The following is a 45,129-nucleotide window of genomic DNA, read 5'->3' on the forward strand; positions in this document are numbered from 1 at the left end:
CTTCCCGGTCCTGATCGGCGCGATGACCGGCGGTGCCGAGTTGTCGGGGACCATCAACAGGAATCTGGCCGCGGCCGTGACGGGACGGCGCTCGTGGTTGCTCGCGCTTGCCGCCGTCCTCCTCGGTGGCGTTTTCATGGCGCTGGTCGGCGCCAACGCGGCGGCGGGGCAGGCGCCGCTGTCGGTGCCGACCGGCTCGGACTCGGCGAAAGTCGACGCCATGGCCCGCCAGTTCCCCGGGGGAGACCGGGTCCCGCTGATCCTGGTGGTCAGCCGCGCCGATGGCGCCGCGCTTGATCCCGCCGAAGTCACCGCCGCCCAAGCCGCTCGGGAGCGGATGCAGGCCGCCGCCCCGCCGGGCGGGGCCACCCCAGCGACGCCAGCGCGGGTGTCGGCCGACGGCAAGGCGGCCATCTCGGTGGTGCCGGTCAGCGCCGACCTCTCGGGGCTCGCCCTGACCGATGCGGTCGCCAAGCTGCGCAAGGCCGCCGCCACCGGCCTGCCGGAGCAGCTGGCGGCCCACGTCACCGGCGGCCCGGCGTTCGGCGCCGACATCGCCGGCGCCTTCACCAATGCCAACGTCACCCTGCTCGCCGTGACGGCATCGGTGGTGGCGTTGCTGCTGATCGCCACCTACCGCTCCCCCGTGCTGTGGCTGGTGCCGCTGCTGGTGGTCGGCTTCGCCGACCGGGTCGCGGCGGCGGTGGGCACCGCGGTGGCGCCGCTGACCGGGCTGAGCTTTGACGGGGCCACGTCCGGGATCACCAGCGTGCTGGTCTTCGGGGCGGGCACCAACTACGCGCTGCTGCTGATTTCCCGATACCGGCAGGAGCTTCGGCGCCATCGCGACCATCGAGATGCGCTGCGCCGCGCCGTGCGGATGGCCGGTCCGGCGATCGTCGCCAGCAACGCCACGGTGGTGCTGGCATTGCTCACGTTGCTGTTCGCCTCGACCCCGAGCACCCGCAGCCTGGGCGCGCTGGCGGCCTGCGGGCTGGTGGTCGCGGCGGTGTCCGCCCTGGTGATACTCCCGCCCCTGCTGGCGCTGAGCGGACGGCGATTGTTCTGGCCTTTCATCCCCCGGCCCGAAGGCACCGCCACCGCGGATTCGACGTCCTGGCAACGCATCGGCGAATGGGTGAACCGGCGCCCGGCGCTGGTCGCGGCCGTCGCGATCGCGGGCCTGGTGGCGCTGGCCACCGGCCTGCTCGGCACACGAATCGGCTTGTCGCAGACCGAGCAGTTCCGCGTCCACGCGGATTCGGTGTCCGGTTATGACATCGTCGCGGCGCATTTTCCGGCCGGCCTGGCGAACCCCACGCTCGTCATCGCCCCCACCGAGTCGCCGGTCGCGCAGGCCATCGGGGCGACCCCCGGCGTGGTGTCGGCGAACGAATCGGGCCGCTCCCCGTCGGGCCTGACGAAATGGTCGGTGGTGATCGACGCCCCACCGTCCTCCGACAGGGCATTCGAAATCATTGCCGCACTTCGTGATACGACGAAGTCGGCAAGCCCGTCCGCGCTGGTGGGTGGGGCGGACGCGCAGGCGCTCGACATCCGCGACGCGGCCACCCATGACCGGCATCTGCTGATTCCGGCGATACTCGCGGTCATCCTGGTCGTGCTCTATGCCCTGCTGCGGTCCGCGCTCGCCCCTCCCACACTGCTGACGGCGACGATCCTCGGGGCGCTCGCCGCGCTCGGCATGGGCGGCTGGGCCAGCAGCCACATCTTCGGCTTCCCGGCGCTGGACAACAGCACACCCCTGTTCGCCTTCCTGTTCCTGGCCGCACTCGGCGTGGACTACACCATCTTTCTCGTCACCCGCGCCCGCGAAGAGTCGGCGGAACGTGGCGCACGCGCCGGCATGGTCGCCGCGGTGTCGGCCACCGGCGGCGTCATCACCAGTGCGGGAATAGTTTTGGCCGCCGTCTTCTGCGTGCTCGGCGTGCTGCCGCTGATCGTGCTGACCCAGTTGGGCATCATCGTCGGCCTGGGCATCCTGCTGGACACGTTCGTGGTCCGCACACTGGTCATTCCCGCGCTGTTCGCCCTGATCGGCGACCGCATCTGGTGGCCCTCGGCACCCAGACCCGCCAAAGCCACTGCAGCACAGGCAGAAAACCAACCGGAACGGAGCATGCCTTGAAAACGTCAACCCTCGCCGCCACCAGCCTCGCCGTCGCCGCCGCCGCGGTGACCGGCAGCGTCGCCAACGCCAAGGCCGCTCCGTCCTGGTATGCGCGGCTGCGCAAGCCGCCGTACCAGCCCCCCAACGTGGCCTTTCCGGTGGCATGGACCTCCCTCTACACCGACATCGCGGTCACATCGGCGGAGGCCATCGACCGGTTGCGGGCGGCGGGACGGGAGGACGAGGCGCGCCGCTACGCCGCGGCGCTCGGCGTGAACCTGGTTCTCAACGCCGGATGGAGTTGGCTCTTCTTCGGTTTCCACAAACTGGGCGCGTCGGCGGTCGGCGCCGCCGTGCTGACGGCCAGCAGCGCAGACCTCGCACGGCGGGCGGCGCAGGCCGACGCGCGGGCCGGCCTGGCCCTGTCGGCGTACCCGCTGTGGTGTTCCTTCGCGACCGTCCTGGCCACCCACGTTTGGCGACTGAACCGCTGAATCATGCCGACGCTTTTGTGGTTTCGTCGCGACCTGCGGTTGGGTGACCATCCCGCGCTCAACGCCGCGGCCGACGACGGCGAGGTGCTCGCCTGCTTCGTGCTGGACCCAAAACTCGAGGCGTCCTCGGGCCGGCGCCGGCTGCAGTTTCTCGGCGACTCACTGCGACGATTGCACGACGACCTCGACGGCCGGCTGTTGGTGACCCGCGGGCGGCCCGAAGAGGTGATCCCGCGCATCGCCAAGGAGATCGCCGCATCGGCGGTGCACATCTCCGACGATTTCGCGCCGTACGGGAAGCGCCGTGACGAAAAGGTCCGTGCGGCACTGGATTCGGTCCCACTGGTGGCCACGGGTTCGCCGTATCTGGTCTCGCCGGGCCGCGTCGCGAAGAAGGACGGCTCGCCCTACCAAGTCTTCACACCGTTCTTGCGTCAATGGCGCGAGTCCGGCTGGCGGCCGCCGGCGAAATCGGGTGCCGCGTCGGCCCGCTGGCTCGATCCGGCGCGACTGCGGATCGACCGGGCCGAGATCCCCGATCCCGGCGCCACGCTCGATCTCGAAGCGGGCGAGACCGCGGCGCGCAAGCAATGGAAGTCGTTTGTCGACAACGGGTTACAGCGTTACGCCGAAGAGCGGAACCGCCCCGACCTACCCGGCACCAGCCGCATGTCGGCATACCTGAAGTTCGGCAGCATCCACCCCCGAACCATGGTCGCCGACCTCGATCTCCGTCACGGCGGGGCCCAGGCGTACCTGCGCGAGTTGGCGTTTCGCGATTTCTACGCCGACGTGTTACACCACTGGCCGGCCAGCGCCTGGCACAACTGGAACCGTCAATTCGACGGCATCCCCACCGACAGCGGCGCCGAGGCGAAACGCCGCTTCGAAACCTGGAAGGCCGGCGAGACCGGCTTCCCGATGGTGGACGCGGGAATGCGTCAGCTGCGGGAGACCGGATACATGCACAACCGGGTGCGGATGATCGTCGCCTCCTTCCTGGTGAAAGACCTGCACCTGCCGTGGCAGTGGGGCGCCGAGTGGTTCTTGGATCAATTGGTCGACGGCGACATGGCGAACAACCAGCACGGCTGGCAGTGGTGCGCGGGCTGCGGCACCGACGCCGCGCCGTACTTCCGGGTGTTCAACCCGACCACCCAGGGCGAGAAGTTCGATCCGTCCGGGGATTACATCCGGCGGTGGGTGCCCGAGTTGCGCTCCGTGGACGACGCGCACCTGCGCAAAGGCCAACGGCCGGCGGGCTACCCCGCCGAGATCGTCGACCACGGCGCCGAGCGCGCCGAGGCGCTGCGGCGTTATCAGAGCATCTGACCCGCGGGCCGGGACGCGGGCGCGGCACGGAATTGTCGCGTACGTGAATGTTTGCTCAATCGCCCGCCCCGAAGCTGGTTGGCATGCAATTATCAGCCGATTCACAGTTGTCAAGCCGCTCGGGAGGCGCTACATGACACCCTTCATCGTTCGGACGTTGCTGGCCTCCGGTGCCGCCGCGGGCTTGCTGGCCGGCGTGACCGCCTGTTCGTGTTCCGTCGGTTCGTCGCACTCGGTCAGCAAGAGCGATGTCGCCGGTCAGATCACCTCGAAGTTGACCGACGCCGCCGGCAACAAGCCCGACTCGGTGAACTGTCCGAACGACCTGCCGGCGAAGGTTGGGGCGCAACTCAATTGCGAGATGAAGGTCAAGAACCAGACGTTCAACGTCAACGTGACCGTGACGAGCGTGGACGGCAAGGACGTCAAGTTCGACATGGTCGAGACGGTCGACAAGAACCAGGTCGCCAGCATCATCAGTAACAAGCTGGCCCAGCAGGTGGGCAGAAAGCCCGACTCGGTGACCTGCCCCGACAACCTGAAGGGCGTTCAGGGCGCGACGCTGCGGTGCCAACTCGTCGACGGCACCGACAAATACGGCATCGCGGTGACCGTCACCAACGTCGACGCCGGCGACGTCAACTTCGACTTCAAGGTCGATGACCACCCGGAACCGGCGTCCTAGCGGCGAAGCCGGGCACTGCGGGGTCACCGCCGTCTGATCAGCGAGCGGCCTTCTTGCGCTCGATGTCGGCCAGCGCGGCCGCCAGTTCGGCCCGCTGGGCCGCCGAGCTCTCCCAGGCGAGCTGGCGATTCTTGACCACCTTGGCCGGCGCGCCGACCGCGATGGAGTAGTCGGGGATCACGCCGCGGACCACCGCGTGTGACCCCAGCACGCAGCCGCGCCCGACCGCGGTGCCGCGCAGCACCGTCACCTTCACACCCACCCAGGTGTCGGGCCCGATTCGCACCGGTGACTTCACGATGCCCTGATCCTTGATCGGCAGGGTGATGTCGTCCATCCGATGGTCGAAGTCGCAGACGTAGCACCAGTCCGCCATCAGCACCGAGTCGCCGAGCTCGATGTCGAGGTAGGCGTTGATGACGTTGTCGCGGCCCAGCACCACCTTGTCGCCGAACCGCAGCGAGCCTTCGTGGGCCCGAATGGTGTTCTTGTCGCCGATATGCACCCACCGGCCGATCTCCAGCTGCGCCAGTTCGGGCGTGGCATGAATCTCCACGCCCTTGCCCAGGAACACCATCCCGCGGGTGATGATGTGCGGGTTGGCCAGCTTGAACTTCAGCAGCCGCCAGTAGCGCACCAGGTACCACGGTGTGTATGCGCGGTTGCGCAGCACCCATCGCAGCGAGGCCATCGTGAGGAACTTGGCCTGGCGCGGGTCCCGCAGGTTCGATCCCCGCCAGCGGCGGTGGACCGGTGCGCCCCACATGCTCGTCATGGCCGGACAGCCTAGCGCGCGCTTGCGGCGGCCGAGAACGGCGGGCAATCCGCCGGAGCCGAGTCCGCACGGGTTACCCTCACCTGTACTCACTGGCCGCTCATGCCGAACGCCGTGGAAAAGGATCTGGGATTCGAGGTGCTTGACCGACATCTCCCGCGTGGGCTTCGGCGTTGGTCATCCGCGCTGCTGGCGGCCGGGATCACGGTTGGGCTCGGCGGGTGCGCCAACACCGACTCCTGGGTGGAGGCGTCAGCGTCGGCTGGCTGGCCCGCGCAATACGCCGACGCCGCCAACAGCGGCTACACCGGCACCGACGGCGCCTCCAAGCTTTCGTTGCGGTGGACGCGCTCGGTCAAGGGCAGCCTGGCGGCGGGTCCGGCGCTGAGCGCGCGCGGTTACCTGGCGCTCAACGCGCAGACCCCGGCCGGATGCTCGCTGATGGAATGGGAGAACGACAACAACGGCCGGCAGCGCTGGTGCGTGCGGCTGTTCCAGGGCGGGGGCTTTGCGGGCCCGCTCTTCGACGGGTTCGACAACCTCTACGTCGGCCAGCCCGGCGCCTTCCTTTCCTTTCCGGTGACGCAGTGGACGCGGTGGCGGCAGCCGGTGATCGGAATGCCAACCACCCCAAGGTTTCTCGGGCACGGGCAGCTGCTGGTCGCGACGCACCTGGGCCAAGTGCTGGTTTTCGAGGCCCACCGCGGCGCGGTGGTCGGCAGCCCGATGGATTTGGTGGACGGCGTCGATCCCACCGACGCGACGCGCGGGTTGGCCGATTGCGCGCCGGCCCGGCAGGGCTGCCCGGTGGCCGCCGCGCCCGCCTTCTCGGCGGCCAGCCAGATGGCGGTGCTGGGCGTCTGGCAGCCCGGCGCCCCGGCCGCGGGGCTGGTTGGGCTCAAATACCACCCCGGGCAGACGCCGCTGGTGTCCCGCGAGTGGACGAGCGACGCCGTCGGCGCCGGCGTCATCGCCAGCCCGGTGTTGTCCGCCGACGGGGCGACCGTCTATGTCAACGGTCGGGACCAGCGACTGTGGGCGTTGCGCGCCGCCGACGGAAAGGTGAAATGGTCGGCGCCGCTGGGGTTTCTGGCGCAGACGCCGCCCGCGGTCACCCCGGCGGGCCTGATCGTGTCGGGCGGCGGCCCGGACACCCGGTTGGTGGCGTTCAAGGACGCGGGGGACCACGCGGATCAGGCGTGGCGCCGCGATGACGTCGTCCCGCTGTCGTCGTCGAGCCTGGCCGGCGCCGGCGTCGGCTACACCGTCGTCAGCGCACCCACGACGAACGGCGCACCCGGCATGTCGCTGCTGGTGTTCGACCCCGGCAACGGCCACACGCAGGGCAGTTACCCGCTTCCGGCCGCCACCGGCTATCCGGTCGGTGTGTCTGTCGGCACCGATCGCCGCGTGGCGGCCGCCACCAGCGACGGCCAGGTGTACGGTTTCGCGCCGGCGTGACCGGGACATACTGAGCCCATGTCCGACGACAACGAGATGCAATCCGCGGTCGCCGCGTACTCGAGACGGAGCGAGCGCAGCCTCGCGGTGGACCGCACCGCGACCGTGGCGCTGCTCGCCGCGCAGGCTTTTCTGGTCGCGGTCACGATAGGCCTGCTCAGCATCTACGTCATGGCCACCGACTCGTGCGGCTACCAAAAGTGCGGCGACCCGGCGTGGATCAACCGCGCCATGGTGCTGGGCATCGGCGGCGGCGGCGTTATCTTCGCCGCCGCCCTGTTCGTCGCCGTGCGCCGCCTCGCCCGGCACCGGACCGCCTTCTTCGTGCCGATCATCGGTTGTCTGGCGCAGGTCGCGCTGGCCGCCGGCGCCGTGGCCATGGAGTTTCAGGCCGGCCCCGTCTAGGCGGCGACCCGCCTCGCCCGGCCACACCGCGCTTGCGATCGCCGCTCGCCCAATGGCGACGACCCGCCTCGCCCGGCCACACCGCGCTTGCGATCGCCGCTAAAGGGCCAGCGGGGGGATCGCGCTACGCGGCACCGAGGCCTGGACCGGCCCGGCGAAGGCCGGCAGCATCTCGCCGGGCGCGAAGTAGAAGATCAGGTCGTCGTCGGTGATGGCGAAGTTCTGGTAATGCGTCGAATCGTGTCCCGTCGACGGCAAAATGGCTGCGCCCAAAGGGGTCTGACGTTCCAGGTCCCGCTGCACGATCGGGAAGATGCTGTCCAGCGGCGTGGTGCCCGGCGCGAACAGATTGTCGAAGACGATGGGCTGCTTGGTCCCCAGGTTGTAGTTGAAGGCCTTGTACCAGATCGAGGGGTGCGCCCCGCCGAGATCTTGAAAGAACTTGAGCACCACACTGCGGGTGTTGTGCGGCGGCTGACCCGAGGCGCGTTGCTCGGTGGTGGCTTCCAATTGGTAGGGCTGATCCCGCGACCCGGAACTCTGTGCGACGTTGACGAAGCCGTCCCGGTTCTGCCCGACGTAATCGGCGAGCGCTTGCTCGTCGGGATAGTCGGCGGGGAACACGATGTTCAGCGTGTAGTTGGGGCCGGTCGCGCGCACGCGACACATCTGGCCGTCCTCGACGGTGCCGCCCACGGTGGCGCACGACGGTGGGGCGGCGGCCGCCGGCCAGCCCCACAGGGCCGCCGATGCGAGCACGGCGACCGCTATCAGATAACGCATTCTTCAGTGTCCTTGCAGGTTAGGCGGGGGCTGGGCGCCTGGCAGAGCGATCGCACCAGCCTACCGGGCGCTATCGCGACGGACGGCAGACGAAGGCCGTCGCGCGGCCGGCCCCCCGGGAGCCGATGCGGGTGATGACCACCGATAAGGCCCGGCCGCCGCGCAGCCGCATCCGTCGCCGCAGGGCGTCGGGGTCCACCCGCACACCGCGAACCAGGACCTCCAACGTCCCGCAGTCCAGCGCGGACAGCGCCTGGCGCAGCCGCCGCTCGTCGAACGCCAACTGCTCGAGCACCTCGAACCCCCGGACCGCCGACGGCAACTCATCCCCTGACAGGTAGGCGATGTCGGGGTCGAGTTGCCACAGCCGGTGCCGCGCGCCGTAGTGGCGCACCAGCCCGGCGCGGACCACCGCCCCATCGGGGTCGACGATCCACCGCCCGGCCGGCCGCGCGGGGCAGTCGTCTGGGTCGGCGTCGGTGATCTGCTCGCCGCGATCGAGGACGCTGGCGCGGCGCAGGACGCCGCGCCGGGCCAGTCCGGGAGACCAGAGGCACGCTTCGCGCACAGCGCCGCGGTAGGACGTCACCTCGATTTCGCCGCGGAAGCCGATCCGCTCCAGATCATCGAAATCTATTCCGGGAGAGCACTTTACGACAAGGTCGCGGTCCCGGTAGGTGTCGATCAGGGCGCCGAGCGCCGGCCGGTAATCGTCGAGACGGAAGCGGCGCCGCCCCCCGAGGCGCCGCGCGGGGTCCGCCAGGACGACGGCGTCACGGGTCACCGGAGCCAGCGCGTCGGCGCGGCAGAGCGGGGCCGACTCGCCGAGGTTGTGCCGGGCCATCGCCAGTCGCACCGCGTCGAGGTCGCTGCCGAGCGCCCGCACCCCGAGGGCGCGCAGGGCGGCCACCTCGGTGCCGATCGAGCAGGTGGCGTCGTGCACGACGGATCCGGTCTCGGCGAGCCGCCTGGACCGGTGCAGCGCCACCGGCGCGGCGGTGGCTTGCTGCAGCGCCTCGTCGGTGAACAGCCAGCTCGACGCCGGGTTTTCGGCGCCCAGCCCGCCCAGTTTCTCGGCGGCGCGCCGGCGCAGCAACGTCGTCTCCACCAACACCGCGGCCCGGTCCCCGAATCGGGCGCGCGCCGCGGCGACGTCGGCCACCCGGGTCGCGTCGGTCAGCTCGAGCTCTCCGACCGCCGCCAGGGCGGCGGCACCGGATTCCGATCGCAGGTAACGGACGTCCTCGACGGTGAAGGTGAGGCCGTCACTCAGGAGGGCTTGACCCCGGTGATCATCACGTTGTAGAACCAGCCCTTCGGCGCCACGTGCCGCCACACATTGGCGTCCAGCCAACTCAGCGTCTTCCAGCTGTTGAACGCGAACTTCGCCCAGCCCCAGCCGAGCCGTCCGGGCGGCACCGCGCATTCGAACGTCCGCAGCGGCCAGCCCAGCATGGCAGCGGTGAATTCCACTGTGGCCGTTTGCACTTCGGCGGCGCCGGCGTTGCCCGCCATCCGCTCCAGGTCGCCCGGGTCGAAGGTGTGCAGGTCCACGACCGCCTCCAGCGCCGCGGCCCGGGAGGACTCGTCGAGTTCGGCCTGTGGCCGCCGCCAGCCGTCGAGGCCCGGCAGCTTGGTGACGTTGGTCGCGACGCGCCAGGTCAGGGTGGACAGCGTGCGGGCGTAGGTGTCCCCGACGGTGGTCGGCTCGCCGGCGAACACGAACCGCCCGCCCGGGCGCAGCACCCGGACGACCTCCCGAAGCGCCAGCTCGACGTCGGGGATGTGGTGCAGCACCGCGTGCCCGACGACCAAGTCAAAGGTGTTGTCCTCGTATGGGATTCCCTCGGCGTCGGCGACCCGGCCGTCGATGTCCAGACCCAGCGCCTGCCCGTTGCGGGTGGCGACCTTGACCATCCCGGGTGACAGATCGGTGACCGATCCACGCCGGGCCACCCCGGACTGGATCAGGTTGAGCAGGAAAAACCCGGTGCCGCAGCCCAATTCGAGGGCGCGGTCGTAGGGCAGCTCGCGCTGCACCTCGGCGGGGACGATGGCGTCGAAGCAGTCCCGGGCGTAGTCCACGCAGCGCTGGTCATACGAGATCGACCACTTCTCGTCGTAGGACTCGGCCTCCCAGTCGTGGTAGAGCACCTGGGCCAGCTTGCTGTCGTGGCGGGCCGCCTCCACCTCTTCGGCCGTGGCATGCGGGTTGGGAACGGCATCGGTCGAACTCGTCGTCATGCAGGGCAGCCTAACGGGCCCCGGGTTCGGAGTCCTCGCCACCGGTCTGACCAGCGGCGAACACGTCGACGTAGCGTCGCCGCTCGGCGGCGACCCGGTCGGCCGGACCCAGCTCGAACACGTCGTTGATGCCCGCTTTCGCCGCGGCCAGCGCGTCTCGCGGGCCGTCGAGGAAGCGGCGAGCCCACCCCGCGGCGGCGTCGTAGACGTCATCGGGGGCCACCATCTCGTCGATCAGGCCCAGCGTCAGCGCCTCCTCGGCATCGAAGAACCGGCCGCTGAACACCAGCTCCTTGGCCCGGCTCGCCCCCGCCGCGCGGGTCAGGCGCGCCATGCCGTCGCCGCCCGGAATGAGGCCGGCCAGGATCTCGGTGGCGCCGAACTTCACGTTGTCGCCGCTGACGCGCCAATCCGCGGCCAGCGCCAGGGTGAGCCCGGCGCCCAGCGCGTAGCCCGTGATCGCGGCCACGGTCGGCTTGGGGATGGCCGCCACGGCGTCGATGGCCCGCTGCCGCGCCCGGGCCGCCGTCTCGGCCTCCGGCGCGCTCAGCGTCCGCAGCTCGGGCATGTCGTCGCCGGCGGAAAATATCTCGTGGCCGCCGAACAGGATTACGGCGGCCACGTCGTCACGCTCCCCCAGCTCGCCTGCCGCGGCCACGATCTCCCGGTAAACCTGGCGGGTCATGGCGTTCGTCGGCGGCCGCGACAGCAGCAGCATGGCCAGGCCGGCGTCCCGGGAGCCGTCGCTGACCACGGTGCTGACGAACTCGCTCAATGCCGCCATCCCATCCCGCCGGCCTCGCGCGCCTGGTGGTAGCGGTCGGAGTCGAAGAACTCGAACACCCAGTTGTCGCCCTGGATCTCCAGGTGCGGCTGCACCGTGACGATCTGCCGTTCGACCGCCAGCACTTCCGCGACGGTCCGGCCCGCCAGCGAATCCAGCTGGGTCCACGTCGGCGGCAGCAGGAAACAGCGCCCGGCGGAGAAGTCCTCGATGGCGGCCTGGGGCGTCGTCCAGCCGGCCCGATCGGATTCGGTGTTCTCGCCGTCGGCGCGCTGCCCGGCCGGCAGGGCCCCGACGAAGAAGTAGGTGTCGTACCGGCGGGTGCGCTCGGCTTCGGGGGTGACCCAGTTGGCCCACGGCCGCAGCAGGTCCGAGCGCAGCTCCAGGTTCTCGCGGCGCAGGAAGTCCGCGAACGACAGCGTCCCGTCGGCGAGTTCGCGGCGGGCGTCGGCGTACACCGAGGCGTCGCCCACGATCCCATCCGGGTCGCCCGCCGGCCCGGCGAACAGCACCCCCGACTCCTCGAAAGTCTCCCGGGCAGCGGCGCACACCAGCGCCTCGGCCAGGTCGGGTTCGATGCCGAAGCGCTCCGCCCACCACTGCGGCGGTGGGCCGGCCCAGGCGATATCGGCGTTGCGGTCGCGATCGTCGACGCCGCCGCCGGGGAACACCATCGTGCCCGCGGCGAACTCCATCTTGGCGTGGCGGCGCATCAGGAAGACGGCTAGCCCGGTTTCCAATCCGTCCGGATCGTCGCGGATCAGCATCACGGTCGCCGCCGGCCTCGGGACGAGCGGGGCCTCTTCGGTCGGTGACGTCATAGCGGCCTCCGGTGGGCTGCGCGGGAGCGGACGCGGCGGGCGAAATAGCGGCCGTCGGCGACGTCGAGCGCGATCGACTGGCCGAAGGCGGTGGACAGGTTCTCGGCGGTGAGCACGTCGGTCAGCAACCCGGCCGCGACCACCCTTCCCTCGGACAGCAGCATGCAGTGGCTGAAGCCGGGCGGGATCTCCTCGACGTGGTGGGTGACCAGCACCAGAGCCGGGGCCTCGGGATCGGCCGCCAGGTCGGCCAGCCGCGCCACCAGCTCCTCGCGGCCACCCAGGTCCAGCCCGGCGGCGGGTTCGTCGAGCAACAACAGCTCCGGGTCGGTCATCAGCGCGCGGGCGATCAATACCCGCTTGCGCTCGCCCTCAGACAATGTTCCGTAGCTACGGTCCGCGAGGTGCTCGGCGCCCAGGCTCTCCAGCATGTCGACGGCCCGGCGGTAGTCGACGTCCTCGTAACGCTCGCGCCACCGGCCCAGCACCGCGTAACCGGCTGAGACGACCAGGTCGCGCACTACCTCGTCGGTGGGCACTCGCTGCGCCAGGGCCGAGGAGCTGAGGCCGATCCGGGAGCGCAGCTCCGACACGTCCACCCGGCCCAGCCGCTCGCCGAGCACGAAGGCGACTCCCGACGACGGGTGCTCGGCCGCGGCCGCGATCCGCAGCAGCGACGTCTTGCCGGCCCCGTTGGGGCCCACGATGACCCAGCGCTCGTCGAGCTCGACCGCCCAATCCACCGGTCCGACGAGGCTGTGACCGCCGCGGCGCAGCGACACATTCCTGAAATCGATCAGCAGATCGGGGTCGGCTGCCTCGATCGTTTGGTCGGCTCCACCCTCGGATTCTTGCGAATCCTCGGATTTCACCTCCCGGCTTCCGTTTTCGGGCACTCGCTCATCGTGCCGTACCGCGGCCGTCCGACACCTGCCGGGTCGCCGCTCCGGCGGCCAGACGGAAAATCGCACGAAAGTGGCTGAGATCATGCGATTTTCTGACTGCTCGCGGCGACGCCGAGTTTGATGCGACCGCTACGCCTCGGGCGGGATCTCCACCCGGCGGACCTCGCCCGTCACCGCATCGGCGGCCTCGATTTCGCCGCGCGTCACGCCCAGCAGAAACAGCACCGTGTCAAGGTAGGGGTGGCTCAGCGAGGCGTCGGCCACCTCACGCAGTGCCGGCTTGGCGTTGAACGCCACACCCAGCCCGGCCGCGGCCAGCATGTCGATGTCGTTGGCGCCGTCGCCCACGGCTACCGTCTGCGCCATCGGCACCCCGGCCCGCTCCGCGAAGTCGCGCAACGCCGTAGCCTTGCCGGCGCGGTCGACGATCGGTCCGACGACCCGCCCGGTGAGCTTGCCGTCGACGATCTCCAGCTCGTTGGCGGCCACGTAGTCCAGCATCAGCTCCTCGGCCAACGGCTCGATGATCCCCCGGAAGCCACCGGAAACCACACCGCAGTGAAAACCCAAGCGCCGCAACGTCCGCAGCGTGGTCCGGGCGCCGGGCATCAGCTCCAGTTGCTCGGCGACCTCGTCGATCACGCTGGCGGGCAGGCCCGCCAGGGTTGCCACTCGCTGTTCGAGCGACTGCGCGAAGTCCAGCTCCCCCCGCATGGCCGCCTCGGTGATGGCGGCGACCTTGCCCTCGGCGCCCGCGCGGGCGGCCAGCATCTCGATGACCTCGCCCTGCACCAGCGTCGAGTCCACGTCGAACACGATCAGCCGCTTGGCCCGCCGCTCCAGGGTGTAATCCTCGACCGCCACGTCCACCCGCTCCTCGGCCGACACCTGGTTCAGCGTCGTCCGCAGCGCGGCGTCGGATCCCGGCGGCACCGAGACCCGCAGCTCGAGGCCGGTCACCGGGTAGTCGGAGACACCGCGGATGAGGTCGATGTTCACCCCCAGGCCGGCCACCGCCCGGGCCACCGCGCCGAACGCGCCGGCGGTGATGGGCCGGCCCAGCACGAAGATGGTGTGGGTCGAGGGGTCCCGGATGATCGGCACGTCGTCACTGCGCTCGATGCTGACGTCAAGGCCCACCCCGCGGATGGCCGACTCGACGTCACTGCGCAGGTCGGGGCCGTCGGCGACGTCGGCCGGACAGCACACCAGCACGCCCAGGGTCAGGCGATGCCGAATCACCACCTGTTCGACGTTGAGCAGCTCGACGCCGTGCCGGGAGAGCGCCTCAAACAGGGCCGACGTGACGCCCGGTTGATCCACTCCGGTGACGGTGATCAGCACCGACACCTTCGGTGGTGCATTCACCTGCGGCTACCGCCGCTACTGGTCAGGAGTCGAGCGATCGGCTTCGGTCCGCGGACCGAACCCCTTCGGGGATTCCAGCGCCGTGGCGTGGCGTCCCACGTGCGCCTCGGCGCGCAGCCGCTCCACCATGTGCGGGTAGTGCAGCTCGAAAGCCGGGCGCTCCGAACGGATTCGGGGCAACTCGGTGAAGTTGTGCCGAGGCGGCGGGCAGCTGGTCGCCCACTCCAGGGAGTTGCCGTAACCCCACGGGTCGTCGACGGTCACGACCTCGCCGTAGCGCCAGCTCTTGAAGACGTTCCAGACGAACGGGAACATCGACGCGCCCAGGATGAACGCACCGACCGTCGAGACGATGTTGTACGGCTGGAAGCCGTCCGAGGGCAGGTAGTCGGCGTAGCGACGCGGCATACCCATGTCACCCAGCCAGTGCTGCACCAGGAACGTGGTGTGGAAGCCGATGAACGTCAACCAGAAGTGCAGCTTGCCCAGCCGCTCGTCGAGCAGTCGGCCGGTCATCTTCGGGAACCAGAAGTAAACGCCGGCGAACGTGGCGAACACGATCGTGCCGAACAGCACGTAGTGGAAGTGCGCGACAACGAAGTAGGTGTCGGTGACGTGGAAGTCCAGCGGAGGGCTGGCCAGCATGACGCCGGTCAGGCCGCCCAGCAGGAAGGTCACCAGGAAGCCCACCGAGAACAGCATCGGGGTCTCGAAGGTGATCTGCCCCTTCCACATCGTGCCGATCCAGTTGAAGAACTTGATCCCGGTCGGCACCGCGATCAGATACGTCATGAACGAAAAGAACGGCAGCAGAACGGCTCCGGTGGCGAACATGTGGTGCGCCCACACCGCGACCGACAGCGCCGCGATCGAGAGCGTCGCGTAAACCAACGTGGTGTAGCCGAAGACGGGCTTGCGCGAGAACACCGGGATGATCTCGGTGATGATCCCGAAGAACGGCAGCGCGATGATGTACACCTCGGGATGGCCGAAGAACCAGAACAGGTGCTGCCACAGCAGGACCCCGCCGTTGGCCGCGTCGTAGACGTGGGCCCCCAGATGTCGATCGGCGGCCAGCCCGAACAGCGCGGCGGTCAGGATCGGGAACGCGATCAGGATCAGGATCGACGTCACCATGATGTTCCAGGTGAAGATCGGCATCCGGAACATCGTCATACCGGGCGCGCGCATGCACACCACGGTGGTGATCATGTTGACCGCGCCCAGGATGGTGCCCAGACCGGCGACGATCAGGCCGGTGATCCACAGGTCGCCGCCGGCGCCCGGAGAGTGGACGGCGTCGGAGAGCGGCGTGTAGGCCGTCCAGCCGAAGTCGGCCGCGCCACCGGGGACGATGAAGCCGGCCGACGCGGTCAGACCGCCGAAGAGGAAGAGCCAGAACGAGAAGGCGTTCAGCCGCGGGAACGCCACGTCGGGCGCGCCGATCTGCAGCGGCAGGACCAGGTTGGCGAACCCGAACACGACCGGCGTCGCATACAGCAGCAGCATGATCGTGCCGTGCATGGTGAACAGCTGGTTGTACTGCTCATTGGACAGGAACTGCAGCCCCGGAGCGGCCAGCTCGGTGCGCATCAACAGGGCCATCAGTCCGCCGATGAAGAAGAAGACGAAGCAGGTGACCGTGTACATGATGCCGATCATCTTGTGATCGGTGGTCGTGATCAGTTTGTAGACGAGGTTCCCTTTGGGACCGGTCCGGTCCGGGTACGGGCGAACGGCCTCGAGTTCTCCCAAGGGGGGCGCTTCGGCTGTCAACAGCTTCTCCAAACAGTTAGGACAGGGGCCCAAAAAACAGAGCTGTTACGAATCTTAACCGTCGATCATGCCGACGTCAGGGCTGGTCCTACAAACTGTCGTAAACAGCTCGGCGGTGCGGCGTGTCGTTTCGGCCTGGCGGGCGCGGAGCCCGCGGATGTTAGCGTCTGACGCGTGCTTTTCGGCGTGACCAGAACCGCTTTCCTGCCGTCGGTCGCCGCGCTGGCGACGGCGGTCGCCGTCACGTGCGGCGGCTGCGGATCCGGCAAGCCCGCCACCTCGGCGACGACCCCCGCCCTGGTCACCCCCACCACGCAGATCGCCGGCGCCGGGGTGCTCGGCAACGACCGCCGGCCGGACGATTCGTGCGCGCGGGACGCCGCCGCGGCGGATCCCGGGCCGAAGACGCGACAGGCCCACAACGCGGCCGGCGTCACACCGGACGTGGTGCAGGTCCCGGCGGAGCCGCAGCGCATCGTGGTGCTCTCCGGCGACCAGCTGGACGCCCTGTGTGCGCTCGGCCTGCAGTCGCGGGTGGTCGCCGCCGCCCTGCCGGACGGCTCCCCGAGCCAGCCCGCCTACCTGGGCGCCGCGGTGCGCGGCGTGCCCGGCGTCGGGACCCGCAGCAATCCGGACCTCGCCGGGATCGCGGCACAACACCCCGACCTCATCCTGGGATCGCAGGGGTTGACGCCCAAGTTGTATCCGCAGCTCGCCGCGATCGCCCCCACGGTGTTCACCGCGGCGCCCGGCGCCGCGTGGCAGGACAACCTGCGTGGCGTGGGCGGCGCGACGTCGCGCGGCGGCGCGGTGGACGCGCTGCTCAACGGCTTTTCGCAGCGGGCGAGCGACATCGGCGCCAGGCATGACGCCTCCCATTTCCAGGCGTCCGTCGTGCAGCTGACCACCGACAAGATCCGCGTCTACGGCACCAACAACTTCCCGGCCAGCGTCCTCGGCGCGGTCGGGGTCGACCGGCCGGCCGCCCAACGGTTCACCGACAAGCCGTACATCGAGATCGGCGCCACCGATGACGACCTGGCCAAGAACCCGGACCTGTCCGCCGCCGACGCCGACGTCGTCTACGTGTCGTGTGCGTCACCGGCGGCCGCCCAGCGCGCCGCCACCGTGCTGGACAGCAATCCATGGCGCAAGCTGTCCGCCAATCACGACAACCGCGTCTACGTCGTCAACGACGAGGTCTGGCAGACCGGCGAGGGCCTGATCGCCGCCCGCGGCATCGTCGACGACCTGCGGCTGGTGAACGCCCCGATCAACTAGGGGCCACCGCCAAGTGGCCGCAAAATATTACCTTAGCTAAACTTCTTCAGGACGCATCGAAATCGAAGAGGGATAGCAATGAGCACTGTTTCGGCTTACGCCGCCGCGTCGGCAACCGAACCGTTGACCAAGACCACCATCACCCGCCGCGACCCCGGCCCGCACGACGTGGCGATAGACATCAAATTCGCCGGCATCTGCCACTCGGACATCCACACCGTCAGGGGCGAGTGGGGCGAGCCGCACTACCCGCTGGTCGTCGGCCACGAGATCGCCGGCGTAGTGACCGCCGTCGGCCCCGAAGTCACCAAGCACAAGGTCGGCGACCGCGTCGGCGTGGGCTGCATGGTGGGCTCGTGCCGCGAATGCCGCAGCTGCCGGGCCGGGCTCGAGCAGTACTGCGAACGGGGCATGATCGGCACCTACAACGCCATCGACCGGGACGGCACCGTCACGCAGGGCGGCTACAGCCAGGCGATCGTCGTCGACGAAAACTACGTCCTGCACATCCCCGACTCTCTGCCGCTGGACAAGGCGGCGCCGCTGCTGTGCGCCGGCATCACGCTGTTCTCGCCGCTGCGCCACTGGAAGGCCGGCGAGGGCACCCGGCTGGCGATCATCGGCCTGGGCGGGCTGGGACACATGGGCGTCAAACTGGGGGCCGCGATGGGCGCCCACGTGACCGTGTTGTCGCAGTCGCTGAAGAAGATGGAGGACGGGCTGCGCCTGGGCGCCAGCGAGTACTACGCCACCGCCGATCGCGAAACGTTCCGTAAGTTGCGCGGCAGCTTCGACCTGATCCTCAACACCGTCTCGGCCAACCTGAACCTGGCCGACTATCTGAAGCTGCTCGGCGTCGACGGCACCCTCGTCGAACTCGGCATCCCCGAACACCCCATGGAGGTGCCGGCGTTCGCACTCGCGTTGGCGCGCCGCAGCCTCTCCGGGTCGAACATCGGCGGGATCGCCGAAACCCAGGAGATGCTGGACTTCTGCGCCGAACACGATGTGACGCCCGAAATCGAGCTGATCGAGCCGGATTACATCAACGAGGCGTACGAGCGGGTGCTGGCGAGCGACGTTCGCTACCGCTTCGTCATCGACATCTCGAAGCTATGACGCGACCTCCGACGGCGTGCCGGGTGCGCAGTCACGGGCGATGACCTCGGCCGCCTCAGCGTGCTCGTCGTCGGGAACGACCTCGCTGACGTCGATGCCGGCCAGCGGCCATCCGGCGGCGGCCAACGTGGCGGCCACCCGGATGACATTTTCCTTGCCGGCGTCGAACTGCGTCATGTCCGAGATGAATTCGGCGATCTCGTCGCGATCGATCGGATGATCGATCGTCTCCGGTGACCCTTCCTTGGCGGTGATGTGGCGCACCACCTCGCGAATCTGGTCTTCGGTGAGCGGTGTGCTGCGGAGCAGGGCCATCAGTGGCACGCGGTCCGGGCCGGGAACGCCGTTCGGGTAGCCGACCTGCAGCCAGCGAATCACTGAACGGCAGAAGTGGTGGCGGTGATCCTTCTCAGCGGAGGCGGGTTTCGTCACCAGAACAGTGTCGGGCAGGGGCAGCACCGGCGCTAGCGAGCCGTCCCGGGATCCCCACTATTCACAAGCCGTTCATGGCCCGAACATCTGCACGTCGGGCACGGCGCCTGCGGTTCAAGACCAGGTTTTGTCGGCGGCCCTCCCTACGATCGAGTCGTGCTCACCGCACTCGTCGTGCTTCCACTCGCCTGCGGGCTGTTCGTCGGCGTGGTCGAGCACAGTCCCGGGATGGGGTTCCAGGCCTTCTACCTGATGGTGCTGCTCGAGGTGCTCGTCGGCTGGTCAACCAAGCGCCGATGGCCGCGCGGCGGGCGCGCCGACGCCACCCTGCGGGCGATCGACGCCATGGACGGCGTCGAGTTCGAGGGCTACGTGGCCGCCCGCCTGCGTCGGGCGGGCTGGCGGGTGACCTTGACCCCGCCGGTCGGGGACTACGGCGTCGACCTGATCGCCGAACAGGACGGCCACTCGGTGGCGGTCCAGTGCAAGCGCTACGGCAAATCGGTGGGTGTCGCGGCCGTCCAGCAGGTGGTTTCCGGCGCCCGCCACCATGGGTGCGCGCGGAGCATCGTGGTGAGCAATCAGGAATTCACCAGGGCCGCAAAGCAGTTGGCGCACACCCATGGCTGCCAGCTGATCGGCCGCAAGGTTCTGCAGGCGTGGGTGCCGCCACCCGCGGGCAGCGCGAAGAACGTGGCGGGAAGAAAATCGGCCCAGCCGGTGTCTGAACAGTAGATCGGGCCGGCCCCAGTCCCTCCCCCCCGACGGTGCGGCCGGCCCGATTCTCAATCTTTTAGAAGTCCCAGTCCTCGTCCTCGGTGACGACGGCCTTGCCGATCACGTAGGACGAGCCCGAGCCGGAGAAGAAGTCGTGGTTCTCGTCGGCGTTGGGCGACAGCGCCGACAGGATCGCCGGGTTCACGTCGGTCTCGTCCCGCGGGAACAGCGCCTCGTAGCCCAGGTTCATCAGCGCCTTGTTGGCGTTGTAGCGCAGGAACTTCTTGACGTCCTCGGTCAGCCCCACCTCGTCGTAGAGGTCCTGGGTGTACTCAACCTCGTTGTCGTAGAGCTCGAACAGCAGCTCGTAGGTGTAGTCCTTGAGCTCGGCCCGCTTGGCCTCGTCGACCAGCGCCAGCCCACGCTGGTACTTGTAGCCGATGTAGTAGCCGTGCACGGCCTCGTCGCGGATGATCAGCCGGATCATGTCGGCGGTGTTGGTCAGCTTGGCCCGGCTCGACCAGTACATCGGCAGGTAGAAGCCGGAGTAGAACAGGAAGCTTTCGAGCAGCGTCGAGGCCACCTTGCGCTTGAGCGGCTCGTCGCCCTTGTAGTACTGCATGACGATCTCGGCCTTGCGCTGCAGGTTGGGGTTCTCCTCCGACCAGCGGAACGCGTCATCGATCTCGGCGGTCGAGCACAGCGTGGAAAAGATGTTGCTGTAGCTGCGGGCGTGCACCGACTCCATGAAGGCGATGTTGGTGTAGACGGCCTCCTCGTGCGGGGTCAGCGCGTCGGGGATGAGGCTGACCGCCCCGACCGTGCCCTGGATGGTGTCCAGCAGCGTCAACCCGGTGAACACCCGCATGGTCAGTTGCTTCTCGCCGGCCGTCAGCGTCGCCCACGACGGCAGGTCGTTGGACACCGGCACCTTCTCCGGCAACCAGAAGTTTCCGGTCAGCCGGTCCCAGACCTCGGCGTCCTTCTCGTCCTGCAGCCGGTTCCAGTTGATCGCCGAAACGCGGTCAATCAGCTTCATGTTTTCGGTCACCAGAACCCCACTTCACACGCCGTTTTGCCTGAGGGACGTCAGGCTCCAAACACTACCCCTGGGGTACGACAACGGGGCGGAACACAAGAAGTTGTGTTTTGCGTGTCGTGCCCGGGCGCCGCGTTCGATGTCACTTCCTCAAGTATTGCGCGATTGCCGGGCCATGCGAGGAGACGCTACCCAAGCGGCCGGTCTCGATGTACCATTTGGTACATGCTTACCGAAGACAGCATTGAGATCGACGCGCCACCGCAGCGGGTGTGGGATGTCTTCAGCGACGTCCAGCGCTGGCCCGAATGGACCGCCTCCGTGACGTCGCTGGTCGGCCGGGACGGGCCCGCGCTCGCAGTCGGCAGACGCTTCGCGATCAAGCAGCCCGGCATGGCGAAGCTGATCTGGAAGGTCACCGAGATCCACCCGGGCTCATCGTGGACGTGGGTCCAGCGCTCCCCCGGTGTGCTGGTGAGCGCCCGGCACGACGTCACCGCGCTGCCCGGCGGCCGCACCCTGGTACGTCAGCAACTGGATCAGCGCGGTGTGCTCGGCGCACTGGTCGGACGGCTGATGACCACCAAGACCAAGCGATTCCTCAAATTGGAGGCGCAAGGACTCAAGGCCCGGTCTGAGCAACTCAGCCGCGCCGATGGCGCGCACTGAAGATTCCGAACGGCGCCGGCAGCTGCTCGACGCACTCGTCACCGAGTTCGCGGCGGGCGGCGTGGGCGACCGATCGTTGCGGGACGTAGCCGCCGCGGTGGGCACCAGCCATCGAATGCTGCTGCACCACTTCGGGTCTCGCGAGGACATGCTGTTGGCTGTCGTCGAGGAAGTGGAGCGCCGCCAGATGGGCGCCCTGGCCGACCTACCCCGGACACCGGCCGAGGGCTTCGCCGCCATGTGGGCCGACGTCCGCCGACCCGAGCTTCGCCAAGCCGAACGCCTCTTCTTCGAGTGCTATGCCCGCGCCGCCCAGGGCGAAAGACCATTCGACCGAATGGTTCCCGGCGCGGTCGACGGGTGGCTCACGGAAATCGGGGCGCTGGACGGCGATTCGGACCCCGCGCTGGCCCGGCTCGGGCTCGCCGTGATCCGCGGCCTGCTGCTCGATCTCGCCGCCACCGACGACGACGCCGGCGTCGACGCCGCCGCGCAAGCTTTCGCCAGCCTGCTGCGCCGCTGAGCTACTCGGCTTTCGGCAGCACCGAGATGAGTGTGTCCACAAGCTCTTCGGCGTTGGTGTGCCACTTGTCCAAGTCCATGTGACCGCTCAAATCCAATCCCGTGATCCCGTGGGCACTGGTCAAGAGCAACGCCCCATAACGCCGGGCGTGCTCAGGACCCGTGATCCGGCCAATGATGTCGAGAAACAGATCCTGCGCGCGTTCGGCCACCCGCATCGCCTCCGTCGGATCTCCCGGCGGCGGGGTGAACATCAGCCGGTACAGATGCGGTCGCGCGCGGCCCAACTCGATCAGCGCGAGCAGACCCGAGCGCAGGGACTCCTCGGGCGGATCGTCGCTATCGACCAATGCCTGTAGCAAGTCACCCAATTCGCTCAGGGCGTCAGTGGCCAGGACCGCAAGCAGCGATTCCTTGTCGGCGAAGTGGCGATACGCCGCCGAGCGGGAAACCCCGGCCCGGGCGCCTACCTCGCGCAACGTGACGGCCTCGACGCCGCCGAGGTCGAGAAGCGCGCCGGCCGCCTCGAGCAGCGAGCGGCGCGTTGCCGCAGCCGTCTCCGCTCGTGTCGCCATCCGCCGAGCATAAGCGGAGACTTCAGTTGACACTGTCAACTCAACCAGTTAGGTTCAGTTGACAGTGTCAACTCAAAGGCTCGGATGCCGAATGGAGACCGTGATGACTTCCCCGCATTCCACCGACCGCAATCAGCTGATCGTCGTGACCGGCGCATCCACCGGCATGGGTGCCGCTACCGCGAGATTGTTGGCCCGCAATGGTTTTCATGTGCTCGCCGGTGTGCGTCGCGACGTCGACGCGGACGCGCTGCGGGCCGAGCGCATCGAACCGCACATCTTGGACATCACCGTCGAGTCGGACGTCGTCGCGATGGCCGATCGTGTCGCGAATGATCCACTGCGCCGCCCCCTTCGCGCGCTGGTCAACAACGCCGGGATCGCGATCAACGCGCCGGTCGAGACGCTGCCGATTGCGCAGTGGCGCAAGCAGTTCGAGGTCAACCTGTTCGGACACATCGCGATGACTCAGGCGCTGCTGCCGGCCCTGTTGGACGGCAAGGGCACCGTCGTGAACATAAGTTCCGTCGGCGGGAAGGTCGTCTTGCCGACGTACGGCGCATACGCCGGTTCGAAGTTCGCGCTCGAGGCGGTCAGCGACGCCCTGCGCCGCGAGGTCGGAGGTCTCGGGGTCAAGGTCGTCGTCGTCGAACCCGGCGCGGTCAAGACCGAAATGGCCGAGCGGGGAATCGCCACCGCGGAGGCCCTGATGGCCGACATGTCCCCTGCCCAGCTCGCACGCTACGACGCGCTCGCAGCGGCCGTCACCGCCCAAGCCCGATCGTTCGGCGAGGACGGCGTCCCGGCCGAACACGCCGCCGAGGTGATCGTGAAGGCGGCGACCGCGTCTCGCCCCCGGACCCGCTACACCATCGGGCGCGACGCCGCGATCCTCACGCGGGTCAGCCGTGTCGTGTCCGACCGGGTGCTGGATCGCATCGTGCGCCTTAGCCTTCGCTCATTCGCGAAGGGGTCGGAGTCAAGCGAACGGCGCAGCGCCGCAACCACCTCGGCCGGCGCCTAGCCGGTCGGACGGGTTCGCCGATCAGCCGGAGGTGTGGACGATCAGGACGTCGGTCTTGGCCCTGCGGGAGACTTCTGACGGGACCGATCCCAGTAGCCGCCCCGCGACGCTGCTGAGGCCGACGTTGCCGACAACCAGCAGGTCGGCATCGACCTCCTCGGCGAGCTGCACCAGCGCGTTGATGGGGGGACCGACGATGGCCCTCTCCTCCACGTTCTTGGCCCCGGCCTGGTGCGCCCGCTCCCTGGCGTTCTGCAAAATCGCGTAGAACGGGGCGTGTCCCAGCGTCCGGTAGTCCTGACCGTGGTCACTCCCCGGCGGGATGGCGTAGCGGCCGCGTTCCTCGGGAACCGGGAGATGCGCCGTCGCGACGATCAATGTCGCGCCGTGATCCGCGGCCGTCGCGGCGGCGCGCTCCACCGCACGGAGCGACGACTCCGAGCCATCGGTGCCGACCACAACGATCTGATAAGCGCACATTCCTCACTGAGTGTAGGCCCTGGACGCGCTCCCCGGCAGTCGTCGCGCGACCACCGCGGCTCAGCCCTGTGCGGCCGCCGCGACGCGCTTGGCGCCCGACCCGTTGCCGAAGAACTCGTACTCCTCGGGCTTGACCGAGCGCGTCTCCCGCCAGTACTCCCAGGTGTAGCCGCCCCACAGCACTGTGTTCTTGCCGTGCTCGTCGAGGTACCAGCTGGCGCAGCCACCGCTGTTCCACACCGACGGTCCCAGCCGGCGCTGCAACTCGTCGTTGAAGGCGTCCTGGGCGGCGCGCGTGGGCGCGAGTGCCTGCACGCCCAGCTTGTCGCAGGTCTTGATCGCGCTGGCGACGTAGCGGATCTGGGACTCGATCATGAACACCACCGAGTTGTGCCCCAGGCCGGTGTTCGGTCCCAGCAGGAAGAATAGGTTGGGCATGTCGGCGACGGTGATGCCGCGGTGGGCGGCGATGCCCTCCCGGTTCCAGCGGTCCACCAGGTCCTCACCGTTGTGGCCCTTGATCTGCACGTAGGTGTAGGAGTCGGTGACGTGGAACCCGGTGCCGTAGACGATCACGTCGACGTCGCGCTCCGTGCCGTCGGCGGTGACGATCCCGGTGGGCGTGATCCGCGCGATGTGGTCGGTGATGAGCTCGGTCTTCGGGTCGGCGACCGCGCGATAGTACGTGGAGGAGTTCAGGATTCGCTTACAACCGATGCGATAGTGCGGGGTCAGTTTGCGGCGCAGTTCGCGGTCCTTGACCGACCGGCGGATGTTGTATTTGACGTAGGCCTCGATGAATTTCAGCGCGTTGGGACGCTTGGTCATGCCGATCGCCAGCGCCTCCTGGCCCCAGTAGATCGCGAGACGCGTCATTGCCCGCAGGCCGGGGACGTTCGCCATGGCCCGGCGCAGCGCCACCGGAATCTCGGGGTTGGAGCGCGGCACCACCCACGGCGGGGTGCGTTGGTAGAGCTGAAGTTCGGCGACCTGCCCGACGATCTCCGGCACGATCTGGATCGCGCTGGCGCCGGTGCCGATCATCGCCACCCGCTTACCGGTCAGGTCGACGCTGTGATCCCACTCCGCGGAATGGAAAGCGGGACCGCGGAATTCGTCGCGCCCCTCGATGTCGGGCAGGGACGGGATGTGCAGCGCGCCCGCGCCCGAGATCAGGAACTGCCCGACGAATTCGCGGCCGTCCTCGGTGAAGACGTGCCAGCGTTGCTCGTCGTCGTCCCAGTGCGCCCGATCGACAAGCGAATTGAACTCGATGTAGCGGCGCAGGCCGTATTTCTCGGTGACGCCCTTGAGGTAGTCCCAGATCTCGGGCTGGTAGGAGAACGGGTTGCGCCAGTCGGGCTTGGGCTCGAACGAGAACGAGTACAGGTGCGAGGGGATGTCGCAGGCGCACCCGGGGTAGCTGTTGTCGCGCCAGGTGCCGCCGACGTCGCCGAACTTTTCCAGAATGACGAAGTCCACACCCTGCTGCTGCAGCCGGATCGCCATTCCCAGGCCGGAGAACCCGGTCCCGATGATGATGGCGCGGGTGTGCACGGGCTGGTGTGCGGATGTCGGTTCGGCGTGTGTCACAACGTCGGTCACGGTGGATCGATCTCCCTGCTAGAAATACCCGGTACCCAGGGTATCGAATGGCACGAGTGTCGACGATCGCTGCGGCGATGTCAACGTGCTTAGGACCTCAGCTGGCCGCGGGGTTGCTGGGCACCACGCTGTGCACCGGCTGATCCGGGTTCATCGCGATGCCGAGCACCTCCGCGGTGCCGACGATGACCCCGACCATGATCGTCGTCAGGTGCGCGACGAACTGGTCGCGCGGCATGCGCCGCGCGCTTTGCGGGTCGGGGCCCAGCCACCATTCGGTGGCCGAGGCGGCCGAGCCGAAGGCCGCGTGCGCGGCCAGCTCGAACGCCGCATGGTCGAGTTCCATTTCGCGCAGCTCGTTGTCGAAGAGATCCGCCATCGCCAGCGTGATGCCGCGGCCCTCGTTGAGGGTCTGCGGGCTGGCGGCCGAGCGGCCCTGGATGAAGACCCGCAGCACGTTGGGGTGCAGATCGACGAGGTTGACGTACTCGTCGACCGCGCGCCGGATCACCTCACGCGCCGAGTCGGTTTTCAGGTCGATGGCCGGGAAGATCGCCGCCCAGAGCATGTCGCGCAGCCGTTCCCCGATGGCCTGGAACAGGTCGGACTTGTCGTGGAAATGACGGTAGATCTTCGGCTTGGCCGTGCCGGCCTCCTCGGCGATCTCCCGCACGCTCAGCTCGGGGCCCAGGCGGTCGATGGCGCGAAAGGCCGCATCCACGATCTCGCCGCGCACCTTCTTGCGGTGTTCGCGCCAACGCTCGCTGCGCGCGTCGACCTTCGCCCCGGGCGGCTTGACGCTGGGGTGGGGTGGTCGGGAGGGTCGAGGCATTCTCACCACGTCATGCACCATACCCCCCGGGCCGGCCGTCGAGCCCCTGACCTGGGCAGACCAGGCGGCCGGAGCCCCGACCCGGCGGTCAGAGCATGCAGGACACGCAGCCCTCGACCTCGGTTCCCTCCAAGGCCATCTGCCGCAGCCGGATGTAGTAGAGCGTCTTGATTCCCTTGCGCCAGGCGTAGATCTGCGCCTTGTTCACGTCGCGGGTGGTGGCGGTGTCCTTGAAGAACAGCGTCAGGCTCAGCCCCTGGTCGACGTGCTGGGTGGCGGCGGCGTAGGTGTCGATGACCTTCTCGTAGCCGATCTCGTAGGCGTCCTGGAAGTACTCCAGGTTGTCGTTGGTCATGTAGGGCGCCGGGTAATAGACGCGGCCGATCTTGCCTTCCTTGCGGATCTCCACCTTGCTGGCGATCGGGTGGATCGAGCTGGTCGAGTGGTTGATGTAGGAGATCGACCCTGTCGGCGGGACGGCCTGCAGGTTCTGGTTGTAGATGCCGTGCGCCTGCACCGACTCCTTCAGCCGCTTCCAGTCGTCCTGGGTGGGGATGCGAATGTCCGCGTCGGCGAACAGCTGACGCACCTTGTCGGTCTGCGGCTCCCACACCTGCTCGGTGTACTTGTCGAAGAACTCGCCCGAGGCGTACTTCGACCGCTCGAAACCGCCGAACGCCGTGCCCCGTTCGATGGCGATGCGGTTCGACGCCCGCAGCGCGTGGTAGAGCACCGTGTAGAAGTAGATGTTGGTGAAGTCGATGCCTTCCTCGGAGCCGTAGAAGATCCGCTCCCGGGCGAGGTAGCCGTGCAGGTTCATCTGCCCCAGCCCGATCGCGTGAGACTCGTTGTTGCCCTGCTCGATCGACGGCACCGACGTGATGTGCGTCTGGTCGCTCACCGCGGTCAGCGCTCGGATCGCCACCTCGATCGTCTGCGCGAAGTCCGGCGAATCCATCGCCTTGGCGATGTTCAGCGAGCCGAGGTTGCACGAAATGTCTTTGCCCACCTTGGAATACGACAGATCGTCGTTGAACTCAGACGGCGTGGACACCTGCAGGATCTCCGAGCACAGGTTCGAGTGGGTGATCTTGCCCTCGATCGGGTTGGCCCGGTTCACCGTGTCCTCGAACATGATGTAGGGGTAACCGGACTCGAACTGCAGCTCGGCCAGCGTCTGGAAGAATTCCCGCGCCTTGATCTTCGTCTTGCGGATGCGCGCGTCGTCGACCATCTCGTAGTACTTCTCGGTCACCGAGATGTCGGCAAACGGCACGCCGTAGACCCGCTCGACGTCGTACGGCGAGAACAGGTACATGTCCTCGTTCTTCTTGGCCAGCTCGAAGGTGATGTCGGGGATCACCACGCCGAGGCTGAGCGTCTTGATCCGGATCTTCTCGTCGGCGTTCTCCCGCTTGGTGTCCAGGAAACGGTAGACGTCGGGGTGATGCGCATGCAGGTACACCGCGCCGGCGCCCTGGCGCGCACCCAGCTGATTGGCGTAGGAGAACGAGTCCTCGAGCAACTTCATGATCGGGATGACGCCCGAGGACTGGTTCTCGATGTTCTTGATCGGCGCGCCGTGCTCGCGAATGTTGGTCAGCAGCAACGCAACCCCGCCGCCACGCTTGGACAGCTGCAGCGCGGAGTTGATCGATCGCCCGATCGACTCCATGTTGTCCTCGATGCGCAGCAGAAAGCAGCTCACCGGCTCGCCGCGCTGCTTCTTGCCCGAGTTCAAAAACGTCGGGGTGGCCGGCTGAAACCGGCCGTCGATGATCTCGTCCACCAGCTTCTCGGCCAGGGCCGTGTCACCGGCCGCAAGGGTGAGCGAGACCATGACGACGCGGTCCTCGAAGCGCTCCAGGTAGCGCTTCCCGTCGAACGTCTTCAGCGTGTAGGAGGTGTAGTACTTGAACGCGCCCAGGAACGTCGGGAAGCGGAACTTCTTGGCGTAGGCGCGGTCCAGCAGCGACTTGACGAAGTTGCGCGAGTACTGGTCGAGAACCTCACGCTCGTAATAGTTCTCGCGGATCAGGTAGTCGATCTTCTCGTCCTGATTGTGGAAGAAGACGGTGTTCTGGTTGACGTGCTGCAAGAAGTACTCGCGCGCGGCCAACACGTCCTTGTCGAACTGAATCTTGCCGTCCGCGTCGTACAGATTCAGCATCGCGTTCAGCGCGTGGTAGTCCGTCTCACCGGGCAACGCGTGCGCGCCGGACGTTACAGGCTCTGCAGTGACGGTTGGTGGCACGTCTGTTCCTTCCAGAATTCTTCCAAGCCCGCGCGGACGGCTTCCACGTCGTCCGGGGTTCCCATCAGTTCGAAGCGGTAGAGGTACGGAACGCCGCATTTGCGGGAGATCACGTTGCCCGCATAGGCGAATTCGGCACCGAAGTTGTTGTTGCCCGCGGCGATGACACCGCGGATCAACGACCGGTTCTGCTCGTTGTTCAGGAATGCGATGACCTGCTTGGGGACATAGCCACCGGCATTGAGGTCCGGGGTGGCCCGGCCGCCGCCGTAGGTGGGCAGGATCAGCACGTACGGCTCGTCGACCTCGATGCGCCCATGCAGCGGTATCCGTGTGGCGGGAACACCCAGCTTCTCCACGAAGCGATGGGTGTTCTCCGACACCGAGGAGAAATAGACCAGTGGCGATCGCAAGCGCGGCGCACCCGGGCGAAGCGGGTCGCCACTCATCCAGCCTGGGTTGCGCGAGTGCACCGCAACCTCCTTCTTACCTAACGTCCGGCTAAGCGCTGAGAGCCGATTCCGCGAGCGCCTTGATGCGGTCCGGCCGGAAGCCCGACCAGTGGTCGTTGCCCGCCACCACCACGGGGGCCTGCAGATAACCCAATGCCATCACGTAGTCACGCGCCTCGTTGTCGAGCGTGATGTCGACCTTCTCGTAGCCGACGCCCTGCTTGTCCAGGGCCTTGAACGTGGCGCTGCACTGCACGCATGCCGGCTTGGTGTACACGGTGATGCTCATGGAAGCCGCTCCTTTGCGGAAGGTGGGACTTGTAACGGACTGGCAACTACTCGGGTACTGCAACAAACGCTGTCTTTGCTGTGTTTCAGCGGCCCGTCAAGCCCCCACGTTCCCGTCCTGCGGCCGTCGGGGTCGAATGACCTGTGTGCCGATTTCGGGTGGTGAACCAGGGCCCGGTCGGCCTGGTGAACCTGGGATCTGCCGGTGCTCGAAACACTACACCTAGTGGCTGACAAGATGTCGAGATACAACATGTTCGGAATAACAATTCTGAAATTCGCTGGTCGTAAGGCTTCCGCGGCGGACACGCCCGGCGTGTCGCAGGTCACAATCTTCCTCGAAGCCGCGCATGCGAATCGTTGTATCACCGACCACCGACAAGCCCCGTCAACGCGCACCGATGCCGCCCCGGGCCAGGCCGTCCGGGCGACCACTAGCAAAGCCGCCAGCGAGGGCTGGCGGCTTCGGCTATCCGATTGCGGCAACCCTGCTGGTCGCCCGGCGATCGGCTTGTTGACTTCTGCCAATCAGGCGACTTCGGCGGCCAGCTTCCCTAGGGCATCGCGCACGTGGTCCGAGAGCTCGCCGTGCTCCGCGGGGGCCTTGCCCTCGAGCGTTTTGAACGGCACCGAGAGCTTGATCGACTCGACCACGCGGGCGCCGGCGATGCCGAACGACTTACGGGTTTCGTCGTGGGCCCATACGCCGCCGTACTGGCCGAAGGACCCCCCGATGACCGCCAGCGGCTTGCCCTTCAGCGCGCCGTTGCCGAACGGGCGGGACAGCCAGTCGATCGCGTTCTTGATGACGGCCGGGATGCTGCCGTTGTATTCCGGCGTGACCACCAGGGCGGCGTCGGCGTCGGCCGCCGCGGTGCGCAGCGCGGCCACCGGGGCCAGCGGCGGCGCGTCAGTGTTCATCGCGTCGTCGATCTCCTCGTTGTAGAACGGCAGCTCCGCCAGCCCTTCGAACACCGTCACGCTGACGCCTTCGGGGGCGATGTCGGCCGCGAGTTCGGCGATCTGACGATTGATCGACGCCGTGCGCAGGCTCCCCACTAACGCCAAGACCTTGATGTTGTCTGCCACCGTTCTGTATCCCTTCATTCGTTGGTCTCCATCCTCGCACACACAACCGGACTACAGTCCGGTTCTATTCCCGCCGCGTTAAAGTACAGGGATGAGCAGTGTCGAGCGGTTGGGCGAACTGCCCGTCTACCAACTCCAGGCAGCCCAGCCGGAGCGGGGCGACGCGGCACGCAACCGCGCCCTCCTGTTGGACGCGGCCCGCAGGCTGATCGCCGAACGCGGCGCGGACGCGGTCACCATGGACGACGTCGCGGCCGCCGCCGGCGTCGGCAAGGGCACGTTGTTTCGCCGGTTCGGCAGCCGCGCCGGCCTGATGATGGTGCTGCTCGACGAGGACGAGCGAGCCAGCCAGCAGGCCTTCCTGTTCGGCCCGCCTCCCCTGGGACCCGACGCCCCACCGATCGACCGACTGGTGGCGTTCGGCCGGGAGCGCATCGGATTCGCGCACGCCCATCGCGAACTGCTGTCGGAGGCCCACCGCGATCCGCAAACTCGCTACAGCGCGCCCGTCCTCGTGCACCACACCCACATCCGGGTGTTGCTCGAGGCGGCACACTCCACCGGCGACCTCGACGCTCAGACCGATGCCCTGCTGGCCCTCCTCCACGTGAACTATGTCGAGCACCAGCTCAACGAGCGCGGCCACACCCTGCAGACGTTGGGCGACGCATGGGAAAGCGTGGCGCGCAAGCTTTGTGGGCGATAGCGGAATGACCGCGCCGCCGGCACCGCTCTGGGTCCTGCACGTCGACCTCGATCAGTTTCTGGCGTCGGTCGAGTTGCGCCGCCATCCCGAGCTGATCGGGCTGCCGGTCATCGTCGGCGGCAGCGGCGACCCGACCGAACCGCGCAAGGTGGTCACCTGCGCCTCCTATGAGGCCCGGGAATTCGGCGTCCGCGCCGGCATGCCGTTGCGGACGGCCGCGCGCCGCTGCCCCGAGGCGACGTTCCTGCCGTCGGATGCCGCCGCCTACGACGCGGCCTCCGAACAGGTGATGGCGTTGCTGCGCGACCTGGGGCACCCGGTCGAGGTGTGGGGTTGGGACGAGGCGTACGTCGGGGTGGCGGGGGCCGACCCGATCGGGGTCGCCGAAGAGATCCGGACCGTCATCGCGTCGGAAACCGGGCTGTCGTGTTCGGTGGGGATCAGCGACAACAAGCAGCGCGCCAAGGTCGCGACCGGCTTCGCCAAACCGGCGGGCATCTTCACGCTCACCGACGCGAACTGGATGACCGTGATGGCGGACCGTCCGGTCGACGCCTTGTGGGGCGTGGGCCCGAAGACGACGAAAAAGCTTGCGGCGCTGGGGATAACGACGGTCTGGGAGCTCGCACACAGCGATGCCGAGTTGTTGACGTCCGCGTTCGGCCCACGCACCGGACTGTGGCTGCTCCTGCTGGCCAAGGGTGGCGGTGACGCGCAAGTCAGCGCCGAGCCGTGGGTCCCGCGCTCGCGCAGCCACGTCGTCACCTTCCCGCGCGACCTCACCGACCGCTCCGAAATGGATTCTGCCGTAACGCAATTGGCCGAACAGGCGTTGGTGGACGTCCTCGCCTCCGGCCGCATCGTGACCCGCGTCGCGGTCACCGTGCGAACCGCGACGTTCCACACCCGCACCAAGATCCGCAAGCTGGAAGCACCGACCACCGGTCGCGACACCGTCGTGGCGGCGGCGCTGCGCGTGCTGGACCTATTCGAGCTCGACCGCCCGGTTCGGCTGCTCGGGGTGCGCCTCGAACTGGCCATGGGAGACTAGCGGCGCGGGTGCGGGCCGCAGCGCGCGGGTGAACACCACATTGACCTGACGCATGGCCACGCTGTAGGGCCACCAGGCCAGTCGTTTGAACGCGTACAGCGCCCGGATGTCCGGCGACGTATATATCAGGTAGCGGTTTTTGGCGACGCCCGCCAAGATCTTCGCGGCCGCCTTCTCCGGCGAGACGGCGTGGCCGCTGAAGCGGTTCACCCAGCGCGCGACCTTGGGGTCTTCGCGGTCCACGCCGGCGATCTCGACGGTTTGGACCAGCGGGGTGTTGACCGCGCCCGGCACCACGACCGACACGCCGATGCGGTGCCGGGCCAGGTCGAAGCGCAGCACCTCCGACAGCCCGCGCAGTCCGTATTTGCTTGCGCTGTAAGCGGCATGCCACGGCAGCGCAACCAAACCGGCCGCCGACGACACGTTGACCAGGTGCCCGCCGTTGCGGGCCGCCACCATCGGCGGGACGAACGTCTCGATGACGTGGATCGGACCCATCAGGTTGATCGCGATCATCTTGCTCCACTGATCGTGGCTCAGCCGGTCGACGGTGCCCCAGGCGGAGACTCCGGCGATGTTGAGCACGACGTCCATGCTCGGGTGGTCGCGATGGATGTCGGCGGCGAACGACGCCACCGCGTCGTAGTCCGCGATGTCGAGGGCCCGGTGCGCGGGCACTTCCGCGCCCAGGGCGCGCGCGTCGGCCACGGTCTGCTCGAGCCCGTCGCGGTCCCGGTCGGTCAGATAGAGCTCGGCGCCGTCGGCGGCCAGCCGCAACGCGGTGGCACGGCCGATGCCGCTGGCCGCGCCGGTGACCAGACACCGTTTGCCTGCGAAGTACCCCTGCTGCCCCATTGCGGTGACGATACCGGCGGTAGCGCCCTACGGACGCCCGCCCCAGAGCGCGTGCAGCCACAACCGCTCGAGCACGTGCACGCGGCGGTCGAGATCGCTGTCGCGGCCGGCCAGGATCGGATCGCCGGTCAGCATCAGCGCGGTGGTACCGGCCAGGGTGCGGATCAGGGTGGGCAGGTCGTCGCTGATCGGGTGGGCGGTCCCCGCCTTCATCTCGGCCTCCACGATCGCGACGATCTGGCCCAGCACCGCGTCGAACTGCCGATCCATCAGGTTGCGGATCTCGACGTCGGTGTTGCGCGCCTCGTTGCAGGCGGTCATCACCGGGTCGTTGTGCGCGTAGACGGCCGCCGCGCTGCCGACCATGCGTTTGGCGAACTGCTCGGGGGACTCCCCCGGCTCCCGCGGCGCGAAATCCTGGGTGAGTTCTTCGAGTTCCTCGGCGGCCTCGGCCATCAACTGGGCGAGAACGGCGTACTTGGAATCGAAATAGAAGTAGAAGCCGGACCGCGCCACCCCCGCCCGCACACTGATGCTGCTGACCGACAGCTCAGCGAATGGCTTCTCCTGCAGCAGTTCCCGCACCGCCTGCAGGATCGCCTGGCGCTGCTTGTCGCCGCGCCGTTGCCCGCCCGGTTCCGGGGTGGCGGGGTGGCTGCTCATTCCCCGACCTTGCACCACGCCGGGAAAAAAGCAAACTTGACAGCCGTCAAGTTTTTTCCGAAGGTTATTAGACAGTGACGGCTGTCACCTCGGAGGGAACGCGCAAAGGAGCGTCTATGACCGCCACCATCAGCACCCCGCAATACCTGTTGGACCAGGCGCGGCGCCGGTTCACCCCATCGGTCAACAACTTTCCCGGCATGGGCGTCGCGGAGCGCAAGCTGCGCACCGTCCAGTTCCCCGAACACGTGTTGGCCCAGCCGCCGCCGGGCAGCGGGCTCAAACCGGTGGTGGGTGACGCGGGGCTGCCGGTGATCGGGCACCTCATCGAGATGCTGCGCGGCGGCCCGGATTACCTGATGTTCCTGTACCAGACCAAAGGGCCGCTCGTCTTCGGCGACTCTCCCCTCCTGCCGTTCGTCGCGGCGCTGGGCCCCGACGCCGCCCAGGAGCTCTACTCGAACCGCAATAAGGACTACTCCCAGCAGGGCTGGACCCCGGTGATCGGCGCCTTCTTCAAGCGCGGCCTGATGCTGCTTGACTTCGAAGAGCACCTGTTCCACCGGCGAATCATGCAGGAGGCGTTCATCCGCTCCCGGCTCGCCGGTTACGTCGAGCACATGGACAGGGTGGTGTCGCAGGTCATCGCCGACGACTGGGTGATCGACGACCCGCGCTTCCTGCTCTACCCGGCGATGAAGGAGCTGACCCTCGACATCGCGTCGATGGTGTTCATGGGCCACGAGCCCGGCACCGATCGTGAGCTGGTGACCAAGGTGAACAGGGCGTTCACCATGACCGTCCGGGCCGGCAATGCGATCATTCGCAACCCGGTGCCGCCGTTCACGTGGTGGCGCGGAGTCCGGGCCCGACAACTGCTGGAGAACTACTTCGACGAACGAGTCAAGGAGCGCCGCGGCAAGGACGGCAGCGACCTGCTGACCGTGTTGTGCCAGACCGAGGACGAAGACGGCAACCGCTTCTCCGACGAGGACATCGTCAACCACATGATCTTCTTGATGATGGCGGCGCACGACACGTCCACCACCACCGCGACGAACATGGCTTACCAGCTCGCCGCGAATCCGCAGTGGCAGCAGCGCTGCCGCGACGAGTCCGACCGCCTCGGGGATGGACCGCTCGACATCGAATCGCTGGAGAAGCTGGAATCGCTGGATCTGGTGATGAACGAGTCGATCCGGCTGGTGACCCCGGTGCAGTGGGCCATGCGCCGGACGGTGCGCGACACCGAACTGCTGGGCCACTACCTACCGAAGGGCACCAACGTCACCGCGTTTCCGGGGGTGAACCACCTGCTGCCCGAGATCTGGACCGACCCGTTGAAGTTCGACCCGGAACGGTTCACCGAGCCGCGCAACGAACACAAGCGGCACCGGTACGCGTGGACTCCGTTCGGCGGCGGCGCGCACAAGTGCATCGGCATGGTTTTCGGCCAGTTGGAGGTCAAGACGATCATGCATCGGCTGCTGCGTCGCTACCGGCTCGAGCTGCCCCGGCCGGGCTACGAGTCGAAGTGGGACTACCGCACCATCCCCATCCCGATGGACGGCATGCCGATCGTGCTGCGCCCCCTGTAGGCCTCAGGCGAGCAGGCGGTTGGCGCAGGCGACCACCGCACGCAGCGCCGACTGCGTCGAATCGTCCGACCAGCCCATCGCCCATTCGGCGCGGGCCCCGTTGCTCCCGCAGACGAACGTGACCGTGCGGCCGCCGGAGCCCAGCTGATGAAACTTGACGATCTCCACCGGGATTCCGTGATCGTGCAGCATCGCGCTCAACGCCGCGATCGGGCCGCTGCCGCCGGCGGTCGAGGTGCTGATGCGGTCACCGACGGCGATCACGGCCTGGAAGTTGCGGGCCTGCGGCCCCGGCCGCCTCTCGGTGTCGGTGCAGGCCCAGCTGCCCAGCCGGACGGGCCCGCCCGCGTGGGCGTAGGTCGCGACGAAATCATCCCAGGACATCGCGCCCGCCTGCTCCCGCAGGCCGCGGGGCAGCGGGGCGCCGAACTCCCGGGCGAACACCGCCGTGGCGGGGGCCGGAGTACTGGATTGAGCGAGCCGCTCGGGAATGGTCATGGTGCCGGTCTTCTTCGGTCGAAAGGAGTGACCGACGGCAGTAGCTTCCGACCCACAGCGGGGGGTCGGTCTGGGTCAGACCCCGCTGCGGGCGCTAGCTACTACGGCTCGATCGAGAAGACGCACGAGCGCAGACTTTAGCCCTACACGGCCCTGACGTGCAAGTTCCGCCTCGGGTCATAACGCGGCGACCCGTCGCGAAATTCTTAAGAAATTTTGGTTTACGTGTGTGCAACAGGGGGTATGAGGCGAGGGCAACAGTCGTTCAACGGCTGTGCAACAACCCCTCGAAGGAATGATGAAAGAAGGCTCATCATGAAGGCAAAGAGCATCAGGAAATCTCTTAAATCAGCCACCGTGGCCGTCGGGTTGGCCGCGGTGTTATTACTCCCGACTGGATGTGCTTCCTCAGCGGCCGGCAGCGGTGGACTGCTCGGCGGCACGGTCGGCGGCGGTAGTGGCGGTATTTTGGGTACGGTCGGCGGAATTGTCGGCGGCCTCTAACTGATTTTCAGGCGGCCCTCGGGAAGCGATTCCCGGGGGCCGCTTGCGTCATCCGGTCGGCCCGGCCGACGGCTCGAACCGCAGATACGCCTGAATGGTCGTACCGCTGGGCGTCGTATGCGTGCGCACCAGGTCCGAGATGGCGTTGACCAGATAAAGTCCCCGGCTGGCGGGCCCGCACGGCCCCGGGTCCAGCCGGCCTACGAGCGGATCCTCGAAGCACCCGGTGTCGCGCGCCTCGCAGACCAGGTATCCGTCGTCTCGCCAGAAGGCGAGCTGACAGGCTCCATCGGTGTACATCAAGCTGTTGCTGGCCAGCTCGGTGGCGACCAGTTGCAGATCTTCGATTCCGTCCTGCGACAAGCCAATCCATCCGGCGTAGTTGACGGCGAAGGACCGTGCGGGACTGAGGTCCGCCGACTTGCTCACCGTGTAGGTGACGGCCCCCGGCTTGGCGGGCAGCGGCCGGTTGCAGCGCTGCAAGGCGGCATCGGGCGCGTAGTCGGTGCTGCGCTGCAGGGCGCCGCCCCGCCACAGCAGAGGGTGTGTCGCCCGCACGTCCGCGAGCACATCGTCGTCGAGCCGGCTTCCGTCGTAGAGGCACAGCCCGGTCACCTGGTAGCCGTCCATGGCCCCGTTGACCAGCGCCTCGTGCTCCACGCAGGCGACCAACTCTTCCTCGGTGCGGCCGGGCCAGGCGAGTTGACTGACGATGCGCACCCGCCGGTCGGGGTGGTCATCGACGAAAGACCCCTCCATGGCCATGAATCGGCTCGGGTTGCGCCCCGCCTCGGTGATGTCGAGCAGTTGGAGATCGCCCGGCAGCTCGCCCGGGCCGAGCGCGTCGTGCAGCAAGACCAACTTGTCGGACGGCACCGCAACCAGTACCGCCTCGTCCATCGCCAACCCGTCGCTGACGAAGCGGGTGACGAAATCCAGGTACTCCTGCTGGGATTGGTAGATGAGTGCGGAGTGGACGAAGCCGAGCTGGCCAATTTCGGTGCCCGTCGTCACTCCAGGACTCTCGCTTTCGATCACTGAATGCCAACCCCCTGCTGGACCGGCCGTTAAGTTCTCCCTCCCCAGTACCCGCGGCGGGCCTTCGCTATACCGAGCTGCAGATCACATCTGAGAACTCAGTATTCGCTAAAGCCACCAGGAGGCGGCCGCGTCCAGATGACGGCGCACGCGGTAGCGGGCCAGGCTCTCGTCACCGGCCTCGATCGCGTCGGCAATCCGCTGGTGAGCGTGGTGAACGGCCAGGACGTCCGCCCAGGTCGGTGGCGCCTGCCCGGTGCTGGACCAGTGCCGCCGGAACAACTCGACGATGATGCGCAGAAACAGGTCGAGCAGCGTGTTGCCGGCCAGCTGGGCCAGTCCGACGTGAAACCGGAACTCCTCCGCCGAGGCGTCCGCCACATCGCCGGGCGTTTCCTCGACGTCGGACCGATGCGCGGCCACAAAGGCGGCCACTTCCGGTTCGCCGCACCGCTTGACGACCTTGGCGACGTTGTCGATCTCGATGGCGTCCCGGACGCAACGGAGGTCTTCGCGACTCGGGTCGCGGTACTGCAGGTATAAGGCAATGGTGTCGATGCTGGCCTGCGCCCGGGGCCTGGCGATGACGAGGCCGCCACCGGGCCCGCGGCGCATGTGCGCGATCGAGTGATATTCGAGCAGCCGCACCGCTTCCCGGAGCACCGCGCGGCTCACCCGGTACCGCTCGAGAAGGGCCGTTTCGGTGCCGAAGACGGATCCGACCTGCCAGCCGCTGGCAGCGATGTCGTCGCCGATCGTGGCCGCCAGCATCTCCGCCAGCTTGCCGCGGGCCACCTCGATGTTGAGCGGCCGCGGCTTGCGCCGCCGGCTCGGGGCGCCGGGGTGGTGGTGCTGTAGCCACGCGGTCACGGCCTCGACGTGCCGCTGGCTGAGCGTTTTGGCGCGCGCCGAGTCGCCGGCGGTGACGGCCTCGACGAGCTCGGAGTGGTCGATGTGCATCCGGTCGATCGCCTCGGTGGCCTCGGTGGCCGAGTCGGTCCGCGACTGCAGGGCATACCGGGTGGTGAGGCGCATCAGCACGTTGACAAAGAGTTGCAGGACCGGGTTTTTCGATTGCTCGGCCAACGCGATGTGGAACTCGTCCCGCGGCGTGGGGAGCCCCGGCCTCCACTCCTCTTCGCCCCGCAGCACCGCCCGCAACCGGGCGATGCCCGCCTCGTCGATCCGTTCCGCGGCCAGCGAAGCCGCCAGCGGTTCGAGCACAAGGCGCGCGTTGAGCAGGTCGCCCAGGGTGGTGCCGAGGTATTCGAGATAGATCACGACGGCGCGGGTGGCGGGCCCGGCATCGGGCTCGCAGATGATCAGACCGCCACCGGGCCCGCGGCGCATGCGGGCGACCTGATGGTGTTCGACGAGCCGGACGGCCTCGCGCAGGACCGAGCGGCTCACCCCGAAGCGCTCTTGCAACGCGTGCTCGGAACCGAGCGATTCGCCGATGGCCCAACCGCGGCGAACGATCTCCGCCTCGAGGTCCCGCGCGATTCCGGAAGCCAGTTTGTTTGCGAGGCCGGTACTCATATCAAGCCCAACGGCGTTCGGGCGCAGGGGATTTCAGCATGTGAGCAACATGCAGCCAGCGACGGGCCCGCCGCCGACCGACACGACGCCGACGTCCGGGCGACGCGATACCTGCCGCTCCCCCGCTTCCCCGCGCAACTGCAGACAACCCTCGTGCAATGCCCAGTAACCGTGCATGCGCCCCGCCGACAGCTGGCCGCCGTAGGTGTTGAGGGGAAGGTCCCCGTCGCGGGCGATCCGAGCGCCACCTTCCACGAACGGCCCGGCCTCCCCGTCACCGCAGACCCCGAGGGCCTCCAGCCACGCCAGGGTGAGATAGGTGAAGCCGTCGTACAACTCGGCGACCTTGAGGTCGGCCGGCTTCAGGTCCGTGCGCGACCACATCTGCGCCGTCGCGTCCGACATCGCCATCTTCGGGTAGTCGTCGCGGTGGAACCAGCCCCCGGCGCCGTCGGACCCGCCGATCGCCTCCACCGCCACCGCGCGGTGGGGGCAATCCCGGGTGTAATCCGTGTGCGAGACCACCACCGCAATCGAGCCGTCGATCGGGACATCGCAGTCCAGCAGGCCGAACGGGGTGGAGACCGGCCGCGCGCTCAGGTAGTCGGCCATCGTCATCGGGTCGCGATACACGGCGCGCGGATTCAGGGCGGCGTTGCGCCTGCCGTTCAGGGCGACCCAGCCCAGCTGTTGCTTGGTGGTCCCATACAACTCCATGTGGCGCCGGCAGTTCAGCGCCAGCCAATTCGCGGCGGAATAGGCGTTGGCCGCGACCAGGTCGTTGACGTCGTCCATCGCGCCCACGGCGGGCCGTTCCGCACCCTCCGGCGTCTCGAACATCCGGGCCAGCGGCGGCGCGGGCGCGTTCTCCTGCGGCTTCACCGGGACGGTGCCGCCGAGCATTTGGATGGTCCGGTACACCACCACGTGCCGGGCGCGACGTTCGGCGACCGCGCGGCACGCCGACATCACCGGGCTGAGCAAGCCGCCGGTGCCGAAGCCGGATCCGCAATCGGCCGCTTCGATCCGCAGTTGGGCGTTGACCTCTGCGGCGGGGGTGTCGCCCAGCGTCGCGATGCCGTCGATGTCGGCGGGGGCCAAGCCGGCGTCTTCGATGGCGGACCGCACCGCCTCCATGGTCAGGTCCACGCCCGCGATGCCGGTGCGCCGGCCGATCCGAGAGATGCCGATGCCGGACAGGATCGCGTCCTTCTCGAAATGCGTCATGCACACCGCCCGTCAGACCATCGAATCAATTGAGTGTACTGTATTCGTCGTGCCGGACGAGCCGCTGCTCATCGAATACTGCGAGGACTGCGCGCGCTGGGTGCATCCGCCTGCCGGCGAATGCCGCACGTGCAAAGCCCCGCTGGTCGCCCGGCCCGTCTCCGGGCGTGGCACCGTGTTCACCTTTACGGTGAACCACCACCCGTACAACCCGGAGATCCCGGTTCCGTACGTGATCGCCATCGTCGAACTCGCCGAACAAGAGGGCCTGCGGATGGCCGCCAATGTCGTTGACTGCGAACCCGATTCGGTCACGTGCGGTATGCCCGTCGCGATCCGGCCGGACAGGGGCAGCGGCGGGGCTCCGCTGTTCGCACCCACCTGAGCGGAGCAGCTAGTTGATCAGCGGGTCGCGCGGCATGCCGAGGATCCGCTCGGCGATCTGATTGCGGGTGACTTCCGAGGTGCCGCCGGCGATCGCCATGCCGCGTGCGCCCATCGCCAGCCTGCCCACCACCGCACCGGGGCCATCCATGAGTGCGACCTCCGGGCCGGCCAGCACCGCCCAGATCGCGGCCCCGTCGACCATGTGCTCGGCCAGCTTCAGCTTGGTGATGTTGCCTTCCGGGCCGGGCCCGGCCCCCTCGACGCTGCGGGCCGCGCGACGCAGGTTCAGCAGCCGCAGCGCATGGTCGTCGGCGAGGAAGGATCCGATCCGGACCGGCGCTCCCGCCAGGCGGTCCGACTGCTGCGCGAGCTGGACCAGGGTGGGCGCCAATCCCTCGTAGAACGACCCGCTGCCGCCGATGCTGACCCGCTCGTTGCCGAGCGTCGCCCGGGCGACGGTCCAGCCGGAGTTGGGCGCCCCGACGACGTCCTCGTCGGGGACGAAGACGTCGTTGAAGAAGACCTCGTTGAACTCCGAGCCGCCGGTGATCTGCCGCAGCGGGCGCACCTCGACGCCCGGGCCCTTCATGTCGATGATGACGGTGGTGATGCCGGCGTGCTTGGGGGCGTCCGGATCGGTGCGCACGGTGGCCAGGCCGCGCTCGCAGTACTGCGCGCCGCTGGTCCAGACCTTCTGCCCGTTGATCTTCCAGCCGCCGTCCACCCGGGTGGCGCGGGTCTTCACGGACGCCGCGTCGGAGCCGGCCTCGGGCTCGGAGAACAGCTGGCACCAGATCTCTTCCTGGCGCAGCGCCTTCTCCACGAATCTTTCGATCTGCCAATCGGTTCCGTGCTGGATCAGGGTGAGGATCACCCAGCCGGTGATCGAGTAGTCGGGGCGCTTGATGCCGGCCGCGCGGAATTCCTCCTCGATGACCAGCTGCTCCACCGCGTCGGCGGCGCGACCCCAGGGCTTCGGCCAGTGCGGCATGACGTAGCCCGTCTCGATCAGCTTGTCGCGCTGCGCCGCTTTGTCCAGGGCGGCGATCTCGGCGGCGTCGGCGCGGATCCGGGTGCGCAGCTCCTCGGCCTCGGCAGGCAGGTCCAGGCTGTTCTCCCGTTTGGCGCCTGCGGCGGTGCGCTCGAAGACATCCCGGGCCGGCGCGTCACCGCCGAACAGCGCCGCAACCACCAGCGCGCGGCGCAGGTGCAGATGCGCGTCGTGCTCCCAGGTGAAGCCGATGCCGCCGTGCACCTGGATGTTCAGCTCGGCGTTGCGCGCATAGGCGGGGAACGCCAGGGCCGCCGCCACCGCGGCGGCGAGCCGGAACTGGTCCTCGTCCTCGGACGCCGCCCGCGAGGCGTCCCACACCGCGGCGACGCCCGATTCGGCCGCCACCAGCATGTTGGCGCAATGATGCTTCACCGCTTGGAATGTCGCGATGGTGCGCCCGAATTGCTGCCGCACCTTGGCATAGTCCACGGCGGCGTCGACGCAGTCCGCCGCGCCGCCCACCGCCTCGGCGGCCAACAACGTCCGGGCCCGGGCCAGCGCGGAAGCCCGCCCGCCGGTCAGGATGTCGTCGGCGCCGACGTTGACGTTCTCCAGGCGCACGCGTCCGGAACGCCGGGTCGGGTCGAAGTTGTTCGGCACCTCGACCGATACGCCGGCACGGTCACGCTCCAACAGCAGCACGTCCTCGCCTGCGGCGATCAGCAACAGCTCGGCCAGCCCGGCGCCCAGCACGATCCCGGCGTCACCGTCGGCGACGCCGTTCTTGAGGCGCACCTCCCCGTCCAGACCGATTCCAGCGGTCACGGTCCCGTCGATCAAGCCGGGCAGCAGCCGCGACTTCTGTTCGGCGCTGCCATCTTTGGCGATCACCGCCGACGCGATCACGGTCGGCACGAACGGCCCCGGCGCTACGGCCCGGCCGAGTTCTTCGACCACCACCACGAGTTCGGGCAGCCCGAAGCCGGATCCGCCGTGCTCTTCGTCGATGTGCAGGCCGAGCCAGCCCAGCTCGACCAGGTTCTGCCAGAACGCCGGCCGGGATTCCTCCGCGGCGTCGAGCAGCGAACGCGCCGCCCAACGGGCCTTCTGCGAGGTCAGGAACGCGCGGGCGACCCCGGCGAGTTCGCGGTGGTCGTCGGTCAGTGCGATACCCATGAGGGGCCCTCCTCGCTACCGGCTGGGTAGCCTGCCCCGCTTCGAGGGGAAGCGGGGCGGCTGCCTAAAGAGTGTACTTAATGCGGGGAGGGCGACCCGTGGGGGTGGCTACTTGGGCGCGAAGCGCTGGCCCGCGTCCAGCCGCAGGCACTGGCCGTTGAGCATCGGGTTCTCGACGATCGCCGCAACCAGCTTGGCGTACTCGATCGGCCGGCCGAGGCGCTTGGGGAAGGCGGCGTCCTTGGTGAGCGCCGACGCGAATTCGTCCGGAATCCCCTGCGTCAACCCGGTGGCGAACAGGCTCGGCGCGATCGCCAGCACCCGGATGCCCAGCGAGCCCAGGTCCCGGGCCATGGTCAGGCACATGCCGGCGACGCCGGCCTTGGCGGCGGTGTAGGCGACCTGCCCGATCTGCCCCTCGAACGCCGCGATCGACGCGGTGTTGATGATGACGCCGCGCTCCTCGTCCTCCGGCTCGTTCTTGGCCATGTGCGCGGCCGCGAGCCGGCTGATGTTGAAGGTGGCGATCAGGTTGAGGTCGATCACGGACTGGAAGGACTCGAGGTCGTGGGGACCGGACTTGGTCATCGTCCGCTTGGCGATGCCGCCACCCGCGGTGGTGATGATGACATGCAGGCCGCCCAGTTTGTCGACCGCGGTCTGCAGCGTCTCCTCGGTGCCCTTGAAGTCGGTGACGTCGACCGGATAGAACGCGCCGCCGACGGCCTCGGCCACGGTCTTGCCGTCGGAACCCTCACGGTCCAGGATGGCGACCTCCGCCCCGCGCTCGGCCAGCAGCTCAGCGGAGGCGCGACCCATTCCCGACGCGCCGCCGATGACGACGACCTTCTTCCCGTTGATCTCCATCCGGACCCTTCCTTTCGGGTTGTCAGATCCCTAGCAATCTGTAACGTTACGTAGGCACGCTAGCGTGTGCGCCGCCGAGGGTTGACCCCGCCTTGTTCGAGACCCGTGCCAAGCTGATTTCGTGCTCCTCCTCGACGTGGCGACGACCTCACTTGACGTAGGCGGCACGTCGTCACGGCTGAGCAAGGTCGCCCACATCGCCGACCTGTTGCGCCGCGCCGCGGCCGACCCCGACGAAGTCGCCATCGTCGTCTCCTGGCTCTCGGGTGAGTTGCGCCAGCGCCAGATCGGGGTCGGCTGGGCAGCGCTGCGGTCACGGCCGCCCCCGGCGCCGCATCCGGCGTTGACCGTCGCCGCGGTGGACGCCAGTTTCTCCGAGATCGGGGCGGTGTCGGGCAAGGGATCGCAGGCGCGCCGCGCGCAGCTCATCACCGGCTTGTTCGCCGCCTCGACCGACATCGAGCAGACCTTCCTGCTGCGGCTGCTCGGCGGGGAGCTGCGCCAGGGGGCGCCGGCCGGGATCATGGCCGACGCGGTGGCCAAGGCCGCCGGCCTCCCCGTCGCGGCGGTACAGCGCGCGGCGATGCTCGGCGGGGACCTGCCCGGCGTCGCGGCGGCCGCCATGGGCGGCGGCGCCCGGGCGCTCGAGGCGTTCGCCCTGCGCGTCGGACGGCCGGTCGGCCCGATGCTGGCGCAGACCGCGACCGGGGTGGCCGATGCGCTGGAACGCCACGGCGGCACAACGATTTTCGAGGCCAAGCTGGACGGCGCCCGGGTACAGATTCACCGGTCCGGCGACCAGGTCACCGTCTACACCCGAAGCCTCGACGACGTCACCGCCCGGCTGCCCGAGGTGGTGGAGGCGACGCTGGCGCTGCCGGTGCGCGACCTCATCGCCGACGGCGAGGCGATCGCGCTGCGGGCCGACAACTCACCGCACCGCTTCCAGGTCACCGCGTCACGGTTCGGCCGATCGGTCGACGTCGCTGAAGCCCGTGCGGCCCAACCTCTTTCGGTGTTCTTCTTCGATATCCTGCACCGCGACGGCGCCGACCTGCTCGCGCGCCGACCACCGAGCGGCTGGCCGCCCTGGACGCGCTGGTGCCGGCCGCGCAGCGGGTCGATCGGCTCGCCACCACAGACGCCGACGAGGCGGCCCGGTTCCTGGAGGCGACGCTCGCCGCCGGTCACGAGGGCGTCATGGCCAAGGCGCCGCAGGCGCCGTATCAGGCAGGCCGCCGCGGCGCGGGCTGGCTCAAGGTCAAGCCGGTGCACACGCTGGACCTGGTGGTGTTGGCGGTGGAGTGGGGATCGGGGCGCCGACGCGGCAAGCTCTCCAACATCCACCTGGGGGCGCGCGACCCCGCCACCGCCGAATTCGTGATGGTGGGAAAGACTTTCAAGGGCATGACCGACGCCATGCTGGACTGGCAGACGGCCCGGTTCAGCGAACTCGCCGTCGGCGGGACCGACGGTTACGTCGTGCGGCTGCGGCCCGAGCAGGTGGTCGAGGTGGCCCTGGACGGGGTCCAGAAATCCTCGCGCTACCCCGGCGGTGTGGCGCTGCGGTTCGCTCGTGTGCTGCGTTACCGCGACGACAAGAGCCCGTCCGAGGCCGACACCATCGATACCGTGCGGGCGCTGTACTGACAAACCGAGCGCTGCCGGTTTCGCGCGCGTA

44 protein-coding genes and 1 pseudogene are annotated in these 45,129 nt (G+C 68.3%); 18 read left to right on the forward strand and 27 right to left on the reverse strand.

Annotated elements, in window-relative coordinates; all coding sequences use genetic code 11:
- The first annotated feature begins 22 nt into the window (after nt 1–22).
- The 4 genes from A9X03_RS03315 (at nt 23) to A9X03_RS03330 (ending at nt 4,642) form a co-directional block, all read left to right on the forward strand.
- The gene (locus tag A9X03_RS03315) at nt 23–2,149 is read left to right on the forward strand and encodes an MMPL family transporter (RefSeq protein ID WP_068259708.1); all 2,127 of its coding nucleotides are present in this window, start codon (nt 23–25) and stop codon (nt 2,147–2,149) included.
- Nucleotides 2,146–2,625: a TspO/MBR family protein gene (locus A9X03_RS03320; RefSeq protein WP_067751149.1), complete on the forward strand. Its 480-nt coding sequence runs from the start codon at nt 2,146–2,148 to the stop codon at nt 2,623–2,625. The genes A9X03_RS03315 and A9X03_RS03320 overlap by 4 nt, the downstream gene beginning before the upstream one ends.
- Before the next feature lie 3 nt (nt 2,626–2,628).
- The gene (locus A9X03_RS03325) at nt 2,629–3,957 is read left to right on the forward strand and encodes a deoxyribodipyrimidine photo-lyase (RefSeq protein ID WP_067751154.1); all 1,329 of its coding nucleotides are present in this window, start codon (nt 2,629–2,631) and stop codon (nt 3,955–3,957) included.
- A gap of 133 nt (nt 3,958–4,090) precedes the next feature.
- The gene (locus A9X03_RS03330) at nt 4,091–4,642 is read left to right on the forward strand and encodes a DUF4333 domain-containing protein (protein WP_067751161.1); all 552 of its coding nucleotides are present in this window, start codon (nt 4,091–4,093) and stop codon (nt 4,640–4,642) included.
- 37 nt (nt 4,643–4,679) lie between these two features.
- Here the strand turns inward: A9X03_RS03330 and A9X03_RS03335 are convergent, their stop codons facing one another.
- Nucleotides 4,680–5,417, reverse strand: a complete 738-nt coding sequence (locus A9X03_RS03335) for an acyltransferase (RefSeq protein ID WP_067751167.1) — start codon at nt 5,415–5,417, stop codon at nt 4,680–4,682.
- A gap of 102 nt (nt 5,418–5,519) precedes the next feature.
- Here A9X03_RS03335 and A9X03_RS03340 point away from each other — a divergent pair, with 102 nt between their 5' ends.
- Nucleotides 5,520–6,878 (forward strand): PQQ-binding-like beta-propeller repeat protein, encoded by a 1,359-nt coding sequence (locus A9X03_RS03340; RefSeq protein ID WP_369807399.1) that lies wholly within the window; start codon nt 5,520–5,522, stop codon nt 6,876–6,878.
- An 18-nt stretch (nt 6,879–6,896) separates the two neighbouring features.
- Entirely contained in the window at nt 6,897–7,283 is a 387-nt protein-coding gene (locus A9X03_RS03345) for a DUF6264 family protein (RefSeq protein ID WP_067751173.1), read from the forward strand.
- 99 nt (nt 7,284–7,382) lie between these two features.
- Here the strand turns inward: A9X03_RS03345 and A9X03_RS03350 are convergent, their stop codons facing one another.
- The 8 genes from A9X03_RS03350 to ctaD all read right to left on the reverse strand — a co-directional run bounded on the left by A9X03_RS03350 (nt 7,383) and on the right by ctaD (nt 15,964).
- Complete coding sequence (locus A9X03_RS03350) at nt 7,383–8,066, reverse strand: esterase (RefSeq protein ID WP_067783209.1); 684 nt, start codon at nt 8,064–8,066, stop codon at nt 7,383–7,385.
- 70 nt (nt 8,067–8,136) lie between these two features.
- The gene (locus A9X03_RS03355) at nt 8,137–9,378 is read right to left on the reverse strand and encodes an SAM-dependent methyltransferase (protein WP_082974415.1); all 1,242 of its coding nucleotides are present in this window, start codon (nt 9,376–9,378) and stop codon (nt 8,137–8,139) included.
- Complete coding sequence (locus A9X03_RS03360) at nt 9,336–10,310, reverse strand: class I SAM-dependent methyltransferase (protein WP_067751187.1); 975 nt, start codon at nt 10,308–10,310, stop codon at nt 9,336–9,338. Before A9X03_RS03360 ends, A9X03_RS03355 begins: the two co-directional genes overlap by 43 nt.
- 10 nt (nt 10,311–10,320) lie before the next feature.
- A complete protein-coding gene (locus A9X03_RS03365) occupies nt 10,321–11,085 on the reverse strand; it encodes an enoyl-CoA hydratase (protein ID WP_156669996.1) in 765 nt (254 codons plus the stop codon).
- Nucleotides 11,082–11,915, reverse strand: coding sequence for an NUDIX hydrolase (locus A9X03_RS03370; RefSeq protein ID WP_067751202.1), 834 nt, complete (start codon nt 11,913–11,915; stop codon nt 11,082–11,084). The genes A9X03_RS03365 and A9X03_RS03370 overlap by 4 nt, the downstream gene beginning before the upstream one ends.
- Complete coding sequence (locus tag A9X03_RS03375; protein WP_369807400.1) at nt 11,912–12,787, reverse strand: ABC transporter ATP-binding protein; 876 nt, start codon at nt 12,785–12,787, stop codon at nt 11,912–11,914. Before A9X03_RS03375 ends, A9X03_RS03370 begins: the two co-directional genes overlap by 4 nt.
- A gap of 162 nt (nt 12,788–12,949) precedes the next feature.
- Nucleotides 12,950–14,188, reverse strand: coding sequence for a phosphoserine phosphatase SerB (gene serB, locus A9X03_RS03380; RefSeq protein WP_067751206.1), 1,239 nt, complete (start codon nt 14,186–14,188; stop codon nt 12,950–12,952).
- A gap of 15 nt (nt 14,189–14,203) precedes the next feature.
- A complete protein-coding gene (gene ctaD, locus A9X03_RS03385; RefSeq protein ID WP_067751283.1) occupies nt 14,204–15,964 on the reverse strand; it encodes a cytochrome c oxidase subunit I in 1,761 nt (586 codons plus the stop codon).
- 204 nt (nt 15,965–16,168) lie between these two features.
- On the opposite strand from ctaD, the gene A9X03_RS03390 reads away from it, so the two are divergent.
- On the forward strand, nt 16,169–17,245 hold the full coding sequence (locus A9X03_RS03390; RefSeq protein WP_197499118.1) for an iron-siderophore ABC transporter substrate-binding protein: 1,077 nt from the start codon (nt 16,169–16,171) through the stop codon (nt 17,243–17,245).
- Between the two features lie 78 nt (nt 17,246–17,323).
- A complete protein-coding gene (locus tag A9X03_RS03395) occupies nt 17,324–18,364 on the forward strand; it encodes an NAD(P)-dependent alcohol dehydrogenase (protein WP_067751216.1) in 1,041 nt (346 codons plus the stop codon).
- On the opposite strand, the gene A9X03_RS03400 is transcribed toward A9X03_RS03395, so the two are convergent.
- Nucleotides 18,359–18,796, reverse strand: coding sequence for a DUF3349 domain-containing protein (locus tag A9X03_RS03400; protein ID WP_067751288.1), 438 nt, complete (start codon nt 18,794–18,796; stop codon nt 18,359–18,361). The two genes, A9X03_RS03395 and A9X03_RS03400, sit on opposite strands and share 6 nt — an antisense overlap.
- A 156-nt stretch (nt 18,797–18,952) precedes the next feature.
- Between A9X03_RS03400 and A9X03_RS03405 the strand changes: the two genes are divergently transcribed.
- Nucleotides 18,953–19,531 carry a restriction endonuclease gene (locus A9X03_RS03405; protein WP_067751222.1) on the forward strand — a complete coding sequence of 193 codons (579 nt, stop codon included), beginning with the start codon at nt 18,953–18,955 and terminating at the stop codon, nt 19,529–19,531.
- Nucleotides 19,532–19,589: 58 nt separating this feature from the next.
- On the opposite strand, the gene nrdF is transcribed toward A9X03_RS03405, so the two are convergent.
- Nucleotides 19,590–20,564: a class 1b ribonucleoside-diphosphate reductase subunit beta gene (nrdF, locus tag A9X03_RS03410; RefSeq protein ID WP_197501105.1), complete on the reverse strand. Its 975-nt coding sequence runs from the start codon at nt 20,562–20,564 to the stop codon at nt 19,590–19,592.
- A 213-nt stretch (nt 20,565–20,777) separates the two neighbouring features.
- Between nrdF and A9X03_RS03415 the strand changes: the two genes are divergently transcribed.
- Together A9X03_RS03415 and A9X03_RS03420 are read left to right on the forward strand one after the other, a co-directional pair.
- Entirely contained in the window at nt 20,778–21,221 is a 444-nt protein-coding gene (locus A9X03_RS03415) for an SRPBCC family protein (RefSeq protein ID WP_067756558.1), read from the forward strand.
- Nucleotides 21,208–21,744 (forward strand): TetR/AcrR family transcriptional regulator, encoded by a 537-nt coding sequence (locus tag A9X03_RS03420; protein WP_067756561.1) that lies wholly within the window; start codon nt 21,208–21,210, stop codon nt 21,742–21,744. The genes A9X03_RS03415 and A9X03_RS03420 overlap by 14 nt, the downstream gene beginning before the upstream one ends.
- 1 nt (nt 21,745) lies before the next feature.
- Here the strand turns inward: A9X03_RS03420 and A9X03_RS03425 are convergent, their stop codons facing one another.
- Nucleotides 21,746–22,318: a TetR/AcrR family transcriptional regulator gene (locus A9X03_RS03425; RefSeq protein WP_067756571.1), complete on the reverse strand. Its 573-nt coding sequence runs from the start codon at nt 22,316–22,318 to the stop codon at nt 21,746–21,748.
- 103 nt (nt 22,319–22,421) lie between these two features.
- On the opposite strand from A9X03_RS03425, the gene A9X03_RS03430 reads away from it, so the two are divergent.
- Nucleotides 22,422–23,342 carry an SDR family NAD(P)-dependent oxidoreductase gene (locus A9X03_RS03430; protein WP_067756633.1) on the forward strand — a complete coding sequence of 307 codons (921 nt, stop codon included), beginning with the start codon at nt 22,422–22,424 and terminating at the stop codon, nt 23,340–23,342.
- A gap of 21 nt (nt 23,343–23,363) precedes the next feature.
- Here A9X03_RS03430 and A9X03_RS03435 read toward each other — a convergent pair whose 3' ends face one another.
- The 7 genes from A9X03_RS03435 to A9X03_RS03465 form a co-directional block, all read right to left on the reverse strand.
- Nucleotides 23,364–23,822, reverse strand: a complete 459-nt coding sequence (locus A9X03_RS03435; RefSeq protein ID WP_067756574.1) for a universal stress protein — start codon at nt 23,820–23,822, stop codon at nt 23,364–23,366.
- 60 nt (nt 23,823–23,882) lie between these two features.
- Nucleotides 23,883–25,427 (reverse strand): NAD(P)/FAD-dependent oxidoreductase, encoded by a 1,545-nt coding sequence (locus A9X03_RS03440; RefSeq protein WP_067756577.1) that lies wholly within the window; start codon nt 25,425–25,427, stop codon nt 23,883–23,885.
- Between the two features lie 97 nt (nt 25,428–25,524).
- Nucleotides 25,525–26,268 (reverse strand): TetR/AcrR family transcriptional regulator, encoded by a 744-nt coding sequence (locus A9X03_RS03445; protein WP_156670148.1) that lies wholly within the window; start codon nt 26,266–26,268, stop codon nt 25,525–25,527.
- 79 nt (nt 26,269–26,347) lie between these two features.
- Nucleotides 26,348–28,513, reverse strand: coding sequence for a class 1b ribonucleoside-diphosphate reductase subunit alpha (gene nrdE / locus A9X03_RS03450; RefSeq protein WP_068259683.1), 2,166 nt, complete (start codon nt 28,511–28,513; stop codon nt 26,348–26,350).
- A complete protein-coding gene (gene nrdI / locus A9X03_RS03455; RefSeq protein WP_231969176.1) occupies nt 28,483–28,926 on the reverse strand; it encodes a class Ib ribonucleoside-diphosphate reductase assembly flavoprotein NrdI in 444 nt (147 codons plus the stop codon). The genes nrdE and nrdI overlap by 31 nt, the downstream gene beginning before the upstream one ends.
- A gap of 88 nt (nt 28,927–29,014) precedes the next feature.
- Nucleotides 29,015–29,254 (reverse strand): redoxin NrdH, encoded by a 240-nt coding sequence (locus A9X03_RS03460; RefSeq protein ID WP_067274703.1) that lies wholly within the window; start codon nt 29,252–29,254, stop codon nt 29,015–29,017.
- 527 nt (nt 29,255–29,781) lie between these two features.
- The gene (locus A9X03_RS03465) at nt 29,782–30,342 is read right to left on the reverse strand and encodes an NAD(P)H-dependent oxidoreductase (protein WP_231975342.1); all 561 of its coding nucleotides are present in this window, start codon (nt 30,340–30,342) and stop codon (nt 29,782–29,784) included.
- 91 nt (nt 30,343–30,433) lie between these two features.
- On the opposite strand from A9X03_RS03465, the gene A9X03_RS03470 reads away from it, so the two are divergent.
- Together A9X03_RS03470 and A9X03_RS03475 are read left to right on the forward strand one after the other, a co-directional pair.
- A complete protein-coding gene (locus tag A9X03_RS03470) occupies nt 30,434–31,048 on the forward strand; it encodes a TetR/AcrR family transcriptional regulator (RefSeq protein WP_067756589.1) in 615 nt (204 codons plus the stop codon).
- A 4-nt stretch (nt 31,049–31,052) separates the two neighbouring features.
- Nucleotides 31,053–32,099 (forward strand): DNA polymerase IV, encoded by a 1,047-nt coding sequence (locus A9X03_RS03475; RefSeq protein WP_068259690.1) that lies wholly within the window; start codon nt 31,053–31,055, stop codon nt 32,097–32,099.
- Here the strand turns inward: A9X03_RS03475 and A9X03_RS03480 are convergent.
- Together A9X03_RS03480 and A9X03_RS03485 are read right to left on the reverse strand one after the other, a co-directional pair.
- On the reverse strand, nt 32,034–32,957 hold the full coding sequence (locus tag A9X03_RS03480) for an SDR family oxidoreductase (RefSeq protein ID WP_067756595.1): 924 nt from the start codon (nt 32,955–32,957) through the stop codon (nt 32,034–32,036). The two genes, A9X03_RS03475 and A9X03_RS03480, sit on opposite strands and share 66 nt — an antisense overlap.
- Before the next feature lie 27 nt (nt 32,958–32,984).
- Nucleotides 32,985–33,620, reverse strand: coding sequence for a TetR/AcrR family transcriptional regulator (locus A9X03_RS03485; RefSeq protein WP_067756598.1), 636 nt, complete (start codon nt 33,618–33,620; stop codon nt 32,985–32,987).
- 116 nt (nt 33,621–33,736) lie between these two features.
- Between A9X03_RS03485 and A9X03_RS03490 the strand changes: the two genes are divergently transcribed.
- Nucleotides 33,737–35,218: a cytochrome P450 gene (locus A9X03_RS03490; protein ID WP_068259694.1), complete on the forward strand. Its 1,482-nt coding sequence runs from the start codon at nt 33,737–33,739 to the stop codon at nt 35,216–35,218.
- A 3-nt stretch (nt 35,219–35,221) separates the two neighbouring features.
- On the opposite strand, the gene A9X03_RS03495 is transcribed toward A9X03_RS03490, so the two are convergent.
- Nucleotides 35,222–35,716, reverse strand: coding sequence for an alpha-isopropylmalate synthase regulatory domain-containing protein (locus A9X03_RS03495; protein ID WP_068259697.1), 495 nt, complete (start codon nt 35,714–35,716; stop codon nt 35,222–35,224).
- Nucleotides 35,717–36,031: 315 nt separating this feature from the next.
- On the opposite strand from A9X03_RS03495, the gene A9X03_RS28160 reads away from it, so the two are divergent.
- The gene (locus A9X03_RS28160) at nt 36,032–36,220 is read left to right on the forward strand and encodes a hypothetical protein (RefSeq protein ID WP_082950395.1); all 189 of its coding nucleotides are present in this window, start codon (nt 36,032–36,034) and stop codon (nt 36,218–36,220) included.
- Nucleotides 36,221–36,268: 48 nt separating this feature from the next.
- Here A9X03_RS28160 and A9X03_RS03500 read toward each other — a convergent pair whose 3' ends face one another.
- The 3 genes from A9X03_RS03500 to A9X03_RS03510 form a co-directional block, all read right to left on the reverse strand.
- Nucleotides 36,269–37,258, reverse strand: a complete 990-nt coding sequence (locus A9X03_RS03500; RefSeq protein ID WP_067756608.1) for a sensor histidine kinase — start codon at nt 37,256–37,258, stop codon at nt 36,269–36,271.
- A gap of 108 nt (nt 37,259–37,366) precedes the next feature.
- Nucleotides 37,367–38,797, reverse strand: coding sequence for a FadR/GntR family transcriptional regulator (locus tag A9X03_RS03505; protein ID WP_068259700.1), 1,431 nt, complete (start codon nt 38,795–38,797; stop codon nt 37,367–37,369).
- Nucleotides 38,798–38,830: 33 nt separating this feature from the next.
- Nucleotides 38,831–40,024: a thiolase family protein gene (locus A9X03_RS03510; protein ID WP_067756614.1), complete on the reverse strand. Its 1,194-nt coding sequence runs from the start codon at nt 40,022–40,024 to the stop codon at nt 38,831–38,833.
- Nucleotides 40,025–40,073: 49 nt separating this feature from the next.
- On the opposite strand from A9X03_RS03510, the gene A9X03_RS03515 reads away from it, so the two are divergent.
- Nucleotides 40,074–40,409: a Zn-ribbon domain-containing OB-fold protein gene (locus A9X03_RS03515; protein WP_068259703.1), complete on the forward strand. Its 336-nt coding sequence runs from the start codon at nt 40,074–40,076 to the stop codon at nt 40,407–40,409.
- Nucleotides 40,410–40,418: 9 nt separating this feature from the next.
- On the opposite strand, the gene A9X03_RS03520 is transcribed toward A9X03_RS03515, so the two are convergent.
- Nucleotides 40,419–42,581: an acyl-CoA dehydrogenase gene (locus A9X03_RS03520; RefSeq protein WP_068259706.1), complete on the reverse strand. Its 2,163-nt coding sequence runs from the start codon at nt 42,579–42,581 to the stop codon at nt 40,419–40,421.
- Between the two features lie 108 nt (nt 42,582–42,689).
- Nucleotides 42,690–43,448: an SDR family NAD(P)-dependent oxidoreductase gene (locus tag A9X03_RS03525; protein ID WP_067756623.1), complete on the reverse strand. Its 759-nt coding sequence runs from the start codon at nt 43,446–43,448 to the stop codon at nt 42,690–42,692.
- A gap of 121 nt (nt 43,449–43,569) precedes the next feature.
- On the opposite strand from A9X03_RS03525, the pseudogene A9X03_RS03530 reads away from it, so the two are divergent.
- Nucleotides 43,570–45,098 (forward strand): annotated as a pseudogene (locus A9X03_RS03530) (ATP-dependent DNA ligase).
- Nucleotides 45,099–45,129 lie beyond the last annotated feature (31 nt).

The sequence above is a fragment of the Mycobacterium sp. E1715 genome, assembly GCF_001667625.1.
In the GTDB taxonomy this organism is placed as follows: domain Bacteria; phylum Actinomycetota; class Actinomycetes; order Mycobacteriales; family Mycobacteriaceae; genus Mycobacterium.

Excerpts from the sequence above, each read along its gene's own strand:
- A9X03_RS03425 (WP_067756571.1), bottom strand. The coding sequence starts at position 22,318 with ATGGCGACACGAGCGGAGACGGCTGCGGCAACGCGCCGCTCGCTGCTC.
- A9X03_RS03525 (WP_067756623.1), bottom strand. The coding sequence starts at position 43,448 with ATGGAGATCAACGGGAAGAAGGTCGTCGTCATCGGCGGCGCGTCGGGA.
- A9X03_RS03475 (WP_068259690.1), top strand. The coding sequence starts at position 31,053 with ATGACCGCGCCGCCGGCACCGCTCTGGGTCCTGCACGTCGACCTCGAT.
- A9X03_RS03480 (WP_067756595.1), bottom strand. The coding sequence starts at position 32,957 with ATGGGGCAGCAGGGGTACTTCGCAGGCAAACGGTGTCTGGTCACCGGC.
- A9X03_RS03520 (WP_068259706.1), bottom strand. The coding sequence starts at position 42,581 with ATGGGTATCGCACTGACCGACGACCACCGCGAACTCGCCGGGGTCGCC.
- A9X03_RS03505 (WP_068259700.1), bottom strand. The coding sequence starts at position 38,797 with ATGAGTACCGGCCTCGCAAACAAACTGGCTTCCGGAATCGCGCGGGAC.
- A9X03_RS03330 (WP_067751161.1), top strand. The coding sequence starts at position 4,091 with ATGACACCCTTCATCGTTCGGACGTTGCTGGCCTCCGGTGCCGCCGCG.
- A9X03_RS03315 (WP_068259708.1), top strand. The coding sequence starts at position 23 with ATGACCGGCGGTGCCGAGTTGTCGGGGACCATCAACAGGAATCTGGCC.
- A9X03_RS03490 (WP_068259694.1), top strand. The coding sequence starts at position 33,737 with ATGACCGCCACCATCAGCACCCCGCAATACCTGTTGGACCAGGCGCGG.
- A9X03_RS03510 (WP_067756614.1), bottom strand. The coding sequence starts at position 40,024 with ATGACGCATTTCGAGAAGGACGCGATCCTGTCCGGCATCGGCATCTCT.
- A9X03_RS28160 (WP_082950395.1), top strand. The coding sequence starts at position 36,032 with ATGAAGGCAAAGAGCATCAGGAAATCTCTTAAATCAGCCACCGTGGCC.
- A9X03_RS03325 (WP_067751154.1), top strand. The coding sequence starts at position 2,629 with ATGCCGACGCTTTTGTGGTTTCGTCGCGACCTGCGGTTGGGTGACCAT.
- A9X03_RS03350 (WP_067783209.1), bottom strand. The coding sequence starts at position 8,066 with ATGCGTTATCTGATAGCGGTCGCCGTGCTCGCATCGGCGGCCCTGTGG.
- A9X03_RS03340 (WP_369807399.1), top strand. The coding sequence starts at position 5,520 with ATGCCGAACGCCGTGGAAAAGGATCTGGGATTCGAGGTGCTTGACCGA.
- A9X03_RS03335 (WP_067751167.1), bottom strand. The coding sequence starts at position 5,417 with ATGACGAGCATGTGGGGCGCACCGGTCCACCGCCGCTGGCGGGGATCG.
- A9X03_RS03470 (WP_067756589.1), top strand. The coding sequence starts at position 30,434 with ATGAGCAGTGTCGAGCGGTTGGGCGAACTGCCCGTCTACCAACTCCAG.
- A9X03_RS03395 (WP_067751216.1), top strand. The coding sequence starts at position 17,324 with ATGAGCACTGTTTCGGCTTACGCCGCCGCGTCGGCAACCGAACCGTTG.
- A9X03_RS03435 (WP_067756574.1), bottom strand. The coding sequence starts at position 23,822 with ATGTGCGCTTATCAGATCGTTGTGGTCGGCACCGATGGCTCGGAGTCG.
- A9X03_RS03420 (WP_067756561.1), top strand. The coding sequence starts at position 21,208 with ATGGCGCGCACTGAAGATTCCGAACGGCGCCGGCAGCTGCTCGACGCA.
- A9X03_RS03370 (WP_067751202.1), bottom strand. The coding sequence starts at position 11,915 with ATGACGTCACCGACCGAAGAGGCCCCGCTCGTCCCGAGGCCGGCGGCG.
- A9X03_RS03495 (WP_068259697.1), bottom strand. The coding sequence starts at position 35,716 with ATGACCATTCCCGAGCGGCTCGCTCAATCCAGTACTCCGGCCCCCGCC.
- A9X03_RS03430 (WP_067756633.1), top strand. The coding sequence starts at position 22,422 with ATGACTTCCCCGCATTCCACCGACCGCAATCAGCTGATCGTCGTGACC.
- A9X03_RS03460 (WP_067274703.1), bottom strand. The coding sequence starts at position 29,254 with ATGAGCATCACCGTGTACACCAAGCCGGCATGCGTGCAGTGCAGCGCC.
- A9X03_RS03485 (WP_067756598.1), bottom strand. The coding sequence starts at position 33,620 with ATGAGCAGCCACCCCGCCACCCCGGAACCGGGCGGGCAACGGCGCGGC.
- A9X03_RS03415 (WP_067756558.1), top strand. The coding sequence starts at position 20,778 with ATGCTTACCGAAGACAGCATTGAGATCGACGCGCCACCGCAGCGGGTG.
- A9X03_RS03345 (WP_067751173.1), top strand. The coding sequence starts at position 6,897 with ATGTCCGACGACAACGAGATGCAATCCGCGGTCGCCGCGTACTCGAGA.
- A9X03_RS03360 (WP_067751187.1), bottom strand. The coding sequence starts at position 10,310 with ATGACGACGAGTTCGACCGATGCCGTTCCCAACCCGCATGCCACGGCC.